Genomic DNA, 57,671 nt, shown 5'->3' on the forward strand with positions numbered 1-57,671 from the left:
GGCTGACGGCACCAATATTGCCAAAGCTTTTCGCATACAAGGCGTTTTTGCCACCGAGCTTGAAAGTACCGAACGAGCCTTTGCCTTTGTGCAGCTCCATACCATGCAACAAATGCTTGGTGTAGGCAACGACATTACTGAAATAGCTATCCAGTTGCCTGACAATAACGGTAACCCGCCTGTTGACCTGGCAGCCACCACAGCTTTTCTCCAGGCAAATGTGAGCGACAAACAGCTCCTTGCCAGAAACTGGCGACAAATGCTTCCCGCAATCAGCAGCTACCTTGAAATGTTTGATGGCTTTATGCTGATTTGGTATCTTATCGTGTTCCTGGCTATGGCCTTTGGCCTGGTAAACACCATGCTCATGGCAGTTTACGAGCGGATGCGGGAGTTTGGCCTGCTACAGGCCCTTGGCATGCGACCGGGATGCATCATTAAGATGGTTATGAGCGAGCTGTTGCTGCTGCTCACCTTTGGTTGCAGCATTTCCAGTGTAGCGGCCTTCATAACCGTACACTTTTTTTTCTCTTCCGGTATTGATCTCGCAATTTTCGCAGAAGGAGCAGAATTCTGGGGTATCAGCAGAATAATTTACCCATTGCTGACGTCTTGGGACATTATTGCCGCCAACAGTGTGGTGTTGTTGCTGGGCATGTTCACCGGCCTGTATCCAGCACTTCGGGCTACAAAATTTTCACCGGTACAAACCATGCGGCACGTATGAGCCTGTTGTTTTACTGCCTTTTCGCCCAATCTCTCGGAGTCTATCGCTTACCTCGTTATGATGAAAAAATAATCCTCGGAATATCAAATATATGCCTGTGGTTATTTTTTCATCATGCCTCGACCTTGAACGAAAATTCTAGTAAATCAACAGACTCATTTATAAGCACGCTTCCGGAACATTCACCACAGGAATCATTTAATGGCGATCGTAACAGTCAACAATGTCAGTAGGATTTACCATCAGGGAAAAACCGAATTCAAAGCCCTTGATGATGTTTCCCTGACCATTAACAAAGGAGAGTTTACAGCCCTTGCCGGCCCTTCAGGGAGCGGAAAAACCACCCTGCTCAACCTTATAGGCGGCATAGATACAGCTGACAAGGGAACCATCCTTCTCGACGGACAAGATCTCAGCAGTTTGAAAAAAGGCGAGCTTGCCGACCTGCGTCTCCAGGACATTGGTTTTGTCTTTCAGTCCTTTAACCTGATACCGGTATTAACCGCCGCTGAAAACGTTGAATACATCCTCCGCTTGCAAAAAATCCCCTCATCCATACGCAGACAAAAAGTAAAAGCCATTCTCGCAGATGTAGGGCTTGCCGACAAGGCCGACCAGCGTCCCAGCGAGCTTTCCGGTGGACAGCAGCAGCGGATTGCGGTAGCCAGAGCAGTGGTTGCCTCCCCTGCCATCGTTCTGGCAGATGAGCCGACCGCCAACCTGGATTCGGTAACCGGGCAAAAACTGCTTGACCTGATGCAGCAAATGAACACCGACAAGCAGGTAACCTTTGTTTTTGCAACCCATGACAAGATGGTCATGGACTATGCGCGCAGGGTTATCACCCTAAAAGATGGCCGCATTGCAGATGACATCCGCAAGTAATTGGCTGCTGCCGGCAATCGGCCTGGTATTGCTGCCCCTGACTGCATTGCCTTTCAACGCCTGGGCGGAGCTTACCTGGCAAGGACAATTACGAGCTCAAGGAGTTGCCTCTTTGCGGGATGGAGAGGACGCTCTTTCCCAAAACGAGGACCAACACTCCTTTATTGATGGAGCTCTGGACGGCAGGCTCAATCTGCAGTACCAGGCAACGCCCTCTTTCTTTATGGAATGTAGTTATGAGGCCGCCATAGGGGGCGGGCAGACCAGACGTGCTCTCCAGGCACTGGACGCACCCTCTGGTTCGCCCTTTTCCACGGCCTCATCCTATCCCGACGACAGTCGTCAGCTGTTTTCTTTAACCGGTCTTCTCAAAGAAGACAGCGATGTTATTGCCTACCAGCGACTGGACCGCTTGTTTGCAGTGCTACAAACAGATATTGGCAGTTTTTCATTGGGCAGGCAAGCGCTTACCTGGGGAAACGGCATGCTGTTTAATCCTGCTGACCTGGTCAACCCTTTTGCTCCGTCCGACATTATCCGTGACTATAAAGTCGGCAGTGATATGGCTCTTTATCAGGTAACCACGAACCGCATAAACGACATCCAGCTTGCCGTTGTTCCCCGGCGGGATGAAGAGACCGGAGAAGTTGAGACCAGTACGTCTACGGCTGGGGTAAAACTCAAGTTTACTGCTTTAGAAAACGATATAGACCTGTATCTCATGCGCAATTATGAGGATACTGTTTATGGCCTGGGAATAAATCGCTTCCTGGGCAGTGCCCTGTTCCGTTCGGATATTATTGTGACCGATGCAGGCGACCAGGCAGGCACCTATCTATCGGCGGTCGCCAACCTGGATTATTCGTGGACCTGGGCCTCAAAAAACTGGTACGGTCTGCTGGAAATCTATTACAATGGCCTGGGCCATGATACCCCACAGGAAGCATTCCAGGATCCAGCAACCCTGGAGCGTCTTGCTCGTGGCGATCTTTTTGCCACTGGTCGTTGGTACATCGACGGCATGCTCCAATATGAGGTACACCCTCTGATACACCTTTATGCCTCAGCAATAGTCAACCTGGATGACACCTCTTTTCTGCTGCAGCCCAGAGTTGACTGGAGCATTACCTCGTCCCTGCAACTGCTTGGCGGGTGCAACATCCCAGTTGGGAGTGCAAACAGTGAATATGGCTCCATTACCTTTGACGATTCTCAAATTACCACAACCCGTCCGACCCAACTCTACCTGATCCTTACCTGGTATTTCTAAGCAATGGTCGTTACAGTAGCAGACAGTCTTTTTCGTTCCTTTTGATAGACCCTTCACAACGAGTGAGCACTATGACAATGATACCTCTGGTAGGCTTCATCGGCTGGCATAATTCAGGAAAAACAACTTTGGCAAGCAAGGTGGTTAAACACCTCACCACTCGTGGACTTGCGGTTGGTGTTATAAAATCGACCAAAGACATTGGGATCGCCTCCGACACTCCCGGCACGGATACCCATACGTATGCAATGGCAGGAGCTGCCGGTGTTGCCTTGGCTGCTCCGGATCAACTGGTAGTACGTACGGCAAAACCTGATCTTAATCTCCATGTCCTGGCTGGAATCTATTTCAGCTCAATGGATATTGTGATCGTCGAAGGCTTCAAACACACCTCTCCTGTACCCAAAATTGAGGTGCACCGACAAGGGAATGATTTCCTCTATTCCCAGGTGGACAATGTCATCGCCCTGGTCGGTGATGCCCAGGTGCAAGGCATCCTTCACTTTGATGCTGACCAGAGTGAAGAATTGGCAACCATGATTGAAGAAAGATTCTGCAAGCAAAACCCAAAAATCACCAACCAATGTAGAGTAACACTTGCCGGCAAAGAAGTTGAATTACCGCCGGCCCTGGAACAGACCATCCTCCAGTCTCTGTTTGGCTGGGCTCAGGCAAACGACCTAATGTGGCAAGAGGAAAAAACTCATATCAATATAGAAGTTTCCTGATCTAAAAAAGTGAAAAAACCAATGCTGCCAAAAGACTGACAGGCATTATCTACTATTAATAGGGCTTTCCAACTCGTTAAAATTACGATCTAGGTTTATGCTTTTTCTTCATCCGACTATAGCGAAACCAGAATCCAGCCACAGCAAGGCCGACGCCCACCGCAATAACGCCATATTTAACGATATCGACATCAATGGCCCGACTGGCAACTACTATCAGCAGAACACCGAGGATGATCAGCAGCCAGTCGGTGATGATATGAAAAATATTATTTACGGTCTCTATTAAAGAAGCCAATTTTTGCTCTCCACTTTTATGGAGTTTACTTGGTGGTAGATATTCAACGAATCTCACCTTAACCTTGATCTGTAACTGTTGAGTAAAGCTCTAGCCCGAATTTCTCATGAACTTTTTGATTTAAAACTCAACCAATTGATATTATTAACTAAAATACAACGTGCACTATTAACAGTGTGTTTTTTGTTTTAAATCAAAAAGTTCCCCCTTTGGGTCAATAGATTTTTCCGCAGGATCTACGTTACAAGCCACTTGCGGTAGTTTACTATCGGAGTCTTCGCTTACCTGCTGCGCGGCTTGTGCCTTGCCCTGCGAAAAACTTTATCGATGAGAAATCCGGGCTGATGCGTACAACTCTGCTGGATAACTATACTCATGCTACGTTTTCCGGTCTGATCGTGCGCAGGGGTAACGCGAACTCCGTGGGTGCAGCTAAACCTTAATTGTTTTTATTATCAGACCTGTTTAAGGCGCTAAGCAGTGCTTTAATGGACGAAATAATTATATCAGTGTCCACTCCCGCGCCCCACCAGCTCTCATTATCCTGATCATATATTTCTATATAGGTGACCGCCTTGGAGGAACTGCCTCGGGTAAGCGCGTGCTCGTGATAAGCATGCAGCGTAAAATCAAGCCCCAGGGTATCGCGCAACCCTTGACAAAAGCCATCAAGCGGTCCGTTACCAACCGCTTCGATCCATTTTTCTTCCCCATGAACCTCCAGCATGGCCTCTACTTCGGCAGTTGAGGATTCTTCATCATTATCTAAATGCCGCTTCAACACATTAAAAGCCTTTAAGGCATAACCGGTACTATTAAAGAGATATTCTTTTTCAAAGGCATGAAAAATCATGTCCGGACTTAACTCATCCCCCTGCGCATCAGCAATTTCCTGGACAACACGACCAAAGCCTGGATGCATTTCTTTGGGCAGCTTAAAGCCAAAGTCCTTATCCATCACATACGCCACCCCACCCTTGCCGGACTGGGAGTTAATACGGATAATCGATTCATAGGTCCGTCCGACATCTTGAGGGTCAATGGGCAGATAAGGAACTTCCCAAAAGCTCTGCGGATCATGGATAATCGCATCCATGCCTTTGTTGATTGCGTCCTGATGGGACCCGGAAAAAGCAGTGTATACCAATTCACCTGCATAGGGGTGCCGCGCATGGACACTCATTTTGGTGCAACGCTCATACACGTTAATGACCTTGTTGATATTGGACAAATCAAGTTCAGGGTCCACGCCCTGGGTGAACATATTCAAAGCCAGGGTAACCAAATCCACATTACCGGTCCGTTCGCCATTACCAAACAAGGTCCCCTCCACCCTGTCCGCCCCTGCCATAAGAGCGAGTTCGGTGGCTGCTACAGCGGTCCCTCTATCATTGTGCCCATGCAGACTTATTAATGCGCAATCTCTGCTGGGAAGGTTACGGCAGAACCACTCTATCTGGTCTGCGTAAATATTGGGGGTCGACATCTCAACAGTGGCAGGCAGATTAAGGATGACTGGATTTTCCGGTGTCGGTTCCCACACATCCATGATCGCCTGACATATCTCAAGGGCAAAATCAAGCTCGGTTCCAGTAAAACTTTCTGGAGAATACTCATAGCGAACCTTTACATCGCTGTCTTTTGCCAGCTCATGAATCAGTTTGGCACCGGCCACACCAAGCGCAACTATTTCCTTGCGCTCCATTTTAAACACCACATCGCGCTGCAATGTTGAGGTGGAATTGTAGAGATGGATTATTGCGTCTTTAGCTCCCTCAAAAGAGGCAAAGGTTTTCTTAATCAGCTGTTCCTTGGACTGGGTAAGTGTCTGGATAACCACCCCTTCAGGAATCCGATTTCCATCGATAAGCATCCGCATGAAATCAAACTCTATCTGGGAGGCTGCCGGAAATCCGACTTCGATCTCCTTAAACCCTATATTGGTCAGTAACTGGAATAGCTCTAACTTTTCTTCGAGATTCATTGGCTGGACAAGAGCCTGATTGCCATCTCTCAAGTCAACACTGCACCATGCAGGTGCAGTATCAATCACTTTTGACGGCCAGGTACGATCAGGTAAATCGATTCTCGTATAGGGTCTATATTTTTGAGTCTTTATCGGGTCCATTTCCATCTCCACATAAGCAGAAGTCAAAAAAACAAAAAAAAAAGCCACGGTTTATACAAACCGTGGCTTTAAAGGGTCAGTCCTAATAGTATCTCAGAAAACAACGCCCTCATCTACCACGGGTGTGGGTAGCAGTTCATCTAGGAGTAGAAGTAGAGCGAGTTTGTTAGGCATAGCAGTCATGATGTATTTTATAATTTTATACATACTAAAGCCACCCAGCAGATTGTCAAGCAAGAAATAAGGATATTCCAAAATGTTCCGCTTATGCAGCACCATTAAAAGTGTCGACAATTTCCATCAGCACTCATTCATCACGAATCAGTTGTCCGCGCTTTCCCCAAAGAAATAAAGCCCATAGCAGCTCTGTCCTACCTTGCAGGCGTAGTGATTTCCCTGCAAAAGGCTCCAACAAACTCGCTCTTTCACCTGCAAATATCTGCAAAAAAACCACGGGTTAAATCCTTGAGATCGTCAGGTTTAAGCTCCAGCTCCAGGCCTCGGCGACCGGCACTGACAAAAATAGTCGCATGTTTTTGTGCCGAAGAATCTATGATAGTGGCAAGTTTCTTTTTTTGTCCAAGAGGACTTACACCTCCTAAAACATACCCTGTCGACTTTTCCACGTCTACGGGATCGGCCATACCTGCTTTTTTGGCTCCCGCAGCCTTTGCAATACTCTTCATATGCAATGATGAAGCTACCGGGACCACTCCTACAATCAAATCTTTGGGGCCGATTCGGACGACAAGTGTCTTGAATATCCGTTGTTCGGCTACTTCCATTTTCTCGGCTGCTTCAGCGCCATAAGAATCGCTTTTGGGGTCGTGGGAATATTCATGCACTTTATAAAAAATCTTAGCTTTCTTGGCAGTATTGATTCCTGGAGTCATTATTTTTTCTATACTCGATTGATGGCCACCCTTAAAAAAACAAATGAAATCGACGGTTATTTCATGACCGACGCCTCAACCTGGGTCGCGGACATGAAAGAGCTGGGGATCCTTAGAATACTTTTAAAGGCGATCCGGTTTTGATTAATACCTATCATGGATTGTGTCAGCCACAAGGTGCCACGGCGGGACAGCTTGCCGCCTCAAAATTTATCGATTTTGTCGGCTCAGAGAAAGGGCAGCAAATCATAGAAAATTATGGTAAGCAGAGGCTGAACAACCCATGTACAATAATACAGAGCACGCAAAACAATACGACCATTGATTGATCGTTATATTAATTTTCGCTACCTTCTGCAGGGTAGCGAAAACTAAAAGCTGCCAATTAGTTATCAGCCTGTTCCGCTGTTTCCGTCTATTTTCGGCATCCTCACATCCATTTATCAATGTCCTTTACCTTTTCCATCAACGAACACCCTACAGGAAAAAACCAGTGAGCAATTTATCACAATCTTGGATCTGGAACCTTTTTTTAATTACTGCTGGTTCAACGATTTACGCAATCGGTATCAAGGCAATAGCCATTCATCACAATTTCATTACCGGTGGCATTTTCGGGGCTGCCCTTCTGCTAAATTATACCGTAGAGGGATTTTCACCTTCCATATGGTTCTTCCTCCTGAATGTGCCGCTTTTTATCATAAGCTACTTTTTTGTGGGAAAGCGCTTTTTTGCCTACAGCCTGTACGGAATGATCATCACCTCTCTAGCCGCTCAGTTTATCACGCTCAATTTTCACATCCATGAACAGATCTACGCAGCCATTGCCAGCGGCCTCATCTGTGGCCTGGGGACAGGTATCATTTTCCGTTCTCTAGGGTCAGCCGGCGGGCTCGATATCGTTGCCGTAATGCTGTACACTAGGTTCAATATTGGGGTTGGTAGAGTATACCTTTTCTTTAATGCGATCCTTTTTGGATTAGCTGCCTCGCTTTACAGTCCTGACATGGTTATCGCCTCAATTATCCTGGTTTTTATTAACTCCACTACCCTTGACCAGGTCATGACACTTTTTAGCCAACGAAAAATAGTCTATGTAATCAGTGACCACAGCAAACGTATAGCAAAAGCTCTACAGGATCAGCTGTCCCAGGGAGCAACTTTTATACGGGGAAAAGGAGCATACAGCGGACAGGACAAGCTGATTCTCATGGCAATAACCAACAATATTCAGCTCAAAAAAATGGAAAATATCGTTTTTGAAACAGACAACAACGCACTGTTTATTGTGGAAAATAGTTTTAATGTTATTGGTTCAGGCTTTGGCAAACGGAAATTATATTAACAAACGATCTTCATCTGCAGACAATGGTTCTCCCTTTTCGAGGGGGAACATTTTGCCTTAGTTGGCATACTGTTGTTGCAATATTTTTTTCCCTACCTCTTTGTTCATAATATCTCTAACGATCAACTTGTAGGCGACATAGTACTTATAAATATTTGAGACATACTGAACAGTCTCCCGCCCAATTCTCCGGGCTGCAACCAGTTCCACATTATTAAACCAGATATTGGGATCGAGGCCGTTCTGCATCGCTTCTTTGCGCAGCCTGGCAACGCGTGCCGGGCCGGCATTATAAGAAGCAAAGGAAAAAAGATATTTATTTAACGTATCCACTTCCTGCCCGGAATAGTATCGATCAGCCATAAAACGTAAATATTTTGTCCCGGCATGAACATTAGGTTCCAGCTTGTCAATACCCTGAATATTCACATTCGAGTCAGCTGCCGTACTTGGCAAAACCTGCATAATTCCCACCGCACCGGCCTTACTTCTTTTGCCCTGATCAAGGCCCGACTCCTGGTAGGCAAGCGCCCCGAGCATCAGCCAATCAAAAGCGTACTGATCGCCATATTTCTGAAACAACTTGACAACGTCATTGAACTTCTTGATTTCTTTTTTGGAAACATTATTGCGCGCATATTTAGTACTTTTAAGATATCGCTTCATCAGTATGTTGAAGTGCAGCGTGCCCTGCCGGTGAGTCTTAACAAAACTATTCAGTTGTTTTTTCAACAAAGGACTTTTTTTACGAATTGCCCAGGCAACATTACCGCCGCTGTGGATAACGATGTTGTCATGCACCTTAATATGGGGGAATACCTGTTTCCACAGGTCAGCTTTATGCAGATCAACAACCACCATAGGAATGAGGCCGGCGTTCACCATCTCCAGCAGGTCCTCATCCTCCAGATACTCATCAGCCGGCATTATGGTTATCGGCTTTTTCCCAGTTGCAGCCAACGTTTCATTGACATGAAGGAGACTTTCATGGTAGCTGCTTGATTTTCTAACAAAAATCTGTTTTCCAGCCAGATCAAACAAAGACTTAAAAGATGGAGCATTACCAGGGGTGATGACAACTTCTCTGACATCCCGATAAAAAGGATCACCAAAATCAACGATTTTTAACCGTTCAGGAGTGATGGTCAAATTGCCCACCGCAATATCACCATATCCTTCAGCCAGATCTGGAATTAAGCGATCACGAGGGGTTGGTATGATAACGGCTTTTATTTTGACATGACCTTTTTGCTGCTGCTGATTGATATATTTTTCAAAAAACTTGACACTCTCATAAGCCAGTCCCATTTGTTTGCCCTTTTCAAGAAAATAAAAGGTTTTACTAAAAGGTACCAGGAACCTGATCATATGATCTTTTTCCATTACATCAAAATCACCGACTTTCTTACTTTTGTGGTACAGCACACCATCACTTTCTGGCAATGGTGCCCCAAGAGCTGCTTGAAAAGCGGCTCCTGGTAAAAAAATGCATGCCGCTATCAACAAGTAAACGTACAACCGAACTTCCCCAAACATCAACTTTTCCCCATCTTAACCTTATATTCGCCCTGCATACCACTTGCACCAGACATAATGCTCGCCCAAGGTCAGTCCGGTCGGGGCCATCCTCCTATGAACCTGCCACCGCCTGAACTGATGAGAAATTCCGGCTAAAAGCCATAGAGCCCAGGAAAAATAACCAACGAAGCCAGCACCCCAATTTGAATAATAATAAAAGGCATAACTCCTTTATAAATATCAACGGTGCGCACACCTGGTGGGCATACCCCCTTTAAATAAAATAAAGAAAACCCAAAAGGCGGGGTTAAAAAAGATGTCTGTAAATTCATCGCGATCAGAATCGCAAACCACATCGGATTGATACCTATGGCTTCAGAAATCGGCAGCAGGATGGGAACAACGATGTAGGAGATCTCGATGAAATCGATAAAAAAGCCAAGAGCCATAATTGCCAGCATGGACAGGATCAAAAAACCCCACTTTTCACCGGGAAGATTCATCATAAATTCTTCAACCAGAAGATCCGCACCAGTGTAAACAAACACCATGGAAAAAGCTGTGGCGCCAATTAAAATAGCAAAAACCATAGCCGTGATCTTGACCGTCTCCCTGCAGGAATCTATAACAATTTTCCAACTGAGTTTTTTATATGCAGCAGCCAAAAGCATAGCGCCGATAGCTCCTACAGAAGCAGATTCAGTGGGAGTGGCGATACCAGCAAAAATGGACCCGAGTACCATAACTATCAGTGCAAGTGGAGGGACTATGGCCAAAACCGCCCGCCAAACCATGCCTTTCTTCTCGTCTTCCGGAACCACAATCCGCGGAGCAGCGTCCTTATTTATCATAGAAATGACGAGGATATAGAGAACATAACAGCCAACAAGTGCCAACCCGGGAAATAAGGCTGCCTTAAACAAATCACCCACCGGCAGTTGAAAAACGTCGCCTAAAATAATGAGCACAATGGAAGGAGGTATGATCTGTCCTAACGTTCCGGCTGCGCAAATAGTTCCGGTGGAGAGCTTTTTGCTGTACCCGTATTTCAGCATGACCGGCAGCGAGATAACGCCCATCGCAACAACTGAGGCCCCAACCACTCCAGTGGAGGCAGCAAGCAAGGTGCCCACCAAAACGGTACTGATTGCCAGGCCACCCCGGACCTTGCCGAACAAAATCCCCATGGATTCCAGCAGCCGCTCTGCCAACTGAGACTTCTGAAGAATAATTCCCATCAGAATAAACAGTGGAATTGCCATCAAAATGGTATTGGTCATGATGGAATAGGTCCTGAACGGCATCATTGAAAACATACTGAAAAATTCTTCCATAACACTCATGAAGCTAGGGTTTGGAAGCAATTCCACAATTGCCGCAATAAGACCAAAAAACATGGCTACAGAACCGAAAGTAAAGGCTACGGGATAGCCAACAACCAGTAATGCCAGAGCTGCAAAAAACATTATTATCCCAGTCATTTGCTACTCCTGTATTTTTCAACATTCTGAAGGATATAACCGACGGCTGCAAAAAGCAGAAAACCGAACGCCACGGGAATCATACATTTAACAATCCATCTTAATGGCAAGCCACCTGGGTCTTCAGATATCTCACCCGAGTTATATGCGTCCAGAACAAAATCAATGGAGCCGAAAAGGATTAATAATGCCAAAGGAAGAAGGAGAAAAATTGTCCCTAACACATTAATGACAGCCTTTTTCCGCTTGCTCAATCGGTCATATAAAAAATCAACCCGGACATGCCCCTCCTCTTTCAAGGCAACGCCGACTCCAAATAAGATGATGACGGCAAACAAATGCCACTCCATCTCCTGCATCCCAACAGAACTTGCGTGAAACAAATAGCGCATCATGACATCATAGGACACATTCAGTACCATCAGCAAAAGCAAAATGGCCAAACACCTTCCCACAATATCAACGACTCGACTGATTAACAGCTCAACTTTATTTAACATGGCAGACTGATAAAATTTTGTATGTATACAAAACTGCCCTGTCACAAAACACATGACAGGGCAGCGAGATAATCCAGCAGTTTATCTGGCGTTACTCAGCAAGGGCTTTGCTGGTTTCTATATAGTTGAATTCAGAAATGATAGTCCAGGCCCTAGCTTTTTCCATGTACTCACGCTGTGAGTCGAGTACTTTTTTAAACATTGCATCATTTTCAGCATAGCTGTCATACAAGCCGTCGGCAGCTGTCTTCATTGCCTTAAGTACAGGCTTTGGAAAAGTCTTGACCATAATGTTGGGATATTCTGTCTTCATCTGTGACCAGGCATCCACACTGCCCGCAAAGTTTTCGATATACATATCTGCAGTTACAGCTTTGATTGCAGTATCAAGCATTGCCTTGAACTCTGGAGTCAACTCTTCATAAGCCTTTTTATTAATCAAGAACTGCATCTCCGAGGCAGGCTCATGCCAGCCAGTATAGTAGTAAGGTGCAATTTTATGAAAACCCATTTTAATGTCCATTGCAGGTCCCACCCACTCCAGCGCATCAATGGTGCCGCGGTCAAGAGAAGTATACAGTTCTCCCGGAGGAATATTGGTAACGTTCACGCCCAGTTTTGCAAATACTTCGCCGGCAAGCCCAGGAATCCGCATTTTCAATCCCTTCAAATCGTCCAATGAATTGATTTCTTTTCTGAACCAGCCGCCCATCTGCACACCGGTATTTCCACCGGGTAAACTCAGGACATTGTACTTTTCATAGGCTTCCTGCATCAGCTCCATACCACCGCCGTAGTAAAACCAGGCATACTGTTCAGAAGCGGTCATACCAAAGGGAACAGAGGTGAAGAAAACCATGGCCATATCTTTACCCTTCCAATAATAGGAAGCGCTGTGCCCCATATCATACTGCCCGCCCTTAACCATATCAAGAATACCAAGGGCTGCCTTATGTTTTTCTGCGCCCTCTACTCGGATGGTAAATTGCCCGCCACTCATCTCATCCAGCAGTTTAGCCAGTTTCAGTGGTGGAGAAGCAAGGGGCGTCAAGGTGGAAGACCAGGTCATTGCCAGTTTCCATTTTACAGCTTTTTCTGGAACTGCTGCTTTCTCTTCGACTGATCCAGTCTTAGCGGGTTCCTCCTGATTTTTGCAGCTTGTACCTAGCACTGCAATAGCCATCGCAGCAGTAAGGGATAAAATTATCGTACCAACTCTTTTCATTCTTTCCTCCTCAAGATAGATTTATATTCCTCTCTGGAAGGATACTTGAGTATCCTATTAACCCCTATAGTCAATCATTCTCCTTGCATATTTCAAAAATATGCAGCTGCGTTTCATGGCTTAGCAAAATGCTACAAAAATAAGGTGTTATTCTCATGTTCAAGTAAAAAACTTCTCTGCCAGATCCACTTCTTTCTTGGAACCGATAATCAAGGGTACCCGCTGGTGCAGGTTGGTGGGTTCAATATCGAGAATACGCCTTCCATCGTCGGTAATAGCCCTGCCTCCTGCCTGCTCTACCACCATGGCAAGTGGCGCTGCTTCATACAAAAGGCGGAGTTTGCCTTCAGATTTTTCAGGACTTTTCTTATCCCGCGGATACAGGAAAATACCCCCTTTTACCAGGTTTCGATGAAAATCAGCCACCAGTGAACCGATATACCTCAGGCTGTAAGGGCCCATCCCATCTTCCTCTTTTTTGAGCTGAGCAATAAAATCGCGGGTGGAATCGAGCCAGTAGGTGCTGTACGCCTCATTAACACTGTAATAAGGACAGACATCGGGAATGGTAATATAAGGATGAGAAAGAAAAAATTCGCCGACACTCGGGTCTAAGGTAAAGCCATGAACACCTGATCCGGTTGTATAGACCATAACCGTTGAAGAACCATAGATTATGTAACCGGCCGCAACCTGTTTGCTCCCTTTCTGCAGAAGGTCTGCCTCGGTGCCCATGCCTTTTTCAGAAAGACGACGGTGGATGGAAAAAATAGTACCGATACTGACATTGACATCAATATTAGATGAGCCGTCAAGGGGATCAAAGGCAATGGTGTATTCACCTTCATAGCCATCCAAAACCGGTATGACCTCGTCATCCTCTTCCGAGGCCATTACACAGACATACCCACACTGCTCCATGCGCCTTTTTATGGTTTGATTGGCAAATACATCCAGTTTTTGAACAGTTTCCCCCTGAATATTGGTTTTTCCGGACTGCCCGAGAATGTCGGCAAGGCCGGCCATGTTCACCTCTGCACTGATAATTTTGCCGGCAACCACCAGATCATTGAGTAAACCGGTTAATTCACCCGTTGCATCAGGATGGAGCAGCTGGTCATCCATAATCTGCCTGGAAACCGTTATTCCTTTTCTTTTTTCAAGCATGCGCTCTCCTTTAAAAACGAACTTCCTTTTTACATCGATTACGATTTTTTTGTTTCACGTTCCGGCAGAGGATTCCAGTTCCGCAACAGGTTCACCAAGGTACGAGTACCAATGCCGGAAGGCCCTTTGGGCACATATGACTTTTCAGTGTATTCCCACGCAGTACCAGCTATATCCAGGTGAGCCCATGGTACATCTCCTACAAATTCCTGCAGATAGCAGGCAGCTGTTATGGTCCCGGCACTCTTGCCTCCGGTATTTTTGATATCAGCAACTGTGGAATCAATCTGCTTTCTGTATTCCGGACCAATGGGTAATCGCCATAAAAGCTCACCAGACCGCTCTCCTGCTTCAAGCAACCGCTCTGCCAGGGTATCATTATTGGCGACGAGACCGGTTCGATGATGCCCGAGTCCGATAATAACCGCACCTGTCAAGGTAGCAACATCGATAACAGCCTCCGGCGCATACGTTTCTATGCCATAGGCAAGGGCATCGGCTAAGATCAGTCGTCCCTCGGCATCCGTATTAATAATCTCAGATGTCTTGCCACCAAAGTGGGTTATAATATCGCCGGGTTTCAGTGCAGCACCACCTGCCATGTTATCTGTGGTCGGCACCAATCCAATCACATTGACTCCTGCAGGTGCTTCTTCAGCAATGGCCTGCATTGCAGTTATCACGGCTGCCCCACCGCACATATCGTACTTCATGTCTTCCATGCCGGCAGCAGGCTTCAGACTTACCCCGCCGGAATCAAAAGTCAGCCCTTTACCGACCAGCATTACCGTCGGATCTTTCTTGTCCGTCTTATATTCAAGCACAACCAGCTTGGGCGGCTGTTCAGAGCCCTGATTAACCCCTAAAATCCCTCCCATGCCAAGCTTTTTCATAGTTGCCTTTTCGATGACCTTGTACTTGAGACGAAACTTTTTAGAAATTTTCTTGGCATACTCAGCAAATTCTGCAGGGGTCCATCCATTCCCCGGCTGATTGGCCATATCCCGAGCAGCACACGCTGCTTCAGCCAAAATCCGACCTCGATTCATCCCTCTGCGGACAGCCGTTGACGATAATCCGCCATCACTGAGGAAAAAAGTTGTCACCGGCTTTACTTTTTCAATAGCCTCTTCATCGGTCTTGTATTCTGTAAACCGATAGTTGCCGAGCAGCAGCCCTTCGGTAATGCTTTCCGCTATTTCAGCTGCAGAAAGTACAAATTCTTTGGGTAAAACCACCAGCACATCTACTGCTTTCACCTTACTGCCCTGTGTTGCGATGATGCCACCGGCAATACGGAGTTGTTCCAAACGGGCAGCCATGTTATCATCTTGTTGGCCAAGCCCGACCAACAGCACCCGGCCTGCTTTCAGTTCTTCCTGTTCACCAATTAATCCTGGATAAAACAAAAACGTTTCTTCTTTTTTTCCCTTAAAATCACCTTGCTCCTTTATCTGATAGAGAGCCCTGTTTACCAATGAAGCCGTTTCCCCCGGCAACCGTTCCACTCCTTCTTCTACCAGGTAAACCAAGAGGTCTCCTGCAAAATCCTCAGGGGTCTTGCTTGTCAGTTTTATCATCTTCGCCTCAAGATATATCTCTCTTTCACAACACTATCCAGTCAATTGAGCGGTAGATATAAGCCACCCCTACGGGATCTGGATCCAATTATTTTCAAAAAAAATTGCAAGAAAAATCAGCCTGGCCCACTTACCCTCTCTTTTAAAACACATCGAGGCAACCTTGTTTAATGGCACACAATGCTCTATGCAAACTGCACCTCATGGAGTTACACGATTACACACGATTCATCCAAAATATGAGCAAAAGGGACACAACTTCAATTCTTACACCAAAGTTCACTGAACCTCAATTGGCAAAACTGTTATTTTCCGCTAAGATAGCAAAAAATTATATCCTTACAAGGAGGCTCCATTGCTAACTATTTTTATAGTTTCTGTTTGCTGTGCCATCATTATTTCCGCATTATGCAGTATTTTTGAAGCGGTGCTCTACTCGCTGTCTATACCCCATGTCGAACTGATGGCTGAAAAACACCCTCATCAAGCAAGAGGCATGAACCAGTTAAAGGAAAATATAGAGAAACCTATAACCGCTATCCTTACCCTCAACACCATTGCCAACACAATCGGCGCATCTGTGGCAGGGGCTGCTGCTGTCGCCCTTTTCGGCCAGCACTCTCTAGTCTGGTTCTCCATCAGCTTTACCCTGGCCATACTTATTTTTTCCGAAATTCTGCCCAAGACCATCGGTGTGGTATACACCAGACAGTTGGCACCATTTATTGTACGACCACTCCAATGGATGATTACCCTGCTCCTGCCAATTATATGGCTCTGCAGAACCGTGACCAGACTAGTCCCCAACAGCCCTAATTCAAACCAAATATCGGCAGAAGAACTGAAAACCATTGCCAGCCTGAGCAGGAAATCCGGCGAGATCGAAGCCGATCAGGAGGCAATCATCGGCAATATCCTTCAGCTTGGTAAAAAATCAGTACGAAAGGTTATGACCCCCAGAACAGTCACCTACTCTGTCGACCAATCAACGACAATACGCGAGGCCGCGCAAGATGAGGAAAAATGGCGCATGCACAGCAGAGTTCCGTTGTTTAAGGACGGGGACCAGGATGATGTGGTTGGCCAAGTGCTCAGCCAGGAGGTATTAATGGCTGCAGCCCTTGACCAGGACGACCTCCAGCTCTCACGTATTATGCGACCAGTCCACTTTGTCCCGGAAACGGCCCCTTTAGACCGAGTCTTTATTGAGTTCTTTGAAAACCACCAGCACCTGATGGTCGTGGTCGACGAATACGGCAGCGTAACAGGCGTGATCAGCCTGGAAGATATTATCGAAGAAATACTGGGCCGTGAAATTGTTGATGAATCGGATAAAAATCAGAATATGCGAGAGTTTGCACGGTTGAAAAAGAAAAAACTCGCTGCCGAGGAAAATCAGGCCACGCCTATTACCCCGGCAAAGGAGAAAGAGCAGGAAGCCGAATAACCTTTACAGCTCCCCTGACAAACAAATGTAAGTAAAGTGGCGACAGTGTTAAAAGAGTGGTACATATGTGCGCTGTTAAATTAATCAGCACTCACTTGTAGCTGACCACTCCATTATGTCTACAAAAGGAACACGCCGTCTCTCACGGGTAACGCACAAAATAATTTTTTCATGAAAACACAATTATTTTTCCACTGTTACAAAAAACATCATCGCTCTCTGCTTTTTGCTGTCGGCCTTTCTCTTTTTGCATCCACAACCGCCGCTGCCGAAATGCTGTACGTACAGCCATCCTCAGAAATACCTATGCGACGGGGCCAGGGAACAGACTACAAAATCGTTTCCATCGTCACCGACGGCACTGCGGTTGAATATATTTCGGAAAAAGACGGCTGGGCCCAGGTAAAGCTGAAAAATGGTAAACAGGGCTGGATCCTCAAACGTTACCTGAGCCCTACACCGCCGCTCACCGAACAGGTTTCCCAGCTCTCAACAGAAAAAAACACATTAACAGCCCAGGTTAGTTCTCTTCAGAGCCGGCTGAATGAACTGACCGATGCGCAAGGGCAGACAGCAGTCGAACTCAGCACCTGTATTGCAGAACGTACGGATATTAGAGACAGGTACCAAAGCTTAGAAAGGGAGACTCTGGATGTGGTTCAGACCAAAGAGGCTCTGCTGCAGGCAAGAAAAGATATCGAACAGCTGAAACAGGAAAATGCAGATGTGAAGATCGCCAATTCCGTGCTCAAAAAAAATGAATCAATAAAGTGGTTTATGGCTGGTTCCGGGGTACTCCTGGTGGGATGGCTGCTGGGTCGTATTTCAAGAAAATCACGCAGGAAAAAGCCTAGCCTTCTTTCGTAGTACCAAAGCCCACCCCCTCCCGGTTAACCTGCCAAACAAGGCGGCGGGCTTTTTTTTTTACTCTGTTGCTTCCAAGGTGACAGCCACTTCAATCCTACCTTCATCCCGCAGCAGACTTAAGGCGACGGAATCTCCCACTTTATACCGTTCCAGCTCGTCACGAAGCGAATCATAATCAGCAACCGAGCGGCCGTTTACCGCCTGGATAACATCGCCGAGAATCAGCCCACCCCGAACTTGCTTTGTCCCTTGTAATCCTGCCTTTTCAGCGTTCGAACCAGGCATGACTCGCAGCACAAGCACGCCCTCCAAGCCCAATTCACTGGTCAAGCGCTTGTTGGCAAGGGTAACGCCAAGACCAGGTTTAATAACCTTCCCATGGCGAATAACCTGGGGCACGACTCGGTTTACCTCTCCTACGGGCACGGCAAAGCCAATGCCTGAGCTAGCCCCAGAAGGGCTGTAAATAGCTGTGTTCACACCAATAAGTCGTCCGGCACTATCTAAAAGCGGCCCCCCGGAGTTTCCCGGATTAATGGCAGCATCGGTCTGAATAACATCATGAATGGTTCTTCCTGTAACAGCCTTTATTTCCCGACCGAGCGCACTGACCACCCCTGTGGTCAAGGTCTGGTCCAATCCAAACGGATTGCCTATGGCAAAAACCTTTTGCCCAACCTGCAGATCTGAAGAGTCACCAATGGAAAGAGGATGTAACTTAGATGCCGGAGCAGAAATCTGAAGAACCGCCAGGTCACGGTCAGGAGCGGCACCCACCAGCACAGCCTTCCAACTGGTATGATCGGCAAGGGTTACTTCAATCCGACCGGCATCGGAAATAACATGATAATTGGTAACGATACGCCCCTGTTTATCCCACACAAACCCGGACCCTGTGCCCTGGGGAATTTCGTACACATTGAGGCTGAAAAGATTCCTCCGAACGGCAATACTGGTGATGTACACCACCGAAGGTGCTGCGCTCCTGAAAATTTCTATGGTGTTTTTTTCATCCATTGCCAGATCACCGCGCGCTTCAACAGCTCGAGGTACGGCCTTTGGATCCAGTAAGGAGGGTTGAAGAGTCTGAAAAGCCAGCCACAAAATAACGCCGATAATAACCAAAACCCAAAGCGTGCTTTTATTGCCCCCCGGCTTCTGCGAGAAAAATGTTCGTTTCATAGTATGTAGTTAGCGAAAAATAAATAAGCTCGCCTTAACCTCGGTCTGTAACTGTTCAGCAGCTATAAATTAAGTAACATTTTAGCAACCATGAAGTAGAGGCCAATGCCTAAAACATCCACTGCTGTTGTAATAAAAGGACCTGTGGCAACGGCAGCATCAATATTTAGCCGTTTCAACATCAGAGGGACTATAGCGCCGACAGTGGCAGACATTGCCATAACTGCAAAAACAGAGACACCAACGACAATCCCAAGTTCCATCGGATTTGCATAACTAAAATAAGCAATCACACCTAAAAGAAGCCCGAAAACGAAGCCCAATGCGATACCCACCAGGGATTCTTTAATCACTATCTGAAAAAAATGGTGCATATTTACCCTGCCGGTTGCCAACCCCCTGACAATAATAGTGCTGGACTGGGTCGCGATATTCCCCCCCATGCCGGCAATAATTGGAATAAAGGCAGCCAAAGCCAATACCTTCATAAGAGCATCTTCAAAAGAATTAATAATGTACATGGCCCCAACACCGCCCATCCAGGAGGCTAACAGCCAAGGCGCACGAATAAGGATCTTTTGATGCAGAGGTTTGAGGAGAATTTCCTGATCCCTACCGGCACCCGCCATCTGCATAAAATCCTCGTTGGCCTCTTCGCGCAGAACGTCGATAACATCATCTACAGTTACAATACCAACCATGTTGAATGCTCCGTCAACAACTGGAACAGCGAGCATATTATATTGAGAAACAATATGCGCTACTTTTTCCTGATCGGTATCCGTGGTTACGGTGACCACATTTGGATTCATGATGTTTTTCAGTTTCCTGTGCATAGGATGGAGAAGGAGCTCACGAAGGGATAATACGCCTCCCAGCTGACCATCGCCGTGGGTAATATAGAGATAAAAAACCATCTCTTTCTCCTCACTGCGCTTCTGCACCTTGGTAATGGCCTCCTCTACGGTCAGATCCTCGTCCAGATACATAAAATCAGGCGACATGATGCCACCAGCTGTATCCGGATCATACTTGAGCAGCTCTTCGACCTCGTCCCTGTCTTTCACCTCCATGTGGGTGCGGATCTCTATAGCCACTTCATTAGGCAGGGCTTCAAGGAGGTCAGCGGCATCATCCGATGCCATTTCCGTGACCACATTGGCCATAAACTTTGCAGATAACCCCTCAACCAAATCGAGCATGATAGACTCGTCGAGCTCACTAAGGAAGTGTGCTACCTGTTCGGTCTGGGCCAGGATTTCAAATATGTCTTTTTGTTCTGTAAAATTAAGGGAGCGAAAAACCCAGGCAAGATCTGCCGGGTGTGTCTTGACAATAAGCCTTCGAATATTTTCAATTGCTCCCCGACGATATAAACGTCGTAAGGTATCTCGTAGCACCTTCCCTTCGAGCCCGACCATTTCTCTTTTTGGGTTTTTTTCCATTAACAGCACCTCATGACCAAAGAGGAAATAATTTCACGGTCCTTTATGCAACGGACCAATTCGGTTTGGCGAAGTAATCAGCAATTGATGAAAACAGCGCAAATTTCACAAATAATATGCCGCATTCGAAAGTGGCGGCGGCGAGTTGCCAAGCTAGTAATGCAAGGCACCAAAGAAATGTATTCTAATGACCGATAAAGATAAAAGTCAATCTATAAAAGGCAGGATTATGAAGAGAAAAGGTAATCAGCCAATCCGGTTTTCACCCAGACTCATTCTATCAGGGAAATAGTCCACTACGCTGGCCGATAAAGCACAGAAAAAAACCAGCGGCCATAGCTATCCCTCCAATAACACGCAACTGGGCGGGCTTCATTTCTACAAGTTGTCTTAACCAACGCTGCATTCCTTCCGGGGAAACAACATATGGCAACCCTTCCAAAACAAAAACAAGGCCTATCAATGTAATCAATAATTTCATACCGACTCCTTACCAGAAAGAAACAAGGGTTGCAATCACCACAAACATATTGACAATACTCGGCAAAAAAAAGTATCGTAAAGTGTTACTCAACAAGGAAGCAAACCTGTTTCCCGGTAATGGATCAATGCATCAACAATCCATTACCTCATGCATGATGACGTAATAAAAACAGACAGATATAAAAATCGTTTTTAGAATGTCATTGAAAAATTATTTTGCCTGGATACTCCAGAAAACCGCCCTCAATTATACTCCTATGACACAACCTACCTCCAAATATGCCGAAGCTGGTGTAGACATCGACAAAGGCAATCTTTTTGTTTCCCGCATAAAAGACATCGTCAAAGACACCCATCGTCGCGGTGTCCTCAGTGACATTGGTGGCTTTTCCGGATTGTTTGCCATCGGCAACGAAGATATTAAAGACCCGGTGCTTATAGCGTCTACCGACGGTGTGGGAACCAAACTTAATATTGCCAAGTTATGCAACAAGCACGACACAATCGGCATCGACCTGGTAGCGATGTGTGTCAATGATGTAATCGTCAGCGGAGCCAGACCGCTCTTCTTTCTTGATTATTTTTCGGCAAGCACATTGGATCTCGACGTGGCGACCGAGGTAGTCAAAGGTATAGCTGAAGGCTGCAAAATAGCAAACTGCTCGCTTATCGGTGGTGAGACAGCGGAAATGCCGGGACTTTACCAACCAGGAGATTATGACTTGGCCGGCTTTGTGGTGGGCATCGGTGATCGCAACAGCATCATCGACGGCAGCGATGTGAGCGTCGGCGACAAAATTATCGGCCTGGCCTCATCCGGGATCCATTCAAACGGCTACTCTTTGGTAAGAAAGGTTATGTTTGAGGAACTGGGACTGGATGTAAAGGACACGATCGAAGAACTTGGATGCACGGTCGGTGAAGAACTGCTCCGCCCTACCCGTATATATGTGGACAGCCTCACCAACCTCCTGCGTCGTTATCCGATAAACGGGCTGATCCATAACACCGGCGGTGGCTTCATAGACAATATCCCAAGAATACTTCCAACCGGATGCAATGCGCACATCACAGAAGGCACCTGGCCGGTGTTGCCCATCTTTGACTTTCTGCAAAGCAAAGGCAACATTCATCTTGACGAAATGTACCGAACCTTCAACATGGGCATAGGCATGCTGGCCATTGTTGCGAGTGAACATGTAGACGATGTTCTTCACCAGTTAACAGCGCTGGGAGAGCAACCGTACCTTATAGGCGATGTCGTTGCAGCCAAAGAGGGAGAGGGAAAACAGGTTGTTATTGAGCCTGCAGGCAAATAACCTCGACAAAAAAAAGCCGATCAAAACAAAGGGGCAGAGAGATGCGAACATCTCTCTACCCCCTTTTTTATTTCACAGCTCGCTGCCAAATTTTCTCTTCAGGCAGCATTTCTACGCTTCATGTAACTCTTCAGCAACACGACCGGGGACCCGGCCTCTATTTGAAAAGTAACTTACCTAAACGGATTTTAAAAACCTTAAAAAACAGGGCAATCGTTCATCTGCAACCCACGGAGTCTGTGCTTACCTTTTAGCCAGCGATCTGTCTTGGACGTAGGGTGGATAAGCGTAGCGCATCCACGCGGAATCCGATGCCTGCAATTGGTGGATGCGCTACGCTTATCCACCCTACACAGCTGCCCCTTTTTTCATTTTACAGCCCACAGCACAATTTCTATTTATGCAGTATATTTAGTAGTGGCCTAAAGACGTCTCAATCAGGTTTGAGCGCAATCTGCGGTCCCACCTTTCAACTTGTAAATTCCATGCGCCAAGGCCGGCAATACGGCTTCCAGATTCTCACCTGCAGCTTTCCTGCTTCCGGGTAAATTAATGATCAGGCTTTTCTTTCTGATACCGGCAATCCCCCGAGACCAAACCCCTTGAATCGTTTTTTCAAGACTGGCAGCACGCATTGCCTCACTGATTCCAGGTACTTCCATATCCAGGATAGCACGGGTGGCTTCAGGGGTTTGATCAGAGGGTGACACTCCGGTGCCACCCGTTGTCACGATCAAATCAAGCTGCTTGGCATCAACCCACTCAATCAGTATTTTTTCTATCTGTAAACGCTGATCAGGTAAAACCAGGTACTCTGCTACTACAAAACCGGCACCACTCAGCATCTCTTTGAGCAGTTCGCCGCTGGTATCAACGCGTTCACCACGTGAACCTTTGTCACTGAGTGTCAGGATACCGCAGTTATACACCTCATGGGTTGATTGATGACTCACTGTTACTCTTCAGCCTTTTTATGCTCTTCGATAATCTTTTCCGCAATACTTGCCGGAACCTCTTCATAATGGGAGAACTTGACCGTAAACGTTCCCTGTCCACCAGTCATGGAAGTCAAATCCAGGGCATACAATAAAATCTCTGCCTGTGGTACATGGGCATTAATGATTTCATACTTATCAGTCGAGTCCATTCCCAAAACCTTACCGCGGCGACTATTCAAATCACCCATCACATCGCCGACAAAGTCCTTTTGTACATGGACCTCCATCTCCATAATCGGCTCAAGCAGAACTGGCTTCGCATCCATAACACCCTTTTTAAAGGCAAGCGAACCGGCAATCTTAAATGCCATTTCCGAAGAATCGACGTTGTGAAAGGAACCATCGATCAAATTGACTTTCAAGTCAACAAAAGGATAGCCGGCAATAACACCTTTTTCCATGGCTTCCAGAATACCTTTTTCCACAGCCGGACGATATGTTTGCGGGATAACACCACCAACAATGGAGTCAACAAATTCAAATTGCTCACCACGCGCAAGCGGTGATAACTCGACAGTACAATCACCAAACTGTCCGCGACCACCGGACTGCTTCTTGTGCTTACCCTGAACCGTGGTGCTACCTTTAATGGTTTCGCGATACGGGACCTTGGGTGCCCGCAGCTCCATTTCCACGCCATATTTACGCTTGAGCTTTTCACCAACCATTTCAAGATGACTCTGGCCGACCCCGGAAATAAGCACCTCGTGCGTCTCCGGCTGCCTGGTCAGTTTAAGGGTCAGGTCTTCATCAAGCAATTTAGTAATGGAGGCAAACAGCTTTTCCTCATCTCCCTTCTTGGCACTTACGGCATAAGAGATAACAGTCGGTAAAGGCTCAATACTCTCAAAGATAACCTTATCAGATTCGGCACACAGTGTGTCGCCGGTGGTGGTCTCTTTTAATTTAGCGACCGCGATAATCATCCCGGGAATCGCCTTATCTACAGGCTTTTGCTCCTTCCCTTGCAACACAAACAACTGCCCAAAACGTTCAGATGTTTCTTTGTTGGCATTATAAAAGCTGTCATTGTCCAGCGTACCGGAAAAGACACGAAAAATAGTCAAACGACCGGCAAAGGGATCTGCCATGGTCTTAAAAACCAGAGCGGAAAACGGTGCGTCGGCAGTTCTTTCCCTCTCTACCACATCATCGTTATCAGGATTAATACCTTCAACAGCCGGTCGCTGATCCGGAGATGGCAGCAGGTCGACGATGGCATCAAGAATTACGCTGGTTCCTTTATTAAGTAAAGAAGCGCAGGCACAAACAGGAGCAACTTTGGCAGTCCTGACAGCTTCGGCAAGCCCTGACTTCATCGCTTCATCGGTCAACTCGCCTTCTTCAAGAAACATTTCCAGCAGGTCGTCGTCAGTTTCAGCCACATATTCCTGAAGGTTTTCGCGAAGCTCTGCAACCTCATCAGCCATGTCTGCGGGTACGTCTTCAGCTTTTACGCCGCCCTTGTCATCAAACATCAAGGCCTTGTTGGCTACAATGTCCACAACTCCCTTAAAATCATCTTCCGCACCAATGGGCAGATAAAGAACAACCGGGTTCAGCTTAAAGGCAGCACGGATATCGTCAACGGTTTTAGAAAAATCGGCACGCTCCCTATCCATCTTGGTAACGCAGATAAGACACGGTAGATTTTTGTCCTGCACCAAATCAACAAATTTTTCTGTCTGAGGACGGACACTCAGCACGGCACCAACGCTGAGAATTGCGCTGTCTGCCACCTGAACCGCAGACCGAGTTTCATTGAAGAAGTTATCATCACCCGGCGTATCAGCAAGAAACACATCGTTTTTTTGCCACTGCAGATGATTAAAAGCAGTGCTCATACTTACCTGGCGCTTGATTTCTTCCGGCTCAAAGTCCATTGAGGCTGTACCGTCATCCACCTTTCCCAACCGATTCACCGAACCCGCAGTAAACAATAAAGCTTCAGCAAGTGTAGATTTACCGCTGTTGCCATGTCCGAGAATAACTGTGTTCCTGATCTGTTGAACGTCTTGCATGGATACCTCCGGTGAAACGGGTACAATAATTAATTGTTGTGAGATTACCTTTCCCACCCGCATTTTGGGAAAAACCTTTCTCTTTCCAGGTAGGAATGGTAACCATCTACTCCTGAAAAAACAGATTCTTATATATTCAGATTACTCCGGCAAAGTCAAGCGATAACCTCCTGATACCCTGATACCTTAATAGATGTATGACCTCTCAAAAACCTGACCAGCCAAGCCATACCACAAGTAAAATTGCTCGCTCCGCTGGGGCGGTAAGTGGCGCAGTCATGTGTAGCCGTGTCCTTGGGCTGATCCGCGAACAACTTTTTGCAGGTCTTTTCGGGGCTGGTTATGCCTATGACGCCTTTGTGGTTGCCTTTCGAATTCCCAACCTGCTCAGAGATCTTTTTGGCGAAGGTGCCCTTTCCGCGGCCTTTGTTACCGTGTTTTCCGATTACGACACCAACAAGGGGGAAAAAGCAACGTGGGAACTGGCTTCAACCGTTCTGATCTTCTTTGCCATACTGCTCAGCACGTTAACCCTGTTTGGTATATACTACGCAGATACCATCGTCCACCTGCTGGCACCGGACTTTGATACAGTCACCGGCAAAACAGCCCTGACAACCAAGCTGACCAAAATCATGTTTCCCTTTCTGCTCTTTGTTTCCCTTGCAGCAGTGGTGATGGGCATGCTCAACACCAAGGGAAAATTTTTCGTGCCGGCCATGGCATCCAGCTTTTTCAACCTCGGCTCCATTGTCGGCGGGGTATCGCTCGCTCTAATCTTTCCACATTTCAACCAACCTGCGATTGCCGGCATGGCCTGGGGCACGCTCATCGGCGGGGCGATGCAGCTCTGTATGCAACTCCCCACCCTGATGCGAACAGGTTTCAAATTTACCCCACGGCTCAACCTCAAAGATCCCGGGCTCAAACGTATTCTGTTACTCATGCTCCCTGCAACCATTGGTCTTTCCGCTACCCAGCTCAATATCTTTATTAACACCAACTTTGCCGCCAGCTGTGCCGAAGGTTCGGTTTCCTGGCTGAATTACGCCTTTCGCCTGGTCCAACTGCCCATTGGTATTTTTGGTGTGGCCCTGTCCATTGCCGCTATGCCGGTGATGGCAAAACAGGCTGCGGAAAAAAACATGGCAGGACTTAAGCAGTCTTTTATCTCTTCCCTGATTCTGGTGTTCAGCCTGACCATACCAGCCACAGCCGGGTTAATCCTGCTGGCAGAACCCATTATCAGCCTTATTTTTGAACATGGCATATTTACCTCCTTTGACACAATCAGGACCGCAGAAGCGCTTCAATTCTATGCCTTGGGTCTTTTTGCCTACTCCGCCATAAAAATTATGGTCCCGGTCTTTTACGCTATTAACAACACCAGGTATCCTGTTATAGGCAGCTTTATCGGTGTGGGTGCCAACCTGATTATCATCAGCCTGCTGATCGACCACCTCCAGCACCGTGGCATTGCGCTTTCCACCTCATGCGCCATGGCCTGCAATTTCTTTTTTTTAGGGGTAATACTGCTGAAAAAACTGGAGGGACTGCCGCTGGCTTACCTGGGCAAAGGGCTGCTCAAAATTCTCACCGCAACCCTGGTGATGGGAGGTGCGGTGTGGTTCCTGCAACTGCAAATACAAACCTGGCTGCAGGGTCCGATTCCCCTGCAGGCGCTGGGCGTTTTTCTGCTGGTTGGGTGCGGAGGAGGTGTCTATGCGATTAGTCTGCAACTGCTCAATTTACCTGAGTTCACCCTGCTGACCAGCAAGGTGCGTCAAAGATTTTGTAAATCGTAAAGCAGCTGTAACTGAGCAAGCAATGCTACTGTTGCGGTATCAACATGTAAAATCCGATTGCCCATGGTGAAGGGGATAAACCCCTGGTCGGCAAACATATCCAGCTCAAAATCGTTCCACCCACCTTCCGGCCCCACTGCCAGTAAAAGGGGTTTACGCTCTTTACCCGGCACATCCAGACCTGCAAGCGGGGTCTCCACACGAGGATGGGCAATGATGCCGGTTCCTTCGACCTGCGGCAGTACCTCCTGGGCAAACGGCTTGAACTGTTTATGAATACTCACCTCGGGAAGCCAGGTATCCATCCCCTGCTCCATTCCCTCCACAAACAGCTCCCGTATCTTTTCCGCTGCCAGCACCGGACTTTGAAAGAAGGACTTTTCAACCCGTCTCGACCTTATCAGATAAAACCTCCGTACGCCGAGTACGGTCGCCTGTTTAAGGATACGCTGCAGCATTATCGGCCTGGGCAGAGCAAGGATAAGTTCTACATGAAGGTCACAGACCGGCTTTTGCTCAAGCGTTACCTCCAGAGTCACCGTGTTTGCCCCCAGCGTAATAACCAACCCGCTGCCGACCGGCCCGTTGACCATTCCCACCCGCACTGTGTGGCCCGGTTCTACCCGCAGCACTTTCAGCAAATGCCTGGCTCGGCGGCCGGACAAAATAAGGCGACGGCCCAGGAGCTCGTCGCCTTCAAAAATGAGTAAGTTCATGGATGATGAATATGAGTAAAACTTAGGACAGCTTAAGGCTGTCAGCCTCAAAATTCAGGGTTGCAAAGTAATCGGCAGCGGTTTCTTCCCGGCGAATAAGGGCAACAGAATTATCTGCTTTCAACAAAACCTCTTTGGGGCGGAGCTTTCCATTGTAGTTAAACCCCATGGCCTGACCGTGGGCTCCGGTATCATGAATGATCAACACGTCATTATTATCAATCGCCGGCAGAGTACGCTGGATGGCGAACTTATCGTTATTTTCACATAAGGAACCGACCACATCCACCACTTCCGCAGCCTTACCATCTTCTTTACCCAGCACCTCAATATGGTGATACGCACCATACATAGCAGGTCGCATCAAGGCGGTCATACAGGCATCGACCCCGATATACGTCCGATAAATTTCCTTCCGGTTAATAGCCTTTACCACCAGCGCACCATGGGGACCGGTCATAAACCTGCCGCTTTCCATATACAGAGCGGGCGCATACCCATTCTGTTGTTTAAACCGTTGAAAAAGAGAAGTTATCCCCCGCCCCATGGCTTCAAGGTCCAACGGTGCAGCATCCGGTGTATAAGGGATCCCCAGGCCACCGCCTATGTTAATAAAGTCAATGGTTATGCCCAGTGCCTGGTGCAGTTCGTCAATCAACTCAAGCAGCATCTCCGCCGTTTGCACCATATACCCATGATACAATTCATTGGAGGCCAACATGGTATGAATACCGAATTTTTTCGCACCCCGATCTCGAGCCTTGCGGTACGCATCCACAATCTGGTCGTGGCTTACACCATACTTGGATTCCACAGGATTACCGATGATGTCGTTGCCTGAGCGGCGTGCACCGGGATTATAACGAAAACAAATTAATTCCGGCATTTCCTCCAGCTTATCGATCAAGGTTATATCATCAAGATTAAGGATACACCCACCGTCAGCAGCGGCCAGCTTAAACTCTTCCTTGCTGGTATTGTTGGAGGTAAACATGATGTCACTGCCTTTGGCGCCCAGCTCTCGGCTCATCATCAGTTCGGTAGCGGAGCTGCAGTCAAAGCCAAAGCCCATATCTTGCATAATGCCTAAAATTGCAGGATTAGGCAGCGCTTTCACCGCATAATATTCGCGAAATTCATCAATACCGGCAAAGGCATCCTTGAGCCGGGCACCGGTTTCACGAATCCCCTTCTCATCGTACACATGAAAAGGAGTGCCGAAGTGGTCGATTATAGCAGGTAAATTGGGGTAAAGTCGCGTTTTATAGTCAGACGAAAGGGGCATAATCTCATTCCTTTATATGTACAGTATCTAAAAGAGGTAACTTAGCGGTTTCTTTATACGTATGGAGAACGGTTGCGGTTCGGGTTGCAGCGACACCATTCACCTGGGTAATCTTTTCCCGAAGGATACGACCAAGCTCTTCGGTGTCAGCAACACGCAGCTTCAACTGGTAACTGTCATCGCCTGCAACGTAGTGCACTTCCTGGACTTCCGGTATTGCTGCAAATGCTTCCCCGGCACAGGTATTATCAGCAGAAACCTGCACCTGAACAAAGGCAACCTGGCGTCGATTAAACCGATCAGGATTAAGACGCACTTCGTAGCCATCAATAATCCCTTGCCGCTCCATTTTCCGAATTCGCTCAAGAACAGCAGAAGGTGCCATTTCCATCTGCCTGGCAACTTCCACATTGGGTATTCTTGCTTTTTCCTGTAATATCTTTAATATTTTCAGGCTGGTTTCATCAATCATCGTGTTTACACCGGCTTGCTCAACCACAGAGCACGCAACATTTGTAATAATCATTCCTCATTGAAAGCAAAATACTCTCCTTTTCGTCGATGTCAACTCAATTATTCACCAAAAATAAAAAAACAAAGAAAATAATTCTGCGTAAAACAAAAATAAAAGAACAGACACATTCTATTTCATTATATGCCCCAGCATATCAAGTGGACTGACGTACGCTCACATCAGGAGGTATTATTATGAATATATTAAATGCAACAGAAGCTAGATCAAAGCTCTATCGGTTAATTGACGAAACGGCAGAAACACATGAACCTATTGTTATTACAGGTAAAAAAAAATGCAGTCTTGATTTCAGAAGAAGATTGGAATGCTATTACTGAAACCATGCATCTGCTTTCCGTTCCTGGAATGAGAGAGTCTATCAAAAATGGCTTAAAAGAAAAACTCTCAGACTGCTCAAAGGAGCTTGATTGGTGAGTTGGGAACTGTTTTTCACAAAAAAAGCTCAAAAAGACGCAAAAAAAATCTCTTCAGCTGGTTTAAAAAATAAGGCCCAGAAGTTACTAGATATCATAAGAGGGAATCCCTATCAAAACTCCCCACCCTATGAAACATTAGTTGGTGATTTGTCAGGCGCATATTCACGAAGAATAAACATACAACATAGATTAGCTTATCAGCCTTATGACGCTGAAAAAATAGTTAAAATTTTCGGCTGTGGACACATTATGAATAAATGAGGTGATTTCGGTTCTCAATGGTTGGCCTGCGTGTTCCCCTGTCAACGCATCGCCGCTTCCTCGTGGATAGCCGATGCATGAGTCGGGGACATGATGGAGCAGCTTCTCCTTTTATGTAAGAGACTTTCTCCCTCTACCTTATGCCGGTTTATCCAGCGCTTTAGACTGCCCCCAGCTAACACTCAAGCCCTCCTCCAGCTACTCGTTGCCCCCCGGGAACGCCGAGCTCCAGCTCGGCATTATGCTGGACGAAGGCAGGATCAAGGCCCGCATTCCAGCATTTAGCCTGGAGTGCAAAAATTGGAGAAGTACCCCAAACAGCTACATGCGGCATGCCTCCGGGGGTGGTGGGATGGGACTGGGGTACTTGATTGCCTGCATTTTCATTCCATTTCTGCTGTTCTGTGCCGAGCTGGAGCTCGGCGTTCCCGGGGACAGAACCGGTCTGCTGGATTAACGGGGTCTTAGGTCGATGGAATCAGCTTTTGTAGGTCGGCAGGTTTCCTGGTTTTTTTCATTGGCCTGACAGCAGAACGGAAGGCCTGGCAGTTACGGCATCTGCCACACTATCTGGCCTCGAGTAAATTTTTCAAAAGAGTAAAACACTAGAAGGCAAGCAACTCTCCCGATAAATAAGGAGAAGGCAAAGATTTCCCCCGGGAACGCCGAGCTCCAGCTCGGCATTATGCTGGACGAAGGCAGGATCAAGGCCCGCATTCCAGCATTTAGCCTGGAGTGAAAAATTGGAGAAGTACCCCAAACAGCTACATGCGACATGCCTCCGGGGGTGGAGCGATGGGACTGGGGTACTTGATTGCCTGCATTTTCATTCCATTTCTGCTGTCTTGTGCCGAGCTGGAGCTCGGCGTTCCCGGGGGCAGAACCTGGCTGCTAAGTCGGTGGGGTCAGGTTTTGTAGGTCGGCATTTTGCTTAAGATATTTTTTTTCATTGGTCAAACAGGGGACCTCAAAGAGCGGGCAAATAGCGGGCAAAGAGCGGGGTCGGACCAAAGCAATTACCTGTTTTAGCCTTATAATATATATCAAACCACTCCTTTTTTATTCTTAAAGTTTCTTTTTTCACCCCAAAAACAACATTCTAAGGAATTATTCTTTTTCCGCAAAGCAGCTAAAACAAATTCTTTTTATGCCAAGAGCGCCCAGACACTACAGCCCCGGACTGGTCCGGCACATCACCCACAGGTGCCATAAGCAAGAATTTCTTCTCCGTTTTGAAAAAAACAGGAAGGCTCTGCTGGATTTTTTTCCATAGGCAATCATGCGCCTTTCCAGCAAGAATATAGCGACTGGGTGGATTCAGAGTTACAAACTGATGTGAAAAAAAAAGAAAGAGCCTTTGGAATGAATCAATTGTGGTCGGAAGCGAGGACTTTGTAGAAAAGATACACCAGCAACTTGGCGTACGAGCCAGAGGGCGCTCGATTGCCTCAAAGAAAGAAGGATTTTTTTTTAAAGGGGCTTCAGCCCCTTACAATTTCCTAGCCCGAATTTCTCATGAACATTGTGTCAACCTGTCAAATTGCATACAATTCTTATATGTTATAGAAGCTAAGATGAAGTTGAAAGTTTTTCACAATGTTCACCAAAGGTCAGTCCATCCAGTACCATTTTCTTCAGTATTTTGGCAATGAATATAGGCGACTATGATTCATTACCAAAAACTTTGAACTTGGCGCTGCCTGAACTGATGAGAAATCCGGGCTAGTTGGGGATCAAAAGAGTACTGCAGGGTGCAGGCAACAACTATTGTATTCATTTAAACACCAGTAATTCAGAATAATAGCTTGGTCTGCCCCTGTTATTTGGTTTTATCTCTTACAACCTGTACAAATGGGAGAGGTGTTTACGTAGACAATACAACTGGTGCCTCGTAGCACCCCGCCCATATATACTTGGCAAACAGATTTCATTAATCCATTTGCTTACTTATGCTACCAAAGAGGGGTCAATTCCACTCTTCTGTTTTTTGCACGACCTTCAGCGGTGGTGTTACTGGCGATAGGTTTTGTTTCGCCGAAGCCTTTACTCTTTAATCGCATCGGTTCAATTTTATAGGTGCTGACAAGGGCTTTCTTTATAGCATCAGCTCTTCTTTCTGAGAGTTTTTGGTTGTACTCTTCAGTACCTATAGAATCTGTATGGCCTTCAATTTGAAGGTTCATTTTCGGGTTATCATTTACTATCCTGGCGACATGATCCAACAGTGGCATAAATTCCGGTTTGAGTTCTGCTTTATCAAAATCAAACAGGTAGGTCTGCTCAAGTACCCAACAACCTCTTTCATCTACCTCAACACCCTTGGGCGTCCCTGGACATACATCAATTTCATCACAAACTGTATCCCCATCAGAGTCGATGCAGTCTACTTCAACAACAACTACAGGAGTTACAGGAAGGGTATAGGCTGACAGGATCTGATTCCATTTCGAGCCGCTATAAGCCATAGCGGATTTACCAAACACAATCTTACCATTGAGTACTTGGCAATAATTTTTTGTTCCTTCAATTGTCGCCGCCCCTTCAGGAGTAAGTTCCAGGCCATAGGCTGTCAGAATTTTATGGTATTTCATCGGCGAGTAGGCCATGGCCGTGGTGTTAAAACTCACTGTTCCATCCTTTACCTTAGCATAGGTTGAAGGTACCGCAGCTGCATTCTCCGCGGTCAATTCAAGACCATAAGATTCCAAGACGGCATTAAAGACCGAAGACGGATAAGCCCTGCAGTCTGACGCAAATTTCACTTTACCATTGCTGACCGTAGCATAACTTGATGGAATATCGGTTACGTCAGCAGGAAGCTGAATAGCAAATGCGGCAACACTCGTTGCCACTGCAAACACGACACTGATAACTATACTTCGTTTTTTCATTGCGGGTTCCTCCAGTTAATTTGACCAGGTTAGACAAAATATCTCATGATTCATGATATCTTTATGGATTACAAAATATCAAAGTAGATAATGTTAAGCATGTTTCATGCCACGGCCTACCATATCCTTAATCTAATTACACTTCAATAGTTTACAGATGTTGAACATTGTTTACTCCAGGGGAAAAAGGGGGACGGTGGTGCATTTGGCGCAAGTATGGTGGTGCTTTTCAACCAGGAACCAATACCTATCACTGTATAGTGATCAAATCAGGAAGGGGATAGGACCAAGGTGATTGATCAGGCAATAGTTATTCTATTGATTTAAACACCAGTAACTCAGGACGATAGTTTAGCCCAACCCGGTTACGAGCCGCTTATGCGTTATTTAACTGCGCGAACGGCGCAAATACTAGTAAAAAGTAATGAGCATCACCGTTAAAACCAACAAGAATATGACCGTCATTCCCGTTCCGGTTTTAACATAATCCATGGTTTGGTAACCACCAGGCCTCATAACTAAAGCATTTACCTGATGCGTGGGTAACACAAATGTATTAGATGCCGCTATTGCTACTACCATAGCGGCTAATCGTGGATCACACCCTACTTCAACGGCCATAGACATTGAAAGTGGAACAAGAAGAACGGTCGCACCAACATTGGAAACCACCAAAGTAAAAAAAGATGTAAGAATGCCAATAATCAACAAAAATATAGACTCAGGAACAGAGCCAACCAACACCATTATTGATGTTGCCATCCATTCAGCAGCTCCCGTTTTTTGAAATGCCAAGCCCAGGGGAATAAGCCCGCCGAGTAAAAATACCGTCATCCAGTCTATAGATTTGTATGCCTCGTCAATGGTAATTACTTTGGTTAAAATCATGCCTAAAGCACCTGCAAGGAGACAAACAGATAAAGATACATCTATCTGAAAACCTAATGATGCCGAAAGAGGTTTCAACCATAATATCATTGCAATAGTAAAAACGAGCCACCCAAAAGCAACTTTTGCTTTTTCCTCTCTAACCACTTCCCCTTTAATTTCATTTGTAAAAGCAAAACAATCTTTCTGAGCCAGCTCAAGAAATTTTTCCCATCGTCCAAACATAAGTAACGCATCGCCAGGTTTTATTATTTCCTTCGTGATTTGACTGAATTGACAGATCCCATCTCGACAAAGAACAACCGGAACAATACCATTCCTCTTTCTAAACCGGCGCTCCCTCATATTTGTACCTACTAATTGTGACCGCGGGGTGACGATGCCCTCTACCATTCCTGCGTTATTCGGCGAAAAATCTTCTGCAAAAATATCGAGCTCACCTTTAAATACCCACCCCAGATCCTTTGCACATTGACGAGCATGCATTTCATTTCCGACGATCGCCAGTGTTTCATCAGAGTGAATCAATTCATATCGAGTGGGAGCATAATTTTTCAATTTCTTTTCTGGAGAATAAACACCGGCAATGGTGACATGATATTTATCCCGCACATGCAATTCTTCCAATGTAAAGGAGCCGAAATCATCAGGTATTACGACTTCAAAGACTCCAGCTATTTCCTGATAAGTATCTGCTAATGAAGAAGGCATAATTTTGTTCTCATCCCCAGCCTCGTCTTTTGAGGGGATGATAAAACGTCCAAAAACAACGAAATAGAGGATTGCGGCAATAACAAGAGCAATCCCAATAGGTGTTTGAGTAAAAAGTCCGAGCGGCTCAATATTCTTATCAAATGTGTGCAACTCATTGGCCTGATGAATTAAGTCGTTTAAAAGTATGGTTGGACTTGCGCCGACCAATGTTATCGTCCCACCGATTATGGCACAATATGCCATGGGCATTAAAATTTTAGAGGCTGAAATTCCGGTTTGACGAGCGATCCTGCGGACAGCAGGTAGAAAAAGTGCGGCAGCACCTATATTTTGCATAAAGCTGGAGATAAAGGCGACTGTAGTAGAAATAAGTATCACTATTTTTTTTTCGGATTTTCCTGCTCGGCGTAAAATTTGACGAGCAAGTATATTCATGCAACCGGTTTTATCTAACCCTGAACCTATGATAACGACAGCTATGATTGCAACAACAGCATTACTGGATAAACCACTGATGGCTTCCTGAGGAGTAACAAGATTTAAAAAAGGTAAAAGTACCATCATAATAATGCCAACAACATCAACCCTGACCCACTCAAATACAAAAAGTAAAATAACCAGGATCAACACTGCAAAAACAAGCCCCATCTCCAATGTGAATTCACCAGTATTAACCTGATGGGGACTTGATCCAAAAGCGCAACTGAATACTCCTGAAAGAAGGACAATAATCCATGCGAATGTGAAACAATTCATTGCATTATGCATGCGGAATCCTCTGTTGATCAATTTGATAACACTCTAGTTAGGAATTATTTTTAATATTTTTTTGTACCACTATTTTCATCACAGATCGATGCAGTTCTACCGAACATTACAATCAAAATTAATTATCATTTTTTAACAGCCTGTTTATAGGTCCTTTATTACAATCAAAGATTGAAAACAAAATGCTTGGGTTGACTCGGTTTGTGTGTTCCTTTAAAATAATTATAACTGGGGTAATTTAAAATTTATCAAGGAGCGAGACATGTCCATAATCACAATATCGAGAGGATCGTTTAGCAGAGGTAAGGAAGTCGCAGAGAAATTAGCAGCAAAATTAGGTTACGAATGCGTTTCTCGTGAAATTCTCCTCGAAGCTTCTGAAGAATTTGACATACCTGAAATGAGACTAACCAAAGCATTGCATGATTCTCCTTCGATATTTAATAAATTCAACCAAGGAAAACTTCGATACATGACGTATTATAAATATGCTTTATTGAAGCATATTCAAAATGACAACGTCGTGTATCATGGGTTAGCAGGTCATTATTTCTTAAAAGATATACCTCATGTCTTTAAGGTTCGAATACTGGCCAACATTGAAGATCGCGTAAAAGAAGTTATAAACAGAGACGGCATTCCTGAAAACCAAGCTATTGATACTATCAAAAAAGATGACGTTGAAAGAAGAAAATGGGGAATGCAACTATACGGCATAGACACCTGGGACAGCAGACTCTACGATATGGTCATCAACATTCATAAACTTCAGGTTGATGATGCTGTCAATATACTTTACCAGGCTGCAAACAAACCAGTATTTCAAACCACTGAAGAATCGAAAAGAAAAGTTAATGAAATCACTTTAGAAGCAAAAATTTACTCCATCATGATAGATTACTCATTGGTGGTTGAAGTGAGAGTAAGGAACAAGGAAGCTTTTCTATCAAACGTGGGAGACGTTTTAAAAAATGATGAAGTCATACGATCAAGAATTGAAAATATAGTTAATCAGATAGAAGGAATAGACAAGGTTACTTTTCTTGATAAGACTTCAACAGATCAAGGCCATGTCAACCCCTTTTACAATATTGAAAGCTAGCAATGGACGCATGTGATTCTGTAAAAAATTTTGTCAGACGGGTAGCTTTATGAGAGAGTCAATCAAAATTGGCTTAAAATAAAAACTCTTATACTGCTCAAAGGAGCTTGATGGGTGAGATTCAACCGCCCGCAAATGTAGTATGAGGTGCTCATCCCGGCGCTTTCGAGTTGCCCCCCGGGAACGCCGAGCTCCAGCTCGGCTTTATGCTGGAAGAAGGCAAGATCAAGGCCTGCATTCAAGCATTTAGCCTGGAGTGAAAAAATTAAAAAGTACCCCAAACTGCTACATGCGGCATGCCTCCGTGGGGTGAATGGGCTGGACATGGTTGCTTGAATTCCTGCCTTCTCATTGCATTTCTTCTGTTTTCTGTTCTATGCCGAGCTAGTGCTCGGCCGTTCCCGGGGACAGAACCGGGTTGCTGGGTCGGCGGGGTCATAGGTCGATAGGGTCAGGTCTTGTAGGTCGGCATTTTTCCTGGGGTAAATTTTTACATGGACCTGACAGCAAAACGTAAGGCGTGCCTCTGGGAGATGGTGCAATGGGGGGGCTGGGAGTTACGGCAAGCATTGCACCATAATTGTAAAAAGCATTTAGCTGCCCAGGGAAGAAGTCTATTAAGGGAAAATTTCACGTAACGTTCTGTGATTGATGACAAAATAAAAAATAAGGATCGATTGCAACAGGGTAACGATCCCCGCTACAATTGTTCTCCCGGGTTGCGCCCCTTTTCCGAAACCCTACAAACACCAATGTCAAGACTAGAGCGGCAAGGTCACCTCAAACACCGTATTTCCCGGCTTGGACTCAACCGCAATCTCGCCGTTATGCGCCTGGACGATGCCATAGGAGACAGGTAAGCCCAGCCCCACCCCTTCAACTGCCGATTTAGTGGTAAAAAACGGTTCAAAGATATGATCCATTGCCTCTGGTTTTATTCCCACCCCATTGTCCTTAATTGAGATCACCGCTTTTTCCGGGTACAAGGCAGTGAGTATGGTGAGTACGCCACCGTTTTCCTTCATCGCATCGATTGCATTGAGGATGAGGTTGATAAAGACCTGTCGGAGCTGATCTTCCACCGCATTGATCATGATCTCCTGCTTATCGTAGAGTTGAACCAGTCGTACTTTATTTAAAGAGAGTAAACGTCGGTGGAAAACGAACAGGCTATCCAGAAGGTGATGGAGATTAAATGTTGTTCTGCTTCCAGAGGTGGGACGATTAAACCGTTGGAGATCGCGTATAAGCCCTCTCATGCGATCACACTCCTTTTCTGCCATAGACAGCAGCTCGGCATCTTCTTCTTTAAGATACGAACGCTTAAGAATATCTCGCATGACAAAGCGCATGCCTAGGAGTGGGTTGCCAAACTCGTGGGCAACGGAAGATGCCAGCTTTCCTATGGCGTCCATTTTCTGAGCATGATGCAGTTGCTGCTCAAGCTCTACCTGTTGGGTAATGTCGCGGGCAAAATGCAGCGTAGCCGCTATTTTGTCCCAGGTTATCCGTACTGAGTTAAGGTGAATCCACAGCTCTTCCTGATTGTTGTTGAGGATCTTGAAGGTGTGGGTTTCCGGTGATGCATTTTCCAATGTCCTTTGATAGTGTGCGAGAACGTCCTCGCGATATTCGGGATGGAGCAAGTCGGCAATGGGCAGAAACGCAAGTTCATGCATAGTGTACCCCGTCATCTCGAGTGTTCTCGGATTTGCAAAGGTAATCCGGCCTTCTTGGATAATGAAAATACCATCATGGGCGTTAGAAAAAAGGAGCCGATATTTATTTTCACTCTCGCGCAGAGCTTTTTCAGCCTGTCGCCGAATATCTTCCTGCTGCTGGAGAGCCGCGGCCATTTTATTGTACCCTTCCACCAGGAGATTTTGATGTCCGGCATCCTGCCGGTTGACTATTCGATAACTGAAATCTCCCTTCATGATTTTATCGAAAGCCGTTTTGATCCTTCGGTTAACCGCATCCAGCAGAGAAGCTCGCGGCACTGTTACCAGAAAAGTCCAGTTTATGTCGGGGACAGTGCCGTAATAGGCAAGGAGTTCCTCTCCGTCTCTCCCCTTTAAGCGCAACTCTCCCTGCTTGCCACGGATCAAGCCGGCTGATTGTAAAATGGCTAAATCTCCTCCCAGACTATTTAGTTTATGCTGAAACAGGCTCCCTTTTTCCTTGTCGATTCCAGCCTCAATAGAGGGGTGAACAATAATATTTTCATACTGGTCAAAAATACAATTTTCCTGGCCTGCTACATACGATTCATCAATATAGTCCTGATAAAGGGTGTTCATGGGCAGGTCAATGGACCAGGCACCGATAAACCGCTCTTCATGATAAACCGGTATGGATACCGAAAGAATAACCCCTTCTCCTGCATAGTCTATGCTGGGCAGTGTCCATCGAATTGCCCGCTCGGGATTGGCCTGGGGGGTGACCGAGGCAAAGGTATGATAGGTCAACCAGTTAAAATCGGGAGTGATGGCTGTTACCTGGTCGATATAAGGGAATTGAATTGAAGTGTTGGTGATATCCTGATAGTAGATCCAGGCGCTGCCGGGTAAACGGGAATGGATCTCTTGGACGAAGGTTCCTATATCGCGCAGGCAATACATTCGGGAACGAGCATCTTCCAGGTCTTTGATTGCCGGATCCCATGAATGGCTGATAGCGTCTTTAGGTGCCACTCCCTTTCGGAATTGTTGAAGCAAAGGCAAACTCAGCCAAAAGCCGTCAGTATCGACACCAAAGCCGTCCTGCTCCAGCCAAGTGTCAATGTCCTGCTGTGTATGGTGCTGTTGGGCCAGCAGAATAAGGGTCAGCCGTCTGAGCTCATAGAGCGCATCGTAGTGACGAGTGATATTATTTTGCAGCAGCGTAACTGTCCGACTAACCTGCAGCCGGATTAATTCGGTTTCGCCTATTGTTTTTTTCAAACCATGCCTGCCGGTGCTCTTGTTTCTGGTTATCATCAACATTTCCCCCATGCGTCTCCCTCACTCGGAAAAACCGGGGAAAAATCAACCGGTCCCATGTACCGGCTGTGGATAAAGACACCGTGAGGATTCGGCCTCAACAGGTCGTGTGTCCGGGTTTCCTGCTTATCGTTTGGCATTCATGGATTCTGTAAATACCCTATTCTCAGCAAGGAAGCCAGCTTCGTTGCAGGCCTTTGTGCATGTTTTTTTCCCAATCACACTGGGTGTGGTTTGCTCTCAGCAAACAAAGAGACTTTTTCAGCAACCAGACCAATGTTTACAATGATAGCAAGCTCACAGGGAACGTTCTTTTTTCCTACCATGGGCAAGGAAAACAGGCACATACATCCATGCTCCGGGAATTGACGGTAGGTTTCGGAGCGCATCAATCACCTGCTGGTCTTCAGCTTTCCACAAATGCATACGCTTCAGGGTCTGCTCTTTAAAGCTGAAAGCAGCGTCTACAAGTGCATTCATGGGAATTTCTCTTGATGTTATAGGCACCACTTCTGTGTTGATGGCGGTGAGGCCTTCACCAAGCATCAAGTCGCCGAGTTTTCTACCGATGAATCTGTCGCCGCCCATTCCAGCCTGTGCCTCGGCGGTTCTCTGCTGAAACCCATAGAGGCCCGGAGGTTCAGGGTGAATAATGACCCCCCTATCATCAACATCGAGAATAAAAATCAATCCTCCTGGTCGGGTAACCCTGTCCAGCTCTGCCAGTACCTCCGATGGGTTGGGCAGATGTTGAAAAACAAAACGGGCATTACAATAATCGACTCGATCATCTTCCAGCGGTATCTCTTCTCCTCTTCCTTTTACAAAAGTACACCTTTCCGACACCCCAGCCTCCAGCGCCGCCTGCGTTGCCGTATTTCGCAGCATATCATCCGGCTCGACCCCTATAAGCCGACTGTTGGGGAACATTTTTGCCAACATAACAGAAGTCAGTCCAGGCCCAGATCCCAGATCAAGAAAAGTACTGTTATCGACACATCCTATTTTGTTAAGCCAATACCTTTCAATTTCTTCCCCCATCCAGGCCTGCTTTTGCAGCCGTTCCAATTCTCTTTCCGGATCATCCAGTGTGGTGATTGCATATGAATCGTTGAATTCTTCTTCCCCGTGTGTGCCATTGCCGATGAGTTGTTCATTTCTTTTATAGTAACGACTTGAAGCACGTTGATACGATTTTATATAGTGCAGATGCATCATCTGCAACCGGGAAACTAGTAGAAGATTAAGATTCATACTTAACCGGCTTGCGAAAGAGGCGTCTTGTTTACCCATCACCTCAAACAGGTTGGAGGGCAATATCAAAACCTCTGAGTCTTCCAGGGCAACGAGAGAGGCGCTGCGAGTCCCTCCGATGAGCGCTTCTGCCTCACCGCACAATTCTCCGGGTCCCAGCACTGCAACAAAATGGGGATCAGCGTCTTTATCAAAGGTAATCCCAAGTTGGCCGGAAAGAAGCAGCCCCATGCTCTGTTCGTTTTCGCCTCTATTGAAAAGTCGCTCGCCTCGCTTGATACGAATATTAGGGTATCGTCGCATGTGCTGCATAAGGCGCTGCATTTCTTCCGGGGAAAACCCTTTGAAAAAACTGGTTGTCGGTGACGACCTGAAACTATGAGCTATCCCTGCCCAAAGGGCCTTTTTCTGCAAAGGCGTGACAAGAGGGTCTTCCCATTCCGGGAAAACTTTTTTCAATAATAGAGCGGTTTTTCCACCATCATCCTCCCTGGCAGAGGCAAAACGGCGCAAAGGGCTTCTTACTTTTTTTAGATAGGCTTTATCCTGGGAGATTAAAAGCATCGGGAGACGTAGCCCAGCATCTGCATAAAGTCGCTTGGGAGCCACATAAGGACGATACCCTAATTGATAATAAAGATGCACCAATGACAGTTCCGATAAACAGATATCAATGCTGTACCCAAGCGCGATGCTGCGTTTATAGAGAAAATTAACCAACAGTGACACGACTGTTGTCCCGCGATAGCCTGGATCAATCATCAGGCCACTGGTATAACTCACTGACGCTTGGTCAAGCGTTTGCAGAAGCGGTTCAAGCTTAAGGCAATCACGCAGTTGCCGGGGGAATACGGATTCTGCTGCGGAGTTATTGCGGATAGCTCCCGCAATACCTCCCGTCTCTGTATCTTTTGCAACAATCAGGTAGGCATTTGTATCAAGTTCATCACTGTATATTTTTTGCTGGTGATCTATCCCAGGCAGTTGTTTGTTCAGTTCTTCTGCATAAATCGTATATCGAAAACCGAAAAGCTGCTGACGCTCGGCTTCGGTTGTAACTTCCTGAATGGCGATGGTCATATGCTCACTGTGGTTTGAGTGGAAAAGCTGTTCGGGTGTCCAAAAGCTCTCTTGTAACTTGAGATAATTCTAGCAGGATCAAAGGGTTCACAACAAGTGCTTTTATCGGTGCTGCTTCAGCGGCCTTCTTGAATATAGACACCAATTCCTCTTTTGCCTATATCTCTGCGGGTAGCGGGAGACGTGATGAGTCCTGTTGTTTCTTCTGTTACAAACCGTTGGAAAAACTTATGCAAACGCCATTGACTCTATTTTTGGCCTTTTCTTTCTGGTCTCATGGCTGTAGTTTACAGCTGGACTGTTTGCTGTAACATTGTCATTCATTTAACCATCTATTCATTTGAAATCATAAAAAAAAGCCGCGCAGCTGCTACAACACGTAGTTACCTGATAACATCAACATTAACCATATAAAAAGGACTGGAGATGCATGCTCACTACTTGCAACATGTATCTTTTGAAGGTCTCGGCAGTATCGAAACTTGGCTCCGAGATGCTGGATATGAAATAACAAACACTCGTTTCTACGAAGCTGGGGTGCTTCCCAGTATTGCTGATATTGACCTGCTCGTTATTATGGGCGGCCCCATGAGCGTGAACGATGAGATACAGTATCCCTGGATGGACAAAGAAAAAAAATTCATAAAAGAAGTCATCCAGTCAGGGAAACCCACTCTAGGTATTTGCCTGGGCGCGCAACTCATTGCCGCTTCAATGGGTGGGGATGTTTTTCCAAATTCGGTGAAAGAAATTGGATGGTTTCCAGCGCAAGCCACTAAAACGGACAGCACTACTTTTTTTCAGTTTCCGAAAGAAATACCAGTATTCCATTGGCACGGGGAAACATTTAACCTGCCGGAGGGGGCAGTTTCAATCGCAGAAAGCAAAGGTTGTAAAAACCAAGCCTTTCAGATTGGAGACAGTGTTATTGGGCTTCAATTCCACTTGGAGACAACACCTGGTTCAGCGCAGGCCATTGTCAAACACTGCAGAGATGAACTCGTGGAGGGTGCCTACATCCAACGCGAGGAAGAAATTTTAGCGACACCTCAAGAGCAATATGAGGCCATCAACAAATTAATGGGAAAAATCCTGGAATATTTACATACAAGGAAAGGCTAAAGCGCATATTGCGGGTGTACTGAACAATCACATTATTCAGGTAGAAATAAAGCCCAGCCAAAGGAAAGACACCACAAAGCTTTCTACTCAAAGGCGTTACCCTACCAGATGGACAAAAGGTGATCATGTTATGAAAAGGGGGACTTGATGCGCAAAATAGATCGTGATGCAAAAATTTTGATTCTCGGAGCAGGCGCAGGGGGACTTTCGACTGCGCACTACTTACGACAGTACGGGTACAAGAACGTTACGATCTTTGAAAAACTAGGCCGTGTAGGCGGATTGTGTCGGTCCATTACCGAAGACAACCAGTCTTTTGACCTGGGTGCCGCAGTAGTTTCGCCTGACTACGGCGAAGTACTCAAAATGGCTCGTCAGTACAGGATTCGCCTGGAAAAAGCTATTGGTGCGGCAGCATTTTCTATGGATAACGGAAAAAACGAAACTCCTTACCATCGGTTGTACGACTATCTGGCAGGCGGCTCCTCATTGATCCGACACTTACGCTACCTGCTGCTCTGCCTGAATTATCTGAAAAAACGTTTTTTTCTTCGCGATGTGTTTCGACATCCCGGGTGGGCAGGCATCACAGCGCACCCGGATTTATGCGTTACGTTTTCTGCTTGGTTAAAAAATAACCATTTAGAAGAATTGAGCCGTCTCTTCGAAATACCCATTACCACATTCGGCTACGGTAACCTCGACGAAATCCCCGCACCCTATGCGCTACGCTACATGAGCACCAGGACGCTTGTGGCTATTTTGCTCAGTAGTGTAAAATTCTCTCGATTCCTCCCGGGCGTGCTGTTGGTGCGGCGATTTACATATGGCTTTCAAAGATTTTGGGAGCAAGTGGCCTGGGACTTAAATGTGCGGCTGAATGTCGAGGTCAAGACAATCAAACGAAATGAGGACGGAATCACTGTCACTTACACCCATCCTATACAAATGCTTGGCGACCAGGTGAGCCATGCCATAGACAAGGCCCAGTTTGACCATCTGATTATCTCTTGTCCGCTCTTAAAAAAAGAGATGGAAAAAATGATGGATCTTACCGAAGAGGAAGCCTGGCTGCAGTCGAGGACACAATTTATCCCGTACGCCGTCGCATCCTTTGAAATTGCCGACATGGTTTTACAGGAGCGAGTTGCCTTTCACCTTCCTCTTCCTCCCTTGGGGGAGCCCATGATCATTTCCCAACCGCACCCGGACAACGAACTAATGGCCTTTTACGCACGGCTGTCCTCTTCCAACCCGACAGAGGCTGATGAACATAGGCTGCGTGAACATGTTGAGCGCTACGTAAAGGCATTTGGCGGAAAAATTAAAACCGATGATGATTGGCACTCTTACGATGCATGGCTCTACTTCAAACACGTCTCTGTGTATGAGTTCCGTGCGGGCTATTACGACAGGTGGGAAAAAATCCAGGGAGAAAACCGGACCTTTTACGTGGGAGGGCTGTTTGATTTTGATTATGTGGAAGGCATAGTTTGTTACAGTCGTGCCCTTGTCGAACAACATTTTATAAAAGAAATATGACGCCACATTTATCACTCTTCTCTATCCAGCTTACCGTACAGGTTGGGATGGCCTGTGCTCCATGGCATAAACGAGGACCGGAGCGTGTTGAAATGAAAGGACAAACAACCCGTAATCCCCTGGAGTAGCCAGAAGACAGCGAATCTAAAAAAATGGCAAAATGCTCATGAGCAATTCGCCATAAAGACCCAATAACAGTATTCAAAATTAATTAGCAAGTAACCTCTTTCTTGAGTTCCTTCCCTGAAAGAGATTTCCAGGTTTTGGCACACATCTTTTAACGAGGATGTTGCCGTTCTTTTTCCACGACTATTGAGAGCCTCAACATGAAGATATGGGTAGATGCAGACGCTTGCCCTGCAGTGATCAAAGACATTTTATATAAAGCTGCAGAACGAACAGGCACAATGCTGACACTGGTTGCCAACCAATTTCTACGAACACCGCCATCACCCTACATATGCTTTGTCCGCGTCTCTGCTGGTTTAGATGTTGCAGACAATGAGATAGTGAAAAAAATGAGCGCCGGTGACCTGGTCATCACCGCCGACATACCCTTGGCGGCAAATGTGGTGGACAAAGGGGGCTATGCACTGAACCCCCGTGGGGAGATGTATACCGCGGAAAATATAAGAGATCGTCTGAGCATGCGTGATTTTATGGATACTCTTCGCACAAACGGTATAGAAACAGGCGGCCCGGCAACACTCAACAAGCGGGACCGGCAAAATTTTGCCAACCGCCTTGATGCTTTTTTAAACCAACATGCCGGAAATAAAAATCGAATGTGACGGGAAAAAACACGTTCTCATGACCAATGAACTTTAACCCACAAAGAAGAGAAGATTCGGGGTGGGCAGCAATTACAGCCCACCTCCGTCCTCTCCCTTTACAAAGCTACACTATTGAACCAGAATGGGAAACTATCAAGTACCCCCAACTTCTGTTCATTCTTTCCCTTCGTTTTCAGCTAGTTGTTGTTCTTGTTCTATATCCATCTCCAGCGAAATAGCAGCACCAGCCTGTGCAATCTTTTTGGCCTCTTCCGATGCCAGATCAATATTTTTTGCTTCCTCTGGAAAGTCCACGATAACTTTACGGTGAGCGTAATAAATACCCTTTACATTTAATGCCTCAGTAATACGCCGATACGCTTCTCGTCTAATAAGAAACTGTTTGCCCGGCTTGGCCGTAAATTTGACTTTAATAACCATAACAGAATTGGCTATTTCATTGACCCCCTGAGACTTTATAGGCAGGATAAAATCATCGCAAAATTCCGGTTCACTAAGCATAGCCTGCCCGACTTTCTTGATGATTTTACGAACTTTGTCAACATCGGTATCATAAGGGAACTCCAAGGGAAACTTGACAACTATACCGCCACGCATAAAGTTGGTTATAGTTCCCAGGTCACTATGCGGTACGACCTGGAGCATTCCAAGATGGTGCCGCAACAGAACATTTCTGAGTGATATTGCCTCTACCGATCCTTTAATGGAACCGGCCTGGATATATTCTCCAACTCGAAAGGCATCATCTAAAAGAAAAAAGAAACCGGAAAGAACATCGGAAACAAGTTTTTGGGCACCAAAACCGACTGCAAGCCCCACCACTCCGGCTCCGGCAAGTAATGGTCCAATATTCACCCCAAAAGATGAAACGACCACCAGGACAACCATTACAATCAATACGCTGGCAATCACTTTCCGTAGCATGGGCAAAAGAGTATGACTTCGGCCAGTTGGAACTGCACCACCGAATTCGTCGTCAGAATCTTCAGCACTTGCGCCATTTTTGGGAGTAGCATCTTCTATCTTTTTCTCGATATACGATGAGGCATGCTGCCAGAAAAGCAAAGCAAGGGTAAGCACGACCAGCGATTCGAATATGGCCCTTATCGCATGTTGAGCAAAGGGTAATGGGTAGCCCCAAAGATTGAGCAGCCACGCTACGAGTACACAAAAAACAAATGCCTTAAAAAATAAGAATGCCTTGTCGACAACTTCTCGTTTTTTCTCTTCCGAAGTTTTGGCTTGCTGCTCCTGTTCAGCACCCACAGGTGATTGCTGTTCCCAAATTGCAGGTTCACTGGCTGCAAAAAGATCCAGTGAGTCTACAACCGAACATATCACTACCTTGCCGATACTGATGACTCCCAGATAGATTGGCAGAATTAATACGCTGCCGATAAGAGCGCCATCATGCAAAGCTGTGCCTGTAAGCTCCTGCGCTACCCAGATACCCCAGCATACCAACAGGTAAAACAGGAAAGGAAAGAGCCAGTAATCTGCCAGCTGCATTTTTAAGGTTTCCTGTTCCGCCCCCTCTTTAAGCACAAGTGCAACCTGTTTTTGCATGCTGAACAATTGATAACCGATCGAACACATCATCAACGTTCCAAAACCAATAAATAGCCATGATACGGTTTGCTCCTGAACGCCCAATTCCCTAAAATAACGGATAAACAATACGCCGATAAAGACAATCGAAAACGTTGATCCCACTATTTTTACAATGGGCGTGACCAGCTCTGTAGGAATTGATATCAGACGGTTACCTGCATCATCGGCCAAAAATGCAGCCCTGGTGCAAAAGACGACAAATCTTGTTATCAAAAACGTGCCCAGCAGCAGCTGGAACAACATTTTATTGTGAACTGATATCCACCCCACTGTCAGCACAAAAAAGACTGTTGATACAATCCCAACGATAAACAGTTCCACACACTTTGGTATCAGATGTAATAAGGATACAGTGATTTTTGCCCACAATTGATCGTTGGGAATGTTTACCGCCTGCAGCCGCGTAATATATTTTTGAAATGCTCTGTTTGCCCATAACATTGCAAGATATCCAATGGCAATAGAGACCATGGACAAGAGACACATACGTGCCACTCCCCACAAACCTTTTTCGCCGCCGGACTCTTTGAGGACTGTCGTAATATCTCCAGGCACCCTAGATACAAATGACACAACGGTAACCCTTTTTCCAGCCTCATCTTCACTTTGGGGCAGGGAGTCAAGCATACGGAGCCAACCACTTAAAAAATCACTTTTTTGATATACTTGCCCATTAGCTTCACGGTGCCTGCTATCGCCAACAGTGGTGGTCACTACGAGTTGCTGACCATCAGCAAAGTTCGGACCTTACCCAGCTAACATGCTGGAAATATTAAATAAAAATAAAAACAGCACGACAACAAAGAACTTGCGATATAACAGTTTACGCATAACTATTTCCATTGGCATTTGTGGTTAATGAGTTGAGGCAATGTACCCAGAGGACATCTGCTCTAAAACGATATATATATCTTTCGATTTTCTTTAGAGAAGTAAATGCACGGTATGCACAGAGTCTCCATCCGAACTGGATAATTCATACCGGGTGGAACTTAAATTATGCTGTTTCAAAATTTATTTGTCAAATTCATTTGTTGCATACATTCTTTGCGGTTTTGTTATGATTTCGACGGGGGAACTGATTAAGCAGCTAAAGCCGTTGGCTCAACATAATAAAACTATGCAAAAGCAAATCACTATCTGCATATTTCTTCATTTCTCAGGAGTATTGCCGCGCAACAAAACAACGTACTGTCACCCACCTGAAATTATGAGCAAAAAAGAAAAGGCCTTTCGTTATCTCATGCAAAAAGCAAAGGTTACCTTGAAAAATTAGCATTTTCGATGAAGAACAAGGGATGGGGAAAATGTTAACACAGGCATACACTTAATATCGGAATCTTCGCTTATCTCAGAAGATACGATGTTGGATGGAACAAAGAAGGTGGACGAATCAGCAACTGTTCAAGAGACCCTTAATCAGTAGCAGGCAAAGCACTGTTTTGTTCAAATGCACTGTCAGCCGGCGTCATTGCTCCATAGGTCGCAAGCCATTTTGCGGTAAGTTGCGACAAATGCTTCTGCTCATCATTTTTCAGGCCTTCGGGGTCAAACCGTAACCGCTGGTGCAGATGAAACATCTGGGTGAGGGCAACAATATCAATATGATGTTGCTGCTCAATTTTTGCGACCCAGGATAAAAAAGACTCATTTTGCTTGCGCGGTATCCCGTACTCTGACACCTTTTCCATTACCCTGTAAAATGGCGAGTCCACTACCGTCACCTTTTGCCTCTCCACCTGTGCTTCAACCCGTCTGGTCTGCGCATTCATTCGTCGATAGATCCGAAAAATGAGGATAAGTGTCAGTATGACAACAACTACAGTCAGAACTATTGTATAATTCTGCTCTGTTCCTATGCGGAAATGATCGTATTTTAATTTGAAATACGAAAAAAGATCCTGCGCCTTCTCGAACCTGGCTCCATTTTCTTTTTCCAGAGCTAACCAATTGGCCGGGGTAGTATCCACCACCACCCATCGGCCATGGACAAAGGCTTCCGCCCAGGCATGACTGTGCCGATCCCGCACCACATATTTATTTTCCAAGGTGCTTTTCTCTGACACCACATATCCTGTCACATACCTGCTGGGAACCCCTGCCTGCCGCAACATGAGTGCTGTAGCAGTAGCAAAAAGCTCGCAATACCCCGAACGATCAGAGAGCAGGAAACGCTCAAGCGCAGAAGCATACTGTCCAGGGGCAACGGAACGTAAGGAGTAGGTGAAACCGTCTCCAAAAAATTGTCGTACCTGCTGTATCTTCTCCTCAACTGTAAGATGATCAAGTTGCAAGCCGTCTACGATTGGAGCAAGGTAACGTTTTTCATCCTGCTGAACAGCAAGATTTCTGTACGAGGGTATGTCAACAGGTGGAAATACATCAGGACTAAAAAAAATAGTATAGCGTATTAACGGAGCCCCATCGACAATCCTCACAATCCCATCCTTTTTTTGAGAGAGTTCATAAAGAGTGGTCCCTGTTACCCGGTAACTGCCATAGGGTTGAGGTAACAATCCCTGCTCTTTGGGAAGATAATATTCTATGGTTGCCTGCTTGTCGGGCTTGTGCGGTTGCGGTTGCAAATCCCAGCCTAAGTCGCGGACCAAGAGGTATTCGAACTGTTTCTTACTGTGCCAGGTATCTTTATGATACGTCGCATAACTTGCCTGCCGTAACAGTCCCGGCGAAATCCCATTGTTCGTGACCCGCAATATAATTTTACCCGAGAATTTTAATTGCCCAATATTGCCATAGGAGAGGTGGGATTGAAAAGGATCGGTATACTTCCCCGCATAATATGCGCGCATCAGATGCCTGGTTTTCTCCCGTACGTACTGATGCGCGGTCTCGGCAACCTTGAACCCCAAAAAGCCACCAAGCAAAACAACAATAAAAGCCAAAGAAAAAACAAATCTGGAAAATCGGCGCCCCCGATTAACAAAAAGCAACCAAAAGAGTAATCCCGAGGCAAAGGGGAAAAAAAGAAGAGAGCGGCTATTGGCCATGGCTGCGGCAACAAGGCAAACTCCCAAATAATATATTTTAAAATCCAAGGGCTCATGGGCATAAGCTTGCTTACGCCGAAATCCAAAACGAGTGCCGATAACAATCTCGCTCTGCCCTGTATAAATTTGTGCAAGAAGCAGCGGCAGCAGAACAGCTGGCTGCCAGACGATCACTGTCTTTAAAAAATATACTTTATCCACATTAAGCAGAATAATTGCCGCAGCAGCCAGAAAAATGATGGATGTCAGATCGGAAACCCGTATAAAATCATCCTGTTCCAACTTCCATCTTCTTCCCATAAAATGCTCTGCGCCAATAATCGCTGCCAGCAGCACACCAATAAGAACATGTTTACTTTCCAGCCCCCAAAAAAGGACTGCAGCAGCGAGCAGTAACGTAGGAGTACTCATTGTAAGTCAACAATTTTTATTGCCGCATCAACAGGAAAAATCTTTGCTTCATGCAGCATGTGGCGGTGCAGTTTTTTCCGGGTAAGTTGTTCATCGGCTGTAACAACAATGACCTTGCAGCTTTTTTTTTCTTGAGCCAACAGGCGTACCAAATCTAACCGTTGCTCATCAACATCGAGGAGAATGAGAATCACCCCGCTCAACAGAGGGAGATTCGCCATGAGCGTTTTTGTCATGGTCTGAAAAGAAAATGCGCCACAGGCATCAGCGCATGCCAGCGCTTCGAGGAGACTATATTGATCAGTATTACCTCTTCCGCAAGACAACGAGACCACACCTGACTGACTAGCTAAAAACATATCAACAAGGTTAGTCGTGATATCCTGATCAATGATTATCGATGCTGCAACGGAAAGAACATCCTCAAAAACGGCACCCCCAGGCTGAGTCGTATAGGTATCGACTACCACCCCGTATCTGGAAAAATATTCATCTTCAAACTGCCTGATAATGGTTTCCCCCGTTCTAGCGGTCGCTTTCCAATCAATATGCTTGACCGGGTCACCCGAAAAATATTCACGTAAAGAGACAAATTCCCCTATATCGCCACTCCCTGCTGCGGCTGTCAGCCCCCCCTGATGGTATTTTCTTGATTTTGGTGGTTGTCCGGATACCACAGGATAGCGTTGGGGCAGGGCAAGCATTTTACTAGGAGCACTCACAAAAAAACTTTTTTTAAAAAGACCGAAAGGATCCAGAGAAAAGAGCACGTAACCGGTTAAAGAAAGGTAGCCTCTTCTCAATGGCACCAATGAAATCTCTACAGCTTTCTTTTCACCTGGAAGTAAGTCAGGCAGTTGGTGGGACTCCAGTTTGACACCAACTATCTTTCTCAACAGATCCCGCCACTGGTAATAACCCAATTTGCTGTCTACGACATTTCGCTTGCTCCCTTCTTCTTTGAGACAAACAAGATATTGCTGATAGGTCGGCAGACCGCTTCCACCCTGTTCTCGAAAAAAAACACCAGCTACTGCCTGGGGGCAGTTATTTTCCGCCTCCAGCACGTAGGCAATTTTTTCTCCAGTGGTACAGGTTTTGGGCAGTATTCTCCGTACTCTCACCTTGGGGGTGGAAAAAAAAGACATGAAAAAGGCAACAATCATCACCCCAAAACAAATCGTGGCCAGTTGATACATCATGGTCTGTCTGGTATTCAACCCAAACACCATCATCAACACGGTGAACAGGACTAACAATCTGCCCAAGGGTGTGGTCCTGGCATGCAGTCGTTGCTTCAGTCCGGCAACGACCCTGTAAAGGGTATAGAACCTGTACCTCATCGGGGTTGAGGGATCTGCTCAAGAATGGAATGAATAATTCCCCGGGCAGTCAATCCGGAAAACCTCGCCTGGGAAGTTAGTTGCAGACGGTGTGCAAGCACATATGGCGCTGCTTCCACGATGTCATCTGGAATGACGTATTCTCTGCCGCCAAACAGGGCCAGAGCCTGAGATATTCTCATTAAAGCAAGCGATGCTCTGACACTGGCACCAAGCAAAATACTTTCAGCTTTTCTCGTCCCGCTGACCACATCTACAATATAGTACTGCAGCTCTTCTGAAATTCGGATGTGGGCAAGTGATCTGGTGACCTCTCGGACCTGCTTTTCCGAACTTACCGGAAGTACCGAGTTCAGAGGATGGTCGACAAGTTGGTCACCGAGCACTGTTACTTCTGCATCTCTATCGAGGTAACCAGGAGAGAGTTCGATCATGAACCTATCCATCTGGGACTCGGGAAGAGGATAGGTTCCGTGAAACTCCACCGGATTCTGGGTAGCAATGACAAAAAACGGTACAGGCAAAGCGTAAACCTTTCCCTCAACCGTCACTTGCCGCTCTGCCATAGCCTCAAGCAGGGCAGACTGAGTCCGCGGGCTTGCCCGATTAATCTCGTCAGCAAGCAATATATTTGTGAAAACTGGGCCTTGAATATATTCAAAACGCCCACTATTTTGTCTGTAAATAGAGACGCCTAGAATGTCTGACGGCAGCATATCAGGAGTGAACTGGAGCCTGCCAAAGGCCATATCAATAGATTGAGCCAGACTTTTAGCAATAGTTGTCTTTCCCGTGCCAGGCACATCCTCCAGCAAAACATGTCCACCGGCAAAAAAAGCTGCCAACAGCAATCGTACAGTTTCGCTTTTGCCCCTAATGATAGTTTGGATCTTCTCTGAAACTTGGGTATACACGTCAAAAGCCTGGGAAAAATCCGCAGGCAATGTTTTTGTTTTCATTTCCATCGTATTTTCAACCATGGTTAATTTTCGTTATTAATTGAGGGTACTTTGAAAAATAAGATTTTTCAAAATATTCTTCAAAGAGATTGCCGTACTCCTAAAAAAAAGAAGCTGCCACTAAAGCTGTCTTTTTATCCTTTCAAAAAGCCTGTGCCCATATTATGGGTAAGAGAAAAGATTGTCTCCCTGGGTTGTTTTTATACTTTAACAGTACCCTAATAACAGGTAACAACTACAAGAAATTTCCGGAGGTAACATGAAAAAAATATTCCTTGTTCTTCTGCTCTTCTTTTCCATGACCGTTTCAGCCCAAGCAGTTGATGGCACAGTGAATGTAGCAAGTAGTTTCTCAGTACAGGCAACAGCAGATCGACTGGAAATTATAATGCAAAAAAAAGGGCTGACGGTATTCAATCGGATAAAGCACTCCGAAGGCGCTAAACTCGCCGGCATTGATTTACGGAAGACGGAGCTCCTTATTTTCGGTAATCCGGTTGTCGGAGCACCCTTGATGAAATGTCAGCAGACTGTAGCTATAGACTTGCCACAAAAAATGCTGGTCTGGGAAGATAAAGATGGCAAGGTATGGATTACTTACAACAGTCCCCAATACCTGCGTGACCGCCACACTATTTCAGGATGCGACAAGATTATAGCAAAACTGGAAAAAATCTTGGCATCGATTAGCCTGTCAGCCTCAACCGAATAAGCCCAGCGAGATAAGATCCTCAACCGCACAAACGATTCTGCAGACTCGCTACTTCTCTAATCACCCCCACCCAAGGATTTGCAATTGCTTCAATATTGCACCATACTGCTCTATAACCTGATTGTGATACTTGGCGGTCTATTGCTTCTACCACTGCTCTTGGTAGGTGTTCTCTCAAAACAAAAATATAGAACACGAATCGCTAAACGTCTGGGTTGGGGACTCCCCATTATCCATCAGCACCCCCCCTACAAACAAACCATCTGGATACATGCCCTGTCCGTAGGTGAGACCACCTCAGCCCTGCCCCTGGTGAAAGGACTGCGCGCTGAATACCCCGATGCATTGATCGTCTTTTCAACGACCACTCGTTCAGGGCAGACTCTTGCCGATACTATTATCAAACCACATGTAGATGCCGTCATTGCAGCACCGCTGGATTTCCTGCTAACGATTAACCTCTTTATCCGGTCTATACAGCCCGATATCTTTATATTGACAGAAACAGATTTCTGGCCGAATTGGCTTTTCCTGCTCAACCGACAATCCATCCCAACAGTGCTTGTCAACGGGCGAATTTCACAGGAGTCGTTTATAAGGTACCGTCGATTTGCCTGGTTCTTCAAGCCCCTTTTTTCCGGCTTCACCGTACTCAGCATGCAGACTGCGAACGATTGTCAGAATTTGAAACGACTGGGAATAACTTCGACAAAAATTCATACGTTGGGAAACCTGAAACTCGACACCCTTCTCCTTAAAGAGTCTCTACCAGATACTGATATTTCCCAGCTTAAGCAGCATTATGGGTTACTCCCCGATGCACCGGTGCTGATATGTGGTTCGACCCATGATGGTGAAGAAACAATTCTCTTTAATGTATTTGCCAGGCTCAAAAACACCTTCCCCGAACTGCAGCTTATAGTTGCTCCCAGGGACATAGGCCGAAGTAGCAAAGTCCTCGACCTGGCGCACACCTACAATTTCCGCTGCGCCCAAAAAACCTCTTTAGCCCTCGACGCGCCCTACGACCTCCTCATACTTGACACTCTTGGCGAATTGGCCGCTGCCTATCAGCTGGCAGATGCAGCCTTTATCGGCGGCAGCCTTGTTGCCCAGGGAGGGCATAACCCCTTAGAGGCAGCCGTGTTCGCAATCCCTGTCTTTTTTGGTAACCATATGGAGGACTTTTCAGAAATCGCAGCGGAACTGGTTCATTGTGGAGGCGGGATACAAGTTCCCGGAGAGAAAGAGTTACTGGAATCCTTAACTCATGTTTTTGCCGACGCTTTGTACCGGGAAGAAAAAGGAAAACGGGCCAGACAGTGGGTCCGCGCCAATCAAGGAGTGGTGAGGCGTCATTTGGACTTACTTCTAGACTTACTTCCCCCCAAACTGGGGAAATAAAGTAAAAAAAGGAGATCATTATTTGGTAGTTGCTTTCAACCGAAAACTTTCCGATACTCTGCTCCCATGGGTTGCTATCGGGTATGTAACCGGTTCTGCTCTCACTCTTGCCCTTCCCTCCTCTAAACTGTCACTGTTTATCTTTCCGTTTTTTCTTGCCTTCCCGCTATGGGGACTCATTTTTTCCAGGCGATTGCATACTTCTTATGGACCGATTGCCTGTATAGCGCTTTTCTTCCTGCTTGGTGTTACACTGACCAACAATGCGCTTCAAGGACCTCAAATAGACAATCATATCGCCAATCTCATTACTAAGAGCCGGGAGGCAACAGTAGTCGGCACCATTAGCACCATGGTTGAGTATAATGGGGAAAAGAGTAGATTCACCGTGATAGCGGAAGAGATACTGCTCCACTCTTTGCACAAACAGTCCAAAAAGTTTCAACCCACATGTGGTAAACTGCAACTGGCAATCAGGCATGATCTGACAGGTACCTTTCAACCAGGTATGAAAATAATGGCTATTGCCACCCTTTCCCCCCCTCGAAATTTCCAGACACCGGGAGCATTTAACTACGAATTTTATCTGGCAGAAAAAGCAATTTACACAACGGGATGGATCAAATCATCGGCAAGTATACTCGGAATTGTCGGCAGCAACTCCTCTTTATGGGAAAAAGTTCGTTTTGCACCGCAACGCGTGCGGCAGCAAATTGCTATTTTTCTCTACACCCATTTAAACAAGACAATCTGCGGTTTGTATCAAGCCCTGCTCATTGGTTACCGCGGCAATATCCCCTCGCAGATTATTGAACAATTTAAAAACGCAGGCACGATGCACCTGCTTGCAATTTCAGGCCTCCATTTAGGCCTATTAGGCGGCATAACAGCACTGCTGCTGACCTTTCTAGGCAAACGCTCGCAATGGCTGCTCCTGCACACCCATGTCCCGACCATGGCTGTGTGCCTGACACTACCACTTCTTTTCACTTACTGCTTAATCGCCGGAGCAAATGCTCCGGTTCTACGAGCCTTCCTTATGGCAGCACTAGCTCTGTATGCCCTGCTCATAAGAAGAAAAAAAAATCTGATGCACTTGATTGCCGCGGCAGCCTTATTGATGCTTATCTACAAACCACTTGCCCTGGCAACAGCCTCGTTTCAACTTTCCTTTGCTGCTATTATTGCCATTGCCGCCATCCTCCCTAAATTGCCGCTCTCTTCTTCTGATGAAAAGCAGACCGAAAAAGGGAGCAAATTTTCATTTGGCAAACTCATTCTCTCTTTACTGATTGTCTCCTGCGCAGCAACCATTGGCACTCTCCCAATAATGCTTTTCCACTTTAATCAAACATCTCTTGTCGGCCCGGTGATGAACCTGCTTCTGGAACCGCTCCTTTGCCTCTGGGCGCTTCCTGCAGGATTAGTTGCGCTTCTCTTTATGCAGCCGGCTCCTGAGTTAGCACTCTTGATATTGAAAATCGGCCAGGCAGGTCTATGGCTGGCAGTAAAAAGTACCGCTGCAATCGCCGCTTTCCCATTTTCATCGGTATGGACCATCACCCCTACATATTATGAAATTGCTCTCTATTATGTAGTCATTGCCTTGTGCCTACAGGGCAACTTTCAACAGAAATACGCTCTGAAAGCCGTTGGTATCGCAAGCATGTCGTCTCTACTCATGCTCTCTTTCACCTCCTCTTTCTGGCATCCACGCCACAGCAAGGAGACCAGAATCCATTATTTGGACATTGGCCAGGGGAATGCCACCCTGTTACAGCTACCTGATGGGAAAAACATCCTCATTGACGGCGGAGGGGCCCACTCTACACGTTTTAATATCGGTAGAAACGTAATTGCTCCTTTTCTTCGCAAACAAAGAATCCGGCACCTTGAAAGCATCCTCATTTCCCACCCGGATTCCGACCATTTTAACGGCATCCCCTTTTTACTGCGCCAGTTTTCACCCGATACGCTGTACATCAACGGGCAGGAAGAAAAAGATGACAAGCCCTACCAAAGGCTTCTCTCCATAGCACAACAGCAAGACGTTGCCCTTATAAAGGGAACAGCCGGCACTATCATTTCCACCAGCAGACAATACACATTATCATGCCTTGGAATGAGAGGACTGCTGGATGAGCATAAACAGTGGTCTTCCAATGAACAGAGTCTGGTATTCCTTTTACGGCACGGTTCTCGAACTTTTCTCTTTCCCGGCGACATCCCTGCAACAGCAGAAGATATTTTACTTACCCGTCATCAGACTCTCGCAACCGATGTGCTTCTGGCATCTCACCACGGCAGTATTACTTCAAGCAGTGCTACTTTCATCGAGAAAACTCGTCCACAGTTAATTCTCGTTTCCTCAGGAAGCAGCAAAAAAGGTCTACACCCTCACAGCAAGCATATCAGACAATGGAAAAAACAAAAAATACCCGTTCTCATAACCGCTGCAGACGGCACGATTACCTGCAACACCAATGGAAAATCATTACAGGTCAGCACCTTTTCAGGGAAAAAAATAGTTTTCCAATAAATTTTTCCGCAGAATCTACCCTA

44 protein-coding genes and 3 pseudogenes (1 of these 47 only partly in view) are annotated in these 57,671 nt (G+C 46.1%); 22 read left to right on the forward strand and 25 right to left on the reverse strand.

The window, feature by feature from the left end:
- The 4 genes from JWH17_RS06695 to mobB form a co-directional block, all read left to right on the forward strand.
- A protein-coding gene (locus JWH17_RS06695) for an ABC transporter permease (RefSeq protein ID WP_205221818.1) crosses the window boundary here: on the forward strand, window positions 1–727 show its 3' portion. The gene continues 512 nt to the left of window position 1, outside the view; the window shows 727 of its 1,239 coding nt (coding positions 513–1,239); its start codon lies beyond the left edge, outside the window; it ends in the stop codon at window positions 725–727.
- A 201-nt stretch (window positions 728–928) separates the two neighbouring features.
- The gene (locus tag JWH17_RS06700) at window positions 929–1,612 is read left to right on the forward strand and encodes an ABC transporter ATP-binding protein (protein ID WP_205221819.1); all 684 of its coding nucleotides are present in this window, start codon (window positions 929–931) and stop codon (window positions 1,610–1,612) included.
- Window positions 1,596–2,882 carry a hypothetical protein gene (locus JWH17_RS06705; RefSeq protein WP_205221820.1) on the forward strand — a complete coding sequence of 429 codons (1,287 nt, stop codon included), beginning with the start codon at window positions 1,596–1,598 and terminating at the stop codon, window positions 2,880–2,882. The genes JWH17_RS06700 and JWH17_RS06705 overlap by 17 nt, the downstream gene beginning before the upstream one ends.
- 71 nt (window positions 2,883–2,953) lie before the next feature.
- Window positions 2,954–3,610 carry a molybdopterin-guanine dinucleotide biosynthesis protein B gene (mobB, locus tag JWH17_RS06710; RefSeq protein ID WP_205221821.1) on the forward strand — a complete coding sequence of 219 codons (657 nt, stop codon included), beginning with the start codon at window positions 2,954–2,956 and terminating at the stop codon, window positions 3,608–3,610.
- 82 nt (window positions 3,611–3,692) lie between these two features.
- On the opposite strand, the gene JWH17_RS06715 is transcribed toward mobB, so the two are convergent.
- The 3 genes from JWH17_RS06715 to ybaK form a co-directional block, all read right to left on the reverse strand.
- A complete protein-coding gene (locus tag JWH17_RS06715; RefSeq protein ID WP_205221822.1) occupies window positions 3,693–3,908 on the reverse strand; it encodes a hypothetical protein in 216 nt (71 codons plus the stop codon).
- 439 nt (window positions 3,909–4,347) lie between these two features.
- Complete coding sequence (gene leuA, locus JWH17_RS06720; RefSeq protein WP_369125047.1) at window positions 4,348–6,027, reverse strand: 2-isopropylmalate synthase; 1,680 nt, start codon at window positions 6,025–6,027, stop codon at window positions 4,348–4,350.
- A 434-nt stretch (window positions 6,028–6,461) separates the two neighbouring features.
- The gene (gene ybaK / locus JWH17_RS06725; protein ID WP_205221824.1) at window positions 6,462–6,929 is read right to left on the reverse strand and encodes a Cys-tRNA(Pro) deacylase; all 468 of its coding nucleotides are present in this window, start codon (window positions 6,927–6,929) and stop codon (window positions 6,462–6,464) included.
- On the opposite strand from ybaK, the gene JWH17_RS06730 reads away from it, so the two are divergent.
- Both JWH17_RS06730 and JWH17_RS06735 read left to right on the forward strand, forming a co-directional pair.
- Window positions 6,876–7,073: a hypothetical protein gene (locus JWH17_RS06730; RefSeq protein WP_205221869.1), complete on the forward strand. Its 198-nt coding sequence runs from the start codon at window positions 6,876–6,878 to the stop codon at window positions 7,071–7,073. The two genes, ybaK and JWH17_RS06730, sit on opposite strands and share 54 nt — an antisense overlap.
- A gap of 349 nt (window positions 7,074–7,422) precedes the next feature.
- Window positions 7,423–8,274, forward strand: a complete 852-nt coding sequence (locus tag JWH17_RS06735) for a YitT family protein (protein WP_205221825.1) — start codon at window positions 7,423–7,425, stop codon at window positions 8,272–8,274.
- 57 nt (window positions 8,275–8,331) lie between these two features.
- Here the strand turns inward: JWH17_RS06735 and JWH17_RS06740 are convergent, their stop codons facing one another.
- The 6 genes from JWH17_RS06740 to JWH17_RS06765 all read right to left on the reverse strand — a co-directional run bounded on the left by JWH17_RS06740 (window position 8,332) and on the right by JWH17_RS06765 (window position 15,745).
- Window positions 8,332–9,810 (reverse strand): MltF family protein, encoded by a 1,479-nt coding sequence (locus JWH17_RS06740; RefSeq protein ID WP_205221826.1) that lies wholly within the window; start codon window positions 9,808–9,810, stop codon window positions 8,332–8,334.
- A 134-nt stretch (window positions 9,811–9,944) separates the two neighbouring features.
- The gene (locus JWH17_RS06745) at window positions 9,945–11,273 is read right to left on the reverse strand and encodes a TRAP transporter large permease (protein ID WP_205221827.1); all 1,329 of its coding nucleotides are present in this window, start codon (window positions 11,271–11,273) and stop codon (window positions 9,945–9,947) included.
- Window positions 11,270–11,773 (reverse strand): TRAP transporter small permease subunit, encoded by a 504-nt coding sequence (locus tag JWH17_RS06750; RefSeq protein WP_205221828.1) that lies wholly within the window; start codon window positions 11,771–11,773, stop codon window positions 11,270–11,272. The genes JWH17_RS06745 and JWH17_RS06750 overlap by 4 nt, the downstream gene beginning before the upstream one ends.
- A gap of 91 nt (window positions 11,774–11,864) precedes the next feature.
- Window positions 11,865–12,998, reverse strand: coding sequence for a TRAP transporter substrate-binding protein (locus JWH17_RS06755; protein WP_205221829.1), 1,134 nt, complete (start codon window positions 12,996–12,998; stop codon window positions 11,865–11,867).
- 159 nt (window positions 12,999–13,157) lie between these two features.
- Window positions 13,158–14,165: a class 1 fructose-bisphosphatase gene (gene fbp, locus JWH17_RS06760; RefSeq protein WP_205221830.1), complete on the reverse strand. Its 1,008-nt coding sequence runs from the start codon at window positions 14,163–14,165 to the stop codon at window positions 13,158–13,160.
- Between the two features lie 38 nt (window positions 14,166–14,203).
- Entirely contained in the window at window positions 14,204–15,745 is a 1,542-nt protein-coding gene (locus JWH17_RS06765; protein ID WP_205221831.1) for a leucyl aminopeptidase, read from the reverse strand.
- Window positions 15,746–16,100: 355 nt separating this feature from the next.
- On the opposite strand from JWH17_RS06765, the gene JWH17_RS06770 reads away from it, so the two are divergent.
- The gene (locus JWH17_RS06770) at window positions 16,101–17,192 is read left to right on the forward strand and encodes a hemolysin family protein (protein ID WP_205221832.1); all 1,092 of its coding nucleotides are present in this window, start codon (window positions 16,101–16,103) and stop codon (window positions 17,190–17,192) included.
- Between the two features lie 171 nt (window positions 17,193–17,363).
- Window positions 17,364–18,059 carry a TIGR04211 family SH3 domain-containing protein gene (locus tag JWH17_RS06775; protein WP_205221833.1) on the forward strand — a complete coding sequence of 232 codons (696 nt, stop codon included), beginning with the start codon at window positions 17,364–17,366 and terminating at the stop codon, window positions 18,057–18,059.
- Window positions 18,060–18,116: 57 nt separating this feature from the next.
- On the opposite strand, the gene JWH17_RS06780 is transcribed toward JWH17_RS06775, so the two are convergent.
- The 3 genes from JWH17_RS06780 to JWH17_RS06790 all read right to left on the reverse strand — a co-directional run bounded on the left by JWH17_RS06780 (window position 18,117) and on the right by JWH17_RS06790 (window position 21,167).
- Window positions 18,117–19,241 carry a S1C family serine protease gene (locus JWH17_RS06780; RefSeq protein ID WP_205221834.1) on the reverse strand — a complete coding sequence of 375 codons (1,125 nt, stop codon included), beginning with the start codon at window positions 19,239–19,241 and terminating at the stop codon, window positions 18,117–18,119.
- A gap of 62 nt (window positions 19,242–19,303) precedes the next feature.
- Entirely contained in the window at window positions 19,304–20,686 is a 1,383-nt protein-coding gene (gene mgtE, locus JWH17_RS06785; protein ID WP_205221835.1) for a magnesium transporter, read from the reverse strand.
- A 280-nt stretch (window positions 20,687–20,966) separates the two neighbouring features.
- The gene (locus JWH17_RS06790) at window positions 20,967–21,167 is read right to left on the reverse strand and encodes a DUF2065 domain-containing protein (protein ID WP_205221836.1); all 201 of its coding nucleotides are present in this window, start codon (window positions 21,165–21,167) and stop codon (window positions 20,967–20,969) included.
- A 259-nt stretch (window positions 21,168–21,426) separates the two neighbouring features.
- On the opposite strand from JWH17_RS06790, the gene purM reads away from it, so the two are divergent.
- Window positions 21,427–22,488, forward strand: coding sequence for a phosphoribosylformylglycinamidine cyclo-ligase (purM, locus tag JWH17_RS06795; protein ID WP_205221837.1), 1,062 nt, complete (start codon window positions 21,427–21,429; stop codon window positions 22,486–22,488).
- Between the two features lie 437 nt (window positions 22,489–22,925).
- Here the strand turns inward: purM and JWH17_RS06800 are convergent, their stop codons facing one another.
- Together JWH17_RS06800 and fusA are read right to left on the reverse strand one after the other, a co-directional pair.
- A complete protein-coding gene (locus JWH17_RS06800; protein ID WP_332468380.1) occupies window positions 22,926–23,441 on the reverse strand; it encodes a MogA/MoaB family molybdenum cofactor biosynthesis protein in 516 nt (171 codons plus the stop codon).
- Window positions 23,442–23,443: 2 nt separating this feature from the next.
- Window positions 23,444–25,507, reverse strand: a complete 2,064-nt coding sequence (gene fusA, locus JWH17_RS06805; RefSeq protein WP_205221838.1) for an elongation factor G — start codon at window positions 25,505–25,507, stop codon at window positions 23,444–23,446.
- A gap of 197 nt (window positions 25,508–25,704) precedes the next feature.
- Here fusA and murJ point away from each other — a divergent pair, with 197 nt between their 5' ends.
- Entirely contained in the window at window positions 25,705–27,312 is a 1,608-nt protein-coding gene (gene murJ / locus JWH17_RS06810) for a murein biosynthesis integral membrane protein MurJ (RefSeq protein WP_205221839.1), read from the forward strand.
- Here the strand turns inward: murJ and JWH17_RS06815 are convergent.
- The 3 genes from JWH17_RS06815 to JWH17_RS06825 are packed head-to-tail and all read right to left on the reverse strand — an operon-like array spanning window position 27,291 to window position 29,785.
- A complete protein-coding gene (locus tag JWH17_RS06815) occupies window positions 27,291–28,028 on the reverse strand; it encodes a 16S rRNA (uracil(1498)-N(3))-methyltransferase (protein WP_205221840.1) in 738 nt (245 codons plus the stop codon). The two genes, murJ and JWH17_RS06815, sit on opposite strands and share 22 nt — an antisense overlap.
- Window positions 28,029–28,050: 22 nt before the next feature.
- Window positions 28,051–29,313: a diaminopimelate decarboxylase gene (locus JWH17_RS06820; protein WP_205221841.1), complete on the reverse strand. Its 1,263-nt coding sequence runs from the start codon at window positions 29,311–29,313 to the stop codon at window positions 28,051–28,053.
- A gap of 4 nt (window positions 29,314–29,317) precedes the next feature.
- Window positions 29,318–29,785, reverse strand: a complete 468-nt coding sequence (locus JWH17_RS06825; RefSeq protein WP_205221866.1) for an Lrp/AsnC family transcriptional regulator — start codon at window positions 29,783–29,785, stop codon at window positions 29,318–29,320.
- Window positions 29,786–30,021: 236 nt separating this feature from the next.
- Between JWH17_RS06825 and JWH17_RS06830 the strand changes: the two are divergent.
- The 4 genes and pseudogenes from JWH17_RS06830 to JWH17_RS24570 all read left to right on the forward strand — a co-directional run.
- A pseudogene (locus tag JWH17_RS06830) lies at window positions 30,022–30,262 on the forward strand (type II toxin-antitoxin system Phd/YefM family antitoxin).
- Window positions 30,259–30,521, forward strand: a pseudogene (locus JWH17_RS06835) (Txe/YoeB family addiction module toxin). Before JWH17_RS06830 ends, JWH17_RS06835 begins: the two co-directional pseudogenes overlap by 4 nt.
- Before the next feature lie 209 nt (window positions 30,522–30,730).
- Window positions 30,731–30,982 carry a hypothetical protein gene (locus tag JWH17_RS06840; protein WP_205221842.1) on the forward strand — a complete coding sequence of 84 codons (252 nt, stop codon included), beginning with the start codon at window positions 30,731–30,733 and terminating at the stop codon, window positions 30,980–30,982.
- Window positions 30,983–31,672: 690 nt separating this feature from the next.
- Window positions 31,673–31,774, forward strand: a pseudogene (locus JWH17_RS24570) (transposase); the annotation flags it as partial.
- A gap of 703 nt (window positions 31,775–32,477) precedes the next feature.
- On the opposite strand, the gene JWH17_RS06845 reads toward JWH17_RS24570, so the two are convergent.
- Together JWH17_RS06845 and JWH17_RS06850 are read right to left on the reverse strand one after the other, a co-directional pair.
- Complete coding sequence (locus tag JWH17_RS06845) at window positions 32,478–33,416, reverse strand: OmpA family protein (protein WP_205221843.1); 939 nt, start codon at window positions 33,414–33,416, stop codon at window positions 32,478–32,480.
- Between the two features lie 411 nt (window positions 33,417–33,827).
- Entirely contained in the window at window positions 33,828–35,786 is a 1,959-nt protein-coding gene (locus tag JWH17_RS06850; protein ID WP_232370951.1) for an SLC13 family permease, read from the reverse strand.
- Window positions 35,787–36,048: 262 nt separating this feature from the next.
- Between JWH17_RS06850 and JWH17_RS06855 the strand changes: the two genes are divergently transcribed.
- The gene (locus tag JWH17_RS06855) at window positions 36,049–36,888 is read left to right on the forward strand and encodes a cytidylate kinase-like family protein (protein WP_205221844.1); all 840 of its coding nucleotides are present in this window, start codon (window positions 36,049–36,051) and stop codon (window positions 36,886–36,888) included.
- A 761-nt stretch (window positions 36,889–37,649) separates the two neighbouring features.
- Here JWH17_RS06855 and JWH17_RS06860 read toward each other — a convergent pair.
- Together JWH17_RS06860 and JWH17_RS06865 are read right to left on the reverse strand one after the other, a co-directional pair.
- Entirely contained in the window at window positions 37,650–39,866 is a 2,217-nt protein-coding gene (locus JWH17_RS06860; RefSeq protein WP_205221845.1) for an ATP-binding protein, read from the reverse strand.
- Window positions 39,867–40,166: 300 nt separating this feature from the next.
- Window positions 40,167–42,203, reverse strand: a complete 2,037-nt coding sequence (locus JWH17_RS06865) for a methyltransferase domain-containing protein (RefSeq protein WP_205221846.1) — start codon at window positions 42,201–42,203, stop codon at window positions 40,167–40,169.
- 426 nt (window positions 42,204–42,629) lie between these two features.
- Here JWH17_RS06865 and JWH17_RS06870 point away from each other — a divergent pair, with 426 nt between their 5' ends.
- From JWH17_RS06870 to JWH17_RS06880, 4 genes are all read left to right on the forward strand, one after another.
- Window positions 42,630–43,325: a type 1 glutamine amidotransferase gene (locus JWH17_RS06870; RefSeq protein WP_205221847.1), complete on the forward strand. Its 696-nt coding sequence runs from the start codon at window positions 42,630–42,632 to the stop codon at window positions 43,323–43,325.
- 147 nt (window positions 43,326–43,472) lie between these two features.
- Window positions 43,473–44,867: an FAD-dependent oxidoreductase gene (locus tag JWH17_RS06875; protein WP_205221848.1), complete on the forward strand. Its 1,395-nt coding sequence runs from the start codon at window positions 43,473–43,475 to the stop codon at window positions 44,865–44,867.
- Window positions 44,864–44,995 carry a hypothetical protein gene (locus JWH17_RS24030; RefSeq protein WP_269755821.1) on the forward strand — a complete coding sequence of 44 codons (132 nt, stop codon included), beginning with the start codon at window positions 44,864–44,866 and terminating at the stop codon, window positions 44,993–44,995. Before JWH17_RS06875 ends, JWH17_RS24030 begins: the two co-directional genes overlap by 4 nt.
- 198 nt (window positions 44,996–45,193) lie before the next feature.
- Window positions 45,194–45,658 (forward strand): YaiI/YqxD family protein, encoded by a 465-nt coding sequence (locus JWH17_RS06880; protein ID WP_205221849.1) that lies wholly within the window; start codon window positions 45,194–45,196, stop codon window positions 45,656–45,658.
- 156 nt (window positions 45,659–45,814) lie between these two features.
- On the opposite strand, the gene JWH17_RS24315 is transcribed toward JWH17_RS06880, so the two are convergent.
- From JWH17_RS24315 to JWH17_RS06900, 4 genes are all read right to left on the reverse strand, one after another.
- Window positions 45,815–47,986 carry a mechanosensitive ion channel family protein gene (locus JWH17_RS24315; RefSeq protein WP_205221850.1) on the reverse strand — a complete coding sequence of 724 codons (2,172 nt, stop codon included), beginning with the start codon at window positions 47,984–47,986 and terminating at the stop codon, window positions 45,815–45,817.
- Window positions 47,987–48,687: 701 nt separating this feature from the next.
- The gene (locus tag JWH17_RS06890) at window positions 48,688–50,691 is read right to left on the reverse strand and encodes a transglutaminase-like domain-containing protein (protein ID WP_205221851.1); all 2,004 of its coding nucleotides are present in this window, start codon (window positions 50,689–50,691) and stop codon (window positions 48,688–48,690) included.
- The gene (locus JWH17_RS06895) at window positions 50,688–52,034 is read right to left on the reverse strand and encodes a DUF58 domain-containing protein (RefSeq protein WP_205221852.1); all 1,347 of its coding nucleotides are present in this window, start codon (window positions 52,032–52,034) and stop codon (window positions 50,688–50,690) included. The genes JWH17_RS06890 and JWH17_RS06895 overlap by 4 nt, the downstream gene beginning before the upstream one ends.
- Window positions 52,031–53,014, reverse strand: a complete 984-nt coding sequence (locus JWH17_RS06900) for an AAA family ATPase (protein ID WP_232370952.1) — start codon at window positions 53,012–53,014, stop codon at window positions 52,031–52,033. The genes JWH17_RS06895 and JWH17_RS06900 overlap by 4 nt, the downstream gene beginning before the upstream one ends.
- 238 nt (window positions 53,015–53,252) lie before the next feature.
- Here JWH17_RS06900 and JWH17_RS06905 point away from each other — a divergent pair, with 238 nt between their 5' ends.
- The 3 genes from JWH17_RS06905 to JWH17_RS06915 all read left to right on the forward strand — a co-directional run bounded on the left by JWH17_RS06905 (window position 53,253) and on the right by JWH17_RS06915 (window position 57,648).
- The gene (locus tag JWH17_RS06905) at window positions 53,253–53,705 is read left to right on the forward strand and encodes a DUF302 domain-containing protein (RefSeq protein WP_205221853.1); all 453 of its coding nucleotides are present in this window, start codon (window positions 53,253–53,255) and stop codon (window positions 53,703–53,705) included.
- A gap of 84 nt (window positions 53,706–53,789) precedes the next feature.
- Window positions 53,790–55,109 carry a 3-deoxy-D-manno-octulosonic acid transferase gene (locus JWH17_RS06910; protein WP_205221854.1) on the forward strand — a complete coding sequence of 440 codons (1,320 nt, stop codon included), beginning with the start codon at window positions 53,790–53,792 and terminating at the stop codon, window positions 55,107–55,109.
- 22 nt (window positions 55,110–55,131) lie between these two features.
- Window positions 55,132–57,648, forward strand: a complete 2,517-nt coding sequence (locus JWH17_RS06915) for a DNA internalization-related competence protein ComEC/Rec2 (protein WP_205221855.1) — start codon at window positions 55,132–55,134, stop codon at window positions 57,646–57,648.
- The last annotated feature ends 23 nt before the right edge of the window (window positions 57,649–57,671 follow it).

Origin of the sequence: Desulfogranum marinum, from assembly GCF_016918565.1 — a bacterium.
Lineage (GTDB): Bacteria > Desulfobacterota > Desulfobulbia > Desulfobulbales > Desulfobulbaceae > Desulfogranum > Desulfogranum marinum.

What these genes read in the sequence shown, in the direction of transcription:
- JWH17_RS06700 (WP_205221819.1), top strand. Translation starts at nt 929, where the DNA reads ATGGCGATCGTAACAGTCAACAATGTCAGTAGGATTTACCATCAGGGA.
- JWH17_RS06705 (WP_205221820.1), top strand. Translation starts at nt 1,596, where the DNA reads ATGACATCCGCAAGTAATTGGCTGCTGCCGGCAATCGGCCTGGTATTG.
- mobB (WP_205221821.1), top strand. Translation starts at nt 2,954, where the DNA reads ATGACAATGATACCTCTGGTAGGCTTCATCGGCTGGCATAATTCAGGA.
- JWH17_RS06730 (WP_205221869.1), top strand. Translation starts at nt 6,876, where the DNA reads ATGCACTTTATAAAAAATCTTAGCTTTCTTGGCAGTATTGATTCCTGG.
- ybaK (WP_205221824.1), bottom strand. Translation starts at nt 6,929, where the DNA reads ATGACTCCAGGAATCAATACTGCCAAGAAAGCTAAGATTTTTTATAAA.
- JWH17_RS06740 (WP_205221826.1), bottom strand. Translation starts at nt 9,810, where the DNA reads ATGTTTGGGGAAGTTCGGTTGTACGTTTACTTGTTGATAGCGGCATGC.
- JWH17_RS06745 (WP_205221827.1), bottom strand. Translation starts at nt 11,273, where the DNA reads ATGACTGGGATAATAATGTTTTTTGCAGCTCTGGCATTACTGGTTGTT.
- JWH17_RS06750 (WP_205221828.1), bottom strand. Translation starts at nt 11,773, where the DNA reads ATGTTAAATAAAGTTGAGCTGTTAATCAGTCGAGTCGTTGATATTGTG.
- JWH17_RS06755 (WP_205221829.1), bottom strand. Translation starts at nt 12,998, where the DNA reads ATGAAAAGAGTTGGTACGATAATTTTATCCCTTACTGCTGCGATGGCT.
- fbp (WP_205221830.1), bottom strand. Translation starts at nt 14,165, where the DNA reads ATGCTTGAAAAAAGAAAAGGAATAACGGTTTCCAGGCAGATTATGGAT.
- JWH17_RS06765 (WP_205221831.1), bottom strand. Translation starts at nt 15,745, where the DNA reads ATGATAAAACTGACAAGCAAGACCCCTGAGGATTTTGCAGGAGACCTC.
- JWH17_RS06775 (WP_205221833.1), top strand. Translation starts at nt 17,364, where the DNA reads ATGAAAACACAATTATTTTTCCACTGTTACAAAAAACATCATCGCTCT.
- JWH17_RS06780 (WP_205221834.1), bottom strand. Translation starts at nt 19,241, where the DNA reads ATGAAACGAACATTTTTCTCGCAGAAGCCGGGGGGCAATAAAAGCACG.
- mgtE (WP_205221835.1), bottom strand. Translation starts at nt 20,686, where the DNA reads ATGGAAAAAAACCCAAAAAGAGAAATGGTCGGGCTCGAAGGGAAGGTG.
- JWH17_RS06790 (WP_205221836.1), bottom strand. Translation starts at nt 21,167, where the DNA reads ATGAAATTATTGATTACATTGATAGGCCTTGTTTTTGTTTTGGAAGGG.
- purM (WP_205221837.1), top strand. Translation starts at nt 21,427, where the DNA reads ATGACACAACCTACCTCCAAATATGCCGAAGCTGGTGTAGACATCGAC.
- fusA (WP_205221838.1), bottom strand. Translation starts at nt 25,507, where the DNA reads ATGCAAGACGTTCAACAGATCAGGAACACAGTTATTCTCGGACATGGC.
- murJ (WP_205221839.1), top strand. Translation starts at nt 25,705, where the DNA reads ATGACCTCTCAAAAACCTGACCAGCCAAGCCATACCACAAGTAAAATT.
- JWH17_RS06815 (WP_205221840.1), bottom strand. Translation starts at nt 28,028, where the DNA reads ATGAACTTACTCATTTTTGAAGGCGACGAGCTCCTGGGCCGTCGCCTT.
- JWH17_RS06820 (WP_205221841.1), bottom strand. Translation starts at nt 29,313, where the DNA reads ATGCCCCTTTCGTCTGACTATAAAACGCGACTTTACCCCAATTTACCT.
- JWH17_RS06825 (WP_205221866.1), bottom strand. Translation starts at nt 29,785, where the DNA reads ATGATTGATGAAACCAGCCTGAAAATATTAAAGATATTACAGGAAAAA.
- JWH17_RS06845 (WP_205221843.1), bottom strand. Translation starts at nt 33,416, where the DNA reads ATGAAAAAACGAAGTATAGTTATCAGTGTCGTGTTTGCAGTGGCAACG.
- JWH17_RS06850 (WP_232370951.1), bottom strand. Translation starts at nt 35,786, where the DNA reads ATGCATAATGCAATGAATTGTTTCACATTCGCATGGATTATTGTCCTT.
- JWH17_RS06855 (WP_205221844.1), top strand. Translation starts at nt 36,049, where the DNA reads ATGTCCATAATCACAATATCGAGAGGATCGTTTAGCAGAGGTAAGGAA.
- JWH17_RS06860 (WP_205221845.1), bottom strand. Translation starts at nt 39,866, where the DNA reads ATGATAACCAGAAACAAGAGCACCGGCAGGCATGGTTTGAAAAAAACA.
- JWH17_RS06865 (WP_205221846.1), bottom strand. Translation starts at nt 42,203, where the DNA reads ATGACCATCGCCATTCAGGAAGTTACAACCGAAGCCGAGCGTCAGCAG.
- JWH17_RS06870 (WP_205221847.1), top strand. Translation starts at nt 42,630, where the DNA reads ATGCATGCTCACTACTTGCAACATGTATCTTTTGAAGGTCTCGGCAGT.
- JWH17_RS06875 (WP_205221848.1), top strand. Translation starts at nt 43,473, where the DNA reads ATGCGCAAAATAGATCGTGATGCAAAAATTTTGATTCTCGGAGCAGGC.
- JWH17_RS24030 (WP_269755821.1), top strand. Translation starts at nt 44,864, where the DNA reads ATGACGCCACATTTATCACTCTTCTCTATCCAGCTTACCGTACAGGTT.
- JWH17_RS06880 (WP_205221849.1), top strand. Translation starts at nt 45,194, where the DNA reads ATGAAGATATGGGTAGATGCAGACGCTTGCCCTGCAGTGATCAAAGAC.
- JWH17_RS06890 (WP_205221851.1), bottom strand. Translation starts at nt 50,691, where the DNA reads ATGAGTACTCCTACGTTACTGCTCGCTGCTGCAGTCCTTTTTTGGGGG.
- JWH17_RS06895 (WP_205221852.1), bottom strand. Translation starts at nt 52,034, where the DNA reads ATGAGGTACAGGTTCTATACCCTTTACAGGGTCGTTGCCGGACTGAAG.
- JWH17_RS06900 (WP_232370952.1), bottom strand. Translation starts at nt 53,014, where the DNA reads ATGGTTGAAAATACGATGGAAATGAAAACAAAAACATTGCCTGCGGAT.
- JWH17_RS06905 (WP_205221853.1), top strand. Translation starts at nt 53,253, where the DNA reads ATGAAAAAAATATTCCTTGTTCTTCTGCTCTTCTTTTCCATGACCGTT.